At 70.1% G+C, this 50,292-nt stretch carries 45 protein-coding genes; 18 read left to right on the top strand and 27 right to left on the bottom strand.

Going from position 1 to position 50,292, the window contains the following annotated elements; translation table 11 throughout:
* From E3T33_RS10175 to E3T33_RS10195, 4 genes are all read left to right on the top strand, one after another.
* Positions 1–831, top strand: an 831-nt coding sequence (locus E3T33_RS10175) for a DUF4389 domain-containing protein (RefSeq protein WP_134575250.1), incomplete at its 5' end; no start/stop codon positions are given.
* The gene (locus E3T33_RS10180) at positions 831–1,514 is read left to right on the top strand and encodes a hypothetical protein (protein WP_134575251.1); all 684 of its coding nucleotides are present in this window, start codon (positions 831–833) and stop codon (positions 1,512–1,514) included. The genes E3T33_RS10175 and E3T33_RS10180, both read left to right, overlap by 1 nt.
* A gap of 1,213 nt (positions 1,515–2,727) precedes the next feature.
* A complete protein-coding gene (locus tag E3T33_RS10190; RefSeq protein WP_092323025.1) occupies positions 2,728–4,050 on the top strand; it encodes a hypothetical protein in 1,323 nt (440 codons plus the stop codon).
* A 45-nt stretch (positions 4,051–4,095) separates the two neighbouring features.
* The gene (locus tag E3T33_RS10195) at positions 4,096–4,752 is read left to right on the top strand and encodes a response regulator transcription factor (protein ID WP_092323027.1); all 657 of its coding nucleotides are present in this window, start codon (positions 4,096–4,098) and stop codon (positions 4,750–4,752) included.
* Here E3T33_RS10195 and E3T33_RS10200 read toward each other — a convergent pair.
* From E3T33_RS10200 to E3T33_RS10215, 4 genes are read right to left on the bottom strand one after another with little or no spacing between them, the layout of a single operon-like run.
* A complete protein-coding gene (locus E3T33_RS10200; RefSeq protein ID WP_092323028.1) occupies positions 4,749–6,053 on the bottom strand; it encodes an MFS transporter in 1,305 nt (434 codons plus the stop codon). The two genes, E3T33_RS10195 and E3T33_RS10200, sit on opposite strands and share 4 nt — an antisense overlap.
* A gap of 9 nt (positions 6,054–6,062) precedes the next feature.
* Entirely contained in the window at positions 6,063–6,383 is a 321-nt protein-coding gene (locus tag E3T33_RS10205) for a thiamine-binding protein (protein WP_092323030.1), read from the bottom strand.
* 2 nt (positions 6,384–6,385) lie between these two features.
* Entirely contained in the window at positions 6,386–7,657 is a 1,272-nt protein-coding gene (locus E3T33_RS10210; protein ID WP_092323215.1) for a glycosyltransferase 87 family protein, read from the bottom strand.
* A gap of 2 nt (positions 7,658–7,659) precedes the next feature.
* Positions 7,660–8,517, bottom strand: a complete 858-nt coding sequence (locus E3T33_RS10215; RefSeq protein WP_092323031.1) for an ADP/ATP-dependent (S)-NAD(P)H-hydrate dehydratase — start codon at positions 8,515–8,517, stop codon at positions 7,660–7,662.
* A gap of 82 nt (positions 8,518–8,599) precedes the next feature.
* On the opposite strand from E3T33_RS10215, the gene E3T33_RS10220 reads away from it, so the two are divergent.
* Positions 8,600–9,715 (top strand): NADH:flavin oxidoreductase/NADH oxidase, encoded by a 1,116-nt coding sequence (locus E3T33_RS10220; protein WP_092323033.1) that lies wholly within the window; start codon positions 8,600–8,602, stop codon positions 9,713–9,715.
* On the opposite strand, the gene E3T33_RS10225 is transcribed toward E3T33_RS10220, so the two are convergent.
* From E3T33_RS10225 to E3T33_RS10240, 4 genes are all read right to left on the bottom strand, one after another.
* Positions 9,699–10,076: a VOC family protein gene (locus tag E3T33_RS10225; RefSeq protein WP_092323034.1), complete on the bottom strand. Its 378-nt coding sequence runs from the start codon at positions 10,074–10,076 to the stop codon at positions 9,699–9,701. The genes E3T33_RS10220 and E3T33_RS10225 overlap by 17 nt on opposite strands.
* Positions 10,077–10,143: 67 nt before the next feature.
* A complete protein-coding gene (locus E3T33_RS10230; RefSeq protein WP_092323036.1) occupies positions 10,144–11,205 on the bottom strand; it encodes a hemolysin family protein in 1,062 nt (353 codons plus the stop codon).
* Entirely contained in the window at positions 11,202–12,533 is a 1,332-nt protein-coding gene (locus E3T33_RS10235) for a hemolysin family protein (RefSeq protein ID WP_092323037.1), read from the bottom strand. The genes E3T33_RS10230 and E3T33_RS10235 overlap by 4 nt, the downstream gene beginning before the upstream one ends.
* Positions 12,534–12,681: 148 nt before the next feature.
* Positions 12,682–14,121 carry a GuaB1 family IMP dehydrogenase-related protein gene (locus tag E3T33_RS10240; RefSeq protein WP_092323039.1) on the bottom strand — a complete coding sequence of 480 codons (1,440 nt, stop codon included), beginning with the start codon at positions 14,119–14,121 and terminating at the stop codon, positions 12,682–12,684.
* Between the two features lie 134 nt (positions 14,122–14,255).
* On the opposite strand from E3T33_RS10240, the gene E3T33_RS10245 reads away from it, so the two are divergent.
* Positions 14,256–17,990, top strand: coding sequence for a multifunctional oxoglutarate decarboxylase/oxoglutarate dehydrogenase thiamine pyrophosphate-binding subunit/dihydrolipoyllysine-residue succinyltransferase subunit (locus tag E3T33_RS10245; RefSeq protein WP_134575252.1), 3,735 nt, complete (start codon positions 14,256–14,258; stop codon positions 17,988–17,990).
* Between the two features lie 106 nt (positions 17,991–18,096).
* Here the strand turns inward: E3T33_RS10245 and E3T33_RS10250 are convergent, their stop codons facing one another.
* The 3 genes from E3T33_RS10250 to E3T33_RS10260 form a co-directional block, all read right to left on the bottom strand.
* Entirely contained in the window at positions 18,097–20,229 is a 2,133-nt protein-coding gene (locus E3T33_RS10250; RefSeq protein WP_092323042.1) for an MMPL family transporter, read from the bottom strand.
* Between the two features lie 155 nt (positions 20,230–20,384).
* The gene (locus E3T33_RS10255; protein WP_092323044.1) at positions 20,385–20,627 is read right to left on the bottom strand and encodes a zf-HC2 domain-containing protein; all 243 of its coding nucleotides are present in this window, start codon (positions 20,625–20,627) and stop codon (positions 20,385–20,387) included.
* Positions 20,624–21,259 (bottom strand): sigma-70 family RNA polymerase sigma factor, encoded by a 636-nt coding sequence (locus tag E3T33_RS10260; RefSeq protein WP_241982911.1) that lies wholly within the window; start codon positions 21,257–21,259, stop codon positions 20,624–20,626. The genes E3T33_RS10255 and E3T33_RS10260 overlap by 4 nt, the downstream gene beginning before the upstream one ends.
* 122 nt (positions 21,260–21,381) lie before the next feature.
* Between E3T33_RS10260 and aroA the strand changes: the two genes are divergently transcribed.
* Genes aroA through bcp form a run of 3 tightly spaced genes read left to right on the top strand, consistent with a single transcriptional unit; the run spans position 21,382 to position 24,312 of the window.
* Entirely contained in the window at positions 21,382–22,740 is a 1,359-nt protein-coding gene (gene aroA, locus E3T33_RS10265; protein WP_092323045.1) for a 3-phosphoshikimate 1-carboxyvinyltransferase, read from the top strand.
* Positions 22,741–23,793, top strand: coding sequence for a ribosome small subunit-dependent GTPase A (rsgA, locus tag E3T33_RS10270; protein WP_092323047.1), 1,053 nt, complete (start codon positions 22,741–22,743; stop codon positions 23,791–23,793).
* Positions 23,794–23,832: 39 nt separating this feature from the next.
* A complete protein-coding gene (gene bcp / locus E3T33_RS10275; RefSeq protein WP_092323048.1) occupies positions 23,833–24,312 on the top strand; it encodes a thioredoxin-dependent thiol peroxidase in 480 nt (159 codons plus the stop codon).
* 31 nt (positions 24,313–24,343) lie between these two features.
* Here the strand turns inward: bcp and E3T33_RS10280 are convergent, their stop codons facing one another.
* The gene (locus tag E3T33_RS10280; RefSeq protein WP_134575253.1) at positions 24,344–24,775 is read right to left on the bottom strand and encodes a hypothetical protein; all 432 of its coding nucleotides are present in this window, start codon (positions 24,773–24,775) and stop codon (positions 24,344–24,346) included.
* A gap of 185 nt (positions 24,776–24,960) precedes the next feature.
* Between E3T33_RS10280 and E3T33_RS10285 the strand changes: the two genes are divergently transcribed.
* On the top strand, positions 24,961–25,209 hold the full coding sequence (locus E3T33_RS10285; protein WP_092323051.1) for a WhiB family transcriptional regulator: 249 nt from the start codon (positions 24,961–24,963) through the stop codon (positions 25,207–25,209).
* Between the two features lie 36 nt (positions 25,210–25,245).
* Here the strand turns inward: E3T33_RS10285 and E3T33_RS10290 are convergent, their stop codons facing one another.
* The gene (locus E3T33_RS10290; RefSeq protein WP_092323053.1) at positions 25,246–26,751 is read right to left on the bottom strand and encodes a PAS domain-containing sensor histidine kinase; all 1,506 of its coding nucleotides are present in this window, start codon (positions 26,749–26,751) and stop codon (positions 25,246–25,248) included.
* 76 nt (positions 26,752–26,827) lie between these two features.
* Here E3T33_RS10290 and E3T33_RS10295 point away from each other — a divergent pair, with 76 nt between their 5' ends.
* On the top strand, positions 26,828–27,295 hold the full coding sequence (locus E3T33_RS10295) for a hypothetical protein (protein ID WP_092323054.1): 468 nt from the start codon (positions 26,828–26,830) through the stop codon (positions 27,293–27,295).
* Entirely contained in the window at positions 27,235–28,944 is a 1,710-nt protein-coding gene (locus E3T33_RS10300) for a DUF5671 domain-containing protein (protein WP_241982907.1), read from the top strand. Before E3T33_RS10295 ends, E3T33_RS10300 begins: the two co-directional genes overlap by 61 nt.
* A 35-nt stretch (positions 28,945–28,979) precedes the next feature.
* Here E3T33_RS10300 and E3T33_RS10305 read toward each other — a convergent pair whose 3' ends face one another.
* Both E3T33_RS10305 and E3T33_RS10310 read right to left on the bottom strand, forming a co-directional pair.
* Complete coding sequence (locus E3T33_RS10305) at positions 28,980–30,218, bottom strand: regulator (protein WP_134476395.1); 1,239 nt, start codon at positions 30,216–30,218, stop codon at positions 28,980–28,982.
* Positions 30,219–30,220: 2 nt separating this feature from the next.
* The gene (locus E3T33_RS10310) at positions 30,221–30,892 is read right to left on the bottom strand and encodes a hypothetical protein (RefSeq protein ID WP_092323058.1); all 672 of its coding nucleotides are present in this window, start codon (positions 30,890–30,892) and stop codon (positions 30,221–30,223) included.
* A gap of 128 nt (positions 30,893–31,020) precedes the next feature.
* Here E3T33_RS10310 and E3T33_RS10315 point away from each other — a divergent pair, with 128 nt between their 5' ends.
* Positions 31,021–31,308, top strand: coding sequence for a helix-turn-helix domain-containing protein (locus tag E3T33_RS10315; protein WP_092323060.1), 288 nt, complete (start codon positions 31,021–31,023; stop codon positions 31,306–31,308).
* Positions 31,309–31,514: 206 nt separating this feature from the next.
* On the opposite strand, the gene E3T33_RS10320 is transcribed toward E3T33_RS10315, so the two are convergent.
* Positions 31,515–32,234, bottom strand: a complete 720-nt coding sequence (locus tag E3T33_RS10320; RefSeq protein ID WP_134575254.1) for a hypothetical protein — start codon at positions 32,232–32,234, stop codon at positions 31,515–31,517.
* Between the two features lie 191 nt (positions 32,235–32,425).
* Between E3T33_RS10320 and E3T33_RS10325 the strand changes: the two genes are divergently transcribed.
* Complete coding sequence (locus tag E3T33_RS10325; protein ID WP_241982908.1) at positions 32,426–32,869, top strand: Rv3235 family protein; 444 nt, start codon at positions 32,426–32,428, stop codon at positions 32,867–32,869.
* A 143-nt stretch (positions 32,870–33,012) separates the two neighbouring features.
* On the opposite strand, the gene E3T33_RS10330 is transcribed toward E3T33_RS10325, so the two are convergent.
* The 5 genes from E3T33_RS10330 to E3T33_RS10350 are packed head-to-tail and all read right to left on the bottom strand — an operon-like array spanning position 33,013 to position 38,167.
* Positions 33,013–33,717, bottom strand: a complete 705-nt coding sequence (locus E3T33_RS10330; RefSeq protein WP_092323063.1) for a TSUP family transporter — start codon at positions 33,715–33,717, stop codon at positions 33,013–33,015.
* Between the two features lie 43 nt (positions 33,718–33,760).
* Positions 33,761–35,149: an MFS transporter gene (locus E3T33_RS10335; protein WP_241982909.1), complete on the bottom strand. Its 1,389-nt coding sequence runs from the start codon at positions 35,147–35,149 to the stop codon at positions 33,761–33,763.
* Positions 35,146–35,982 carry an SDR family NAD(P)-dependent oxidoreductase gene (locus tag E3T33_RS10340; protein ID WP_092323064.1) on the bottom strand — a complete coding sequence of 279 codons (837 nt, stop codon included), beginning with the start codon at positions 35,980–35,982 and terminating at the stop codon, positions 35,146–35,148. Before E3T33_RS10340 ends, E3T33_RS10335 begins: the two co-directional genes overlap by 4 nt.
* Positions 35,979–37,364 (bottom strand): FAD-dependent oxidoreductase, encoded by a 1,386-nt coding sequence (locus E3T33_RS10345; RefSeq protein ID WP_134575255.1) that lies wholly within the window; start codon positions 37,362–37,364, stop codon positions 35,979–35,981. The genes E3T33_RS10340 and E3T33_RS10345 overlap by 4 nt, the downstream gene beginning before the upstream one ends.
* Positions 37,361–38,167 carry an SDR family NAD(P)-dependent oxidoreductase gene (locus E3T33_RS10350; RefSeq protein WP_166784463.1) on the bottom strand — a complete coding sequence of 269 codons (807 nt, stop codon included), beginning with the start codon at positions 38,165–38,167 and terminating at the stop codon, positions 37,361–37,363. The genes E3T33_RS10345 and E3T33_RS10350 overlap by 4 nt, the downstream gene beginning before the upstream one ends.
* Before the next feature lie 152 nt (positions 38,168–38,319).
* Between E3T33_RS10350 and E3T33_RS10355 the strand changes: the two genes are divergently transcribed.
* On the top strand, positions 38,320–39,468 hold the full coding sequence (locus E3T33_RS10355) for a helix-turn-helix domain-containing protein (RefSeq protein WP_134575256.1): 1,149 nt from the start codon (positions 38,320–38,322) through the stop codon (positions 39,466–39,468).
* Between the two features lie 73 nt (positions 39,469–39,541).
* On the opposite strand, the gene secA is transcribed toward E3T33_RS10355, so the two are convergent.
* The 6 genes from secA to mtrA form a co-directional block, all read right to left on the bottom strand.
* A complete protein-coding gene (secA, locus tag E3T33_RS10360; RefSeq protein ID WP_092323069.1) occupies positions 39,542–42,331 on the bottom strand; it encodes a preprotein translocase subunit SecA in 2,790 nt (929 codons plus the stop codon).
* Positions 42,332–42,458: 127 nt separating this feature from the next.
* Positions 42,459–43,142, bottom strand: coding sequence for a ribosome-associated translation inhibitor RaiA (raiA, locus tag E3T33_RS10365; RefSeq protein ID WP_092323070.1), 684 nt, complete (start codon positions 43,140–43,142; stop codon positions 42,459–42,461).
* A gap of 96 nt (positions 43,143–43,238) precedes the next feature.
* Positions 43,239–43,940: a phosphoribosyltransferase family protein gene (locus E3T33_RS10370; protein WP_134575257.1), complete on the bottom strand. Its 702-nt coding sequence runs from the start codon at positions 43,938–43,940 to the stop codon at positions 43,239–43,241.
* Positions 43,941–44,166: 226 nt separating this feature from the next.
* Positions 44,167–45,873 (bottom strand): LpqB family beta-propeller domain-containing protein, encoded by a 1,707-nt coding sequence (locus E3T33_RS10375; protein WP_166784464.1) that lies wholly within the window; start codon positions 45,871–45,873, stop codon positions 44,167–44,169.
* Positions 45,866–47,515, bottom strand: coding sequence for an MtrAB system histidine kinase MtrB (gene mtrB, locus E3T33_RS10380; RefSeq protein WP_241982910.1), 1,650 nt, complete (start codon positions 47,513–47,515; stop codon positions 45,866–45,868). Before mtrB ends, E3T33_RS10375 begins: the two co-directional genes overlap by 8 nt.
* Before the next feature lie 7 nt (positions 47,516–47,522).
* Positions 47,523–48,203: an MtrAB system response regulator MtrA gene (gene mtrA, locus E3T33_RS10385; RefSeq protein WP_092323075.1), complete on the bottom strand. Its 681-nt coding sequence runs from the start codon at positions 48,201–48,203 to the stop codon at positions 47,523–47,525.
* 131 nt (positions 48,204–48,334) lie between these two features.
* Between mtrA and E3T33_RS10390 the strand changes: the two genes are divergently transcribed.
* The 3 genes from E3T33_RS10390 to E3T33_RS10400 all read left to right on the top strand — a co-directional run.
* On the top strand, positions 48,335–49,462 hold the full coding sequence (locus E3T33_RS10390) for a hypothetical protein (protein WP_092323076.1): 1,128 nt from the start codon (positions 48,335–48,337) through the stop codon (positions 49,460–49,462).
* Positions 49,459–50,094, top strand: a complete 636-nt coding sequence (locus E3T33_RS10395) for a DUF4129 domain-containing protein (protein ID WP_092323078.1) — start codon at positions 49,459–49,461, stop codon at positions 50,092–50,094. The genes E3T33_RS10390 and E3T33_RS10395 overlap by 4 nt, the downstream gene beginning before the upstream one ends.
* On the top strand, positions 50,091–50,292 hold a 202-nt coding region (locus tag E3T33_RS10400), incomplete at its 3' end, for a hypothetical protein (protein ID WP_134575259.1). The genes E3T33_RS10395 and E3T33_RS10400, both read left to right, overlap by 4 nt.

Genomic DNA, 50,292 nt, shown 5'->3' on the forward strand with positions numbered 1-50,292 from the left:
GGAGCGGGACCGGCTCCGGGACCGGCGAGCGCGGGCGCCGCCGGCGGTGGCGCCGCCGCGATGGCCGCCGTTCCGGCCGGCGAGCCCGAGTCGTGGGCCTACCCCGCGCGGTTGTACGGCGAACTGGACCCCCAGCTCTCCAACTGGATGTGGCTGGTCAAGTGGTTCCTCGTGATCCCGCACATCTTCGTGCTGGTGTTCCTGTGGATAGCGTTCGTGTTCAGCTCGATCATCGCCTGGTTCGCCATCCTGTTCACCGGCCGGTACCCCGAATCCATTTTCACGTTCAACGTCGGAGTGCTCCGCTGGAGCTGGCGGGTGGCCTTCTACTCGTATTCGGCCCTCGGCACCGATCGATATCCGCCGTTCACGCTCTCGCCGGCTGATTACCCCGCCGAACTCGAGGTCGACTACCCGGAGCGGCTTTCCCGGGGGCTGGTGCTGGTCAAATCGTGGCTGCTCGCCATCCCGCACCTCCTGATCGTGGCCGCGTTCACCGGCGGCGGTTGGGCCTGGCGCGCGCCCTCGGACGATGTCACGACCGGCGTCATGACGTACAGCTACGCCGAGGGCCGGACCGATTTCGTCCCGAACGCCGGCCTGTCGCTGCTCGGGATGCTGGTCCTGGTCGCCGCCGTCATCCTGCTGTTCACCGGGCGCTACCGGCGGGCGCTGTTCGACCTGATCCTGGGGCTGAACCGGTGGTCGTACCGGGTGATCGTGTACACCGCCCTCATGCGGGACGAGTATCCGCCCTTCCGCCTCGACCTGGGCGGCACTGATCCGGCCGCCGCCAGGCGAAACGAGGCCGTGGCGCCCAGCACGGCCTGATGCCCAGGGGAGCGTCACTTCCGGCGCGTGCGGACTCCCGCCTCCTCCTGACCTGGGTCGCCTGGGTGAGCGCGGGAGAGGCCGTGGGGTTCCTGGCGCCGGCGCTCGCGCAGGTGGCGGCAACCCTGCTGAACCCGTCGATGGTCACGGCGGCCCTGGTGGCGGCGGGCGCCGCCGAAGGGGCGCTGCTCGGCTGGTCCCAGGCGCACGTGCTGACCCGCCGGCTCCCCGCTCTCTCGGCGGCCCGGTGGATTGCCGGCACCGCGGTCGCGGCGGCGATCGCCTGGTTCATCGGGCTGCTGCTGTGGAGCGACCCCGAGGCCTGGCCGGCCTGGCCGCTCGGCGCGCAGATCGCCGTGGGCGCCCTCGCCGCGGCGGTGCTCCTCTGTTCGATCGGCTTCGCCCAGTGGCTGGAACTGCGCCGCCACCTGGCCGGGAGCGGCTGGTGGGTGGCCGGCACGGCTGCGGCCTGGTGCGTGGGGCTGTCGGTGTTCTTCGCGGTGGCGACCCCGCTCTGGCAGCCGGGCCAGGCGCTGTGGCTCACCCTGGTGATCGGAGTGTGCGCCGGCGCCCTGATGGCCGTGAGCATGGCCGTCGTCACCGGGCTGGTTCTGGTCCGGATGCTCCGCGCAGCCTCGCGCCGGGCGACGTCGGCACCTCCGGCCCGATATGGTGCTGTGTAACGCATCTCACGCGTCAGACGACAGGCGACCATGCAACGCACCTTCACAGAGCGCGACCGCTTACTGAAAGAGCGCGACCGCCTGCTGCGTCGAGCGGCCCGCGCGACCGGCCTGGCCGGTTCCGTCACGGCGCTGCTGTGCATGCTCGTCCCGGGCGGCCTGGCCCCCGATATTCTCCTCGGCTGCGTGCTGCTCGTGCTGGCAATGGCCGGCTGGCAGTACCTGCTCGGCCACACCGGCGCGATCCGCTGGGTGGTGATGACCGTGCTCACCGGCATGGCCGTCATCCTGCTGATCGGCTTCGGACGGCCGCCCGAACCCCGGATGAACCTCGTCGAGGAATCCGTCATCGCGGCCGTCGCTGCCGGGGCGATGAGCTCCGTGGCGATCGTCCTCGTGGTGAGCCTGTCCCGGCTGGTGACCCTGGGATCCGTGCTCGGCTTCACCGTGGCCAGCGTCGTCGCCGCCACGGTCACCTCGAACGGCACCATCGTTCCCCTGGCCCTGACGATCTCCGGATGGTTCGCCACCACCCTCGGCGGGTGGTGGATGGGCCAAAGCATCCCTCGTGCGATGCAGCGCATCGCCGCGATCGGGCGCGCTCACCGCGCCGAACGCCATGCGAGCGAGCTCGAAGCGCAGCGCCGGCAGGACGCGCGACTCCTGCACGACACCGTCCTGGCCACCCTCACGCTGCTCGCACACTCCGGCGTCGGCGTCAGCCCCGACGCCCTGCGGGAACAGGCCGGGGACGACGCCCGGCTGCTGCGGCAGCTGCGCCTGGGCGGGCTGCCCACGCCGCGGCGTTCGGGCGTGTACACACTGGAACCGGCGAGCGAATCCACCCTCGGCAACACGCTCGAGTCGGTCAAACAGCGCTTCGGCCGGATGGGGCTGGAGGTGGACTGGCACGGCAGCGGGCAGGTCCTGCTGCCCAGCACGGTCCTCGATTCCTTCCTGCTCGCCCTCGGCGAGTGCCTGGAGAACGTGCGTCGCCACTCCGGCGTCAAACGTGCCGATGTGACGATCACGGATGACGACACCACCGTCCGCGCGATGGTCACCGACGCCGGGGTCGGCTTCGACCTCGACGGAGTCGGCAGCGAACGCCTGGGCTTCACCGAGTCGGTCGTGGCCAGGCTCCGGGACGTCGGCGGCAACGCCCGCCTGTTCTCGTCGCCCGGGTCGGGCACGACGGTTGTGCTCNGCCCAAGTGAGCCGCCCGACCGTGGAACCGGGCGCGGTCATTCCGGGCGCGGTCGCTCCGGGCGCGGTCAGCCGTGCCGCCGTGACCCCCGGCGCCGCAGGCCAGGCCCCAGCGAGTCCCGGCGCCACACGCCCGGACGCGCGCCGGAGCCTGCGCCGGACGGGCCGCATCGTCAAGGCCGCCCGCGCCGACCCGAACGGCCTCGGCGGCCGGCACCTGGGTGTCGGACTGGTCTTCAGCGGCGGATCGATCGCCGTCTTCCTGTTCTGGCGCTTCGTGGTGCAACTGCCCGGCACGCCGAGCCCGCTGCCGAGCCTGGCCGCCTGGCTGATCCTGCTCATCGCTACGGTCTTCACGGTCGCGGTCGTGCAGAGGTCGTCCACGCGGATGCCGCCCTGGCTGTTCACGTTCGCGCTCATCACCGGCGCGGTTGTCGTCATCCTCGACCTGGCCGGGTCGGCCGGCCGGTCCTACGCCGACGTCTACCCCACCGCTGCCCCGGCCGTCGGGGCGTTGCTCACCGGCCTGGTCACCCTGCGCGAGCCCCGCGATGTGCTCGCGGCAACGGGGGTGCTCGGTGTGCTGACGGCCGGTGCGGCACTCCTCGAGGACCGCGCCAGCCTGCTCACCCTGGCCCCCGAAATCCTCAGCATCGCCCTCGGCATCGTCCCGCCGGTGCTCGGCGTGATCATCGTGCGGTCGTTTCGGCGGATGGTGGAGCTGGAACTGGACCTGGTCCTGGTGCAGAGCACCGTCTCCCAGCCCCGCTACGCCGTCGGCATGCTCGCCTCGGAGGAGCTGGCCCGGCTCGACCTGGACGCCGAGACGCTCCTCGACGACGTCGCGCAGGGGCGCACTCCCCTGCCGCTGGCACCGGAGACCTCATCCACTGCGGCTTCCCTCGCGACGCAGCTGCGGCTCCACCTCATCAACGGCCGCACCGAGACCTGGCTGCACCACGCCGTCACCGAATCGGAGTTCCTCGGCCCGTCCGTGACGGTGCAGGACCCATCCGGGCTCGCCGGGCTGCTGGCGCCGAGCCAGCGCGATGCCCTCCTGCTCACGATCTGGCTGTTGATCAGCGACACCGCCCGGACCGCGTCGACGGTTTCGCTCACTTTGGGGCCGATATCGCCGACCCATGGCACGGTTTCTCGCAAGAAGGTCCGATTCCCGATCGAATTGATGACGACAGGTGTGCCACGCCGCCGAGTAGACCCCGAGACGTGGCAAGCTATCCGAATAGTCGGCCCTCACGTCGATACCATTCGGGACGGAAGTCTTCGAGTGGATATCGAATGCAGTGTCGACAATCCCGCGGACGCCTAGGATTCCCAAGTGGCCTACCGGGCTCAGAGGCAGTTGGAGGAAGCAGTGACGCACAGCAACGGTCCCATCCGCTTGGCCCTGGTCGACGACCACCGAATGCTCCTGGGTGCCCTCACCGAGTGGATCCGCGGCGCTGCCGACGACATCGACATGGTGGCCGCCGTGACGACCTGGCCGGAGCTGCTCACCCACCCCGAGTTCCCGGTCGATGTCGTGCTGCTCGACCTCGACCTCAAGGACAACATCCCCGTGTCGCTGAAGATCTCGACACTGAAGACGACGGGCGTCAAGACCGTGCTCATGAGCACCTACTCCGAGCCGGCCCTGGTGCGGGAGGCACTCGCCGCCGGCGCGCTCGGCTACCTCGTCAAGAGCGAAGAGGCCGGCATGATCGTCGAGGCGATCCGCGCGGCCTACAACGGCGAATCGTACATCTCGGCCGAACTCGACCTCGCCCTCAACGCCGGCTCAGACGGGGACTCCCCTCGCCTGAGCGCGCAGGAGCGCCGCGTGATGGCACTCTACGGCGCCGGTGAGCCCGTGAAGGCCGTGGCCTACCAGCTGGGCATCTCCGAGGAAACGGCCAAGTCGTACCTCAAGCGCATCCGGGAGAAGTACCGCCTGGCCGGCCACGACGTCGGCACGAAGGTCGCCCTGCGCAAGCGCGCCATCCGCGACGGAATCCTGCTCCAGACCGACTAACCGCCCGGCAAGTGTGCCCGTAACCAGGTGGCCGGCACGACCGTGATCGCCGCGGTTCCGTAGGGCACGTGCACGCCCAACCGCCGGCGTGAACGGTCGATGGCGAAGGTCACGACCGCGAGCAGGATGCCGAGCCCGCTGAGCCCAAGCCCGATCCACACCGGGGCGACGTACCCCAGGCCGGCCGCGATGGCGACGCCGCCGAGGTAGGCACCGAGGGCGTTTCCGACGTTGAGCGCCGAGTGGTGCAGTGCCGCGGCGATCGACTGGCTGTCGTGCGCGACATCCATCAGCCGGGTCTGGATCGTCGGCCCCAGGGCCGCAGCCGCCGCGCCGACCAGGAACACGCCCGCCAGCAGCCCGGCCAGGAATCGCGCGGAGAGCGCCAGCGCGGAGAGCGCGACCACCAGGACGCCGAAGGCTCCGTACATCGTGCGCCGCACGCTGCGGTCGGCGAGCACGCCGCCGACCAGGTTGCCGATGGTCATGCCGGCGCCGATAACGACGAGCACGATCGGCACGGCCCAAGCGGCCAGGCCGGTGACGTCCATCACCAGCGGGGAGACGTAGGTGTACACGGCGAAGAGGCCGCCGAAACCGATGGCGCCGATCAGGAGCGCCAGCCAGACCTGCCGCCGGCCGAGCGCGCGCAGTTCTCTCCGGATGCTGCTGTGCGGGTTCCCTGGCTGGAAGGGGACGACCAGGGCGACGGCCAGGAAGGTGAGCGCGAAGATGCCCGCCACGGCGAGGTACGCCACGCGCCATCCGGCGACCTGGCCCAGCCAGGTGATCGCAGGGACGCCGATCACGTTGGCGATGGTCAGGCCGGAGAGCACCACGGCGATGCCCCTGGCCCGTTTGCCCGGCCCCATCAGGTCGGCCGCGACGAGGGAGGCGATACCGAAGTAGGCGCCGTGCGGGAGCGCCGCGACGAACCGAGCCGCGAGCACCAGCCCGAAGCTCGGCAGCAGGGCGGAGGCGATGGTCCCGAGCGTGAAAGCGACGAGCAGGGCGAGCAGCAGTTTCTTCCGCGGCCAGCGGGTTGCGGCCGCGGCGATGGTCGGCGCCCCGACGACGACGCCCAGCGCGTAAGCGGTGATGAGCCAGCCCGCCTGCGCGTTGGCGACATCCGGCTGCGCCGCGTGAAGCCCCGGCAGCAGGTCCGCGGCGAGGTTGGGCAGCAGGCCCATGGCCACGAACTCGGTCGAGCCGATCGCGAAGCCGCCCAGGGCCAGGGCGAAGAGGGCAAGACGAATACGGGCCGGCGACAGCTGCGTCGGCCCGTGGGTGGAGGGGGGCATGCCTCCAGCCTACGGCGTGGTGTCCCGGCCTTCCCTGAGCGCGGCTTCCAGGCGCTCGACCTTGCCGGTCAGCTCGCCGGTTCGGCCGGTTCGGATGTCTGCCTTGAGCACGAGGGACACCCTCGGCCCCCAGGCTGCGACGGCCTCGGTCGCGGCCTTGACTACCGCGAACACCTCGTCCCACTCCCCCTCGATCGTCGTGAACATCGAGTCGGTGTGGTTGGGCAGGCCGGATTCGCGCACCACGCGCACCGCCGCGGCGACGGCGCTGTGCACCGATCCCTCCGCGTCGTTGGCACCGGACGGGGCTACTGAGAATGCGACCAACATGGTTACTCCTTCGGATCGGGGGTGAGCCGGCGTGCGCCGGTCCGGTAGTCGGGACGTGGGGATCGCCAGATCTCCCGGATCGCCCAGCCGAGCAGGACGACCTCGAGCAGGTTCCGCAGCGTGAGCAGCAGGACCATGGCGGGGTGCGCCAGAAGCAGCCAGTCGTAGAGGTGCGGGTAGATCAGCTGGGTCAGGCCGGCCAGGACGGCGACCAGCACAGCGGGCGTCCGCCAGGCGCCGGGGCGCACCAGCAGCCCGAAAATGACGGGGGCGACCAGCCAGCCCATGAACTGCGGCGACCCCACCTTGTTGAAGACGATCAGGGTCAGCACGAGGGCCAGCAGCAGCGGCGGATAGAGGCGGTCGAAACCGGCACCGTCCCGCATGGCGCGCCAGCCGAGCAGCAGCACGGCGACGACGGCGAGCGCCAGGAGGGGCGTCATCAGCACGATGGCGAGATCGATGCCGGGCCCGGTCACCTGGTAGGTCAGGATCTCGTGGTCGTAGTAGAGGAAACTGCCCGGCAGCCCGGCGGCAGCCTGCCACATCCAGGCGAGCCCCACCGATGATTCGATCTGGATGCCGCGACCGGTCTGCTCGGTGACGAAGCTGAACACGGTGAGGCCGCTGCCGAGGATGAGGGCGATCAGCACGATCACGGCGCTCGTTCCGGCGGCGGTTCCCAGCACCCGGCCGCGGTCCCTCGACGCGACGACCAGGGCGGCGACCGCCGCGAACGGCCACACCTTCACCCAGGTTGCGATCGTGAGCAGCGCCGCCCCCCAGAGCGGGCGCGATTCGAGCAGGAGCAGGGCCACGATCACGATCGGCACGGTGACCGAGTCGATCCGGGCCAGGGCGACGGGCCCGAGCAGGAGCAGGAAGCCGAGCCACCACCAGGCCGCACGGGTCGCGGCCTCCCCCGGGCGACGGAGCAGCAGCGCGAAGGCGGCGGCATCCAGCAGCGTGACGATACCGAGCCAGGTGGCCGCGTACAGCGCCGGTCCGAAGGCGAGAGCGAGGATGATCGGCCCGAACGCCAGGATCGGGTAGACGAAGGGCGTGTCGATACCGACCTGGAAGCGCCCCGACGCGGCCCCTTCGGCCCAGGACCGGTACACCTGCTCCACGTCACCGAGCGGCCAGCCCGGGCTGACGAAACAGAGCAGGATCAGCAGCGCGTGCACGAGCCCGAATGCGCTCCAGAGCGCGGTCCGCCTCGCGCCGAAGGGCCGGCCGCGAACGACGGCGGCCGGGGCGTCCGGGGCGGTCACGTTCACTCTCCCCCGCGCGCGCCCAGCAGCTCCGCGATCGCCCCGGGCACCGCCTCGGCCACATCGAGGGCGGCGATCGGCCCGCCGGCCGAGGCCCGGTCGGCGGCCAGCGCCTGGATCAGCGCTGCGGTCGCGGCCAGCGCGGCGATCGATTCGGCATCAGCCGCGATCCGGTCGGAGTGGGTCGCGAGCAGGGCTCCGAGGATGCCCCCGAGCACGTCGCCGGATCCGGCCGTCGCCAGCCAGGCCGGCGCGGTCGAGACGGTCAGGAGCGCGCCGGAGGGCGAGGCGACGTGGGTCACGGCGCCCTTGAGCAGCACCGTCACCCGCAGCGCCTCAGCCGCGCGGATGGCCCACTCGCCGGGGGCGGTCGCGATCTCGGCGGCGGTCACCGGGCTTCCGCCCGCGGTGAGCAGGCCGGCCAGTTCGCGGAAGTGCGGGGTGATCACCGTCGGCCCGGTCGCCCGGCCGGCCAGGGCCAGGGCCCCGGCGTCGCAGACGGTGGGCAGCCCCTCGGCGAGGGCGCGCTCGAGCGCCGCAGTGGCCCCGGCACCGCGCTCCCTGGGGTTCATGCCGGAGCCCAGCAGCCAGGCCTGAACCCGGCCCGGGACGGTGACGACCTCCGGCCGACGCTGGAGCACGAGGGTCGATGCGCGTTCGGGGCCGAGGTAGCGCACGAGGCCGACGCCGGTGCGCAGCGCCGCCTCGACGCCGAGGACCGCCGCGCCCGGGTAGTCATCGGAGCCCGTGTGAATCCCCAGGACCCCGCGGGAGTACTTGTCGTCGGTGCGCCCCGGCACGGCGATCCAGTCCCGAGCCTGCTCGGCTTCCCATTCCAGCCATCCCCGCCGTTTTGCCATGCCCCCACGATAGGTTGTTTCGAGATCGATTGGTCAGTCGCGCCCTGCGCCCGACCGTCACCCGCGCCCCCCAAGGATCCCAGTGACCACTGCCGCCCTGTTCGAACCGCTGAGCGTGCGCGGAGTCACCTTCCGAAATCGCCTGTGGGTCGCCCCGATGTGCCAGTACGCCATTGCCAAAAAGGACGGCGTCCCCGGAGACTGGCACCTGGTGCACCTCGGCTCGATGGCCGCCGGCGGCGCCGGCCTCGTCATTGCGGAGGCGAGCGCGGTCAGCCCCGAGGGTCGCATCTCCGACGTCGACACCGGCCTCTGGAACGACGCGCAGGCCGAGGCCTGGACCCGGATCGTGCGCTTCATCCACTCGCAGGGAGCGGCAGCGGGCATCCAGCTCGCCCACGCCGGCCGTAAGGCATCGGTCTGGCCCGCGTGGGGCGCGGATCGACACGGGACGATGGCGGAGGAGGACGGCGGCTGGCAGACCGTGTCGGCCACGGCTGTGCCGTTCCCCGGATACGACGCCCCGGTTGCCCTGGACGCGGCCGGGATCGACGCCGTCATCCGCGATTTCGCTGCCGCCGCCCGTCGAGCGGTGGGCGCCGGCTTCGACGTCGTCGAGATCCATGCCGCGCACGGCTACCTGCTGCACCAGTTCCTCTCCCCCCTGAGCAACCACCGCACCGACGAGTTCGGCGGGTCGCTGGAGAACCGCGCCCGGCTGCTCCTCAGCGTGGTCGAGGCGGTGCGCTCCGCGATCGCGGACACCGTTCCCCTGCTGGTGCGGTTCTCCGCGACCGACTACGCGCCGGGCGGATGGGACGAGCGGCAGACCGCCACGGTGGCCGGCTGGGCGGCCGCGGCCGGGGCCGACTTCTTCGACATCTCCTCCGGAGGCAACGTCTCGGGCGTGCGCATCCCGCTCTCGCCCGGCTACCAGGTGCCGCTTGCGGCATCCGTCAAGGCCGAGGCGGATGTCAGGGTCAGCGCGGTCGGACTCATCACGACCGCGGCCCAGGCCGAACTGATCGTGGCGTCGGGCCAGGCCGACGCGGTGATGCTCGGCCGCGAGCTGATGCGCGACCCGCACTTCCCCCTGCGGGCCGCGCACGAACTCGGCGTCACCCTCGACTACTGGCCGCCGCAGTACCTTCGCGCCCAGTGGCCGGAACCGGAGGACCGGGCTACGTCTGCTGCGTGAGGCAGAGGGTGTTGCCCTCACTGTCGATGAACCAGGAGCCGCGCTCGCCGTCCATCGTCGCGACCCCGTTCTCCGTCTTCAGCCCGGGCAGGTCGTACTCCTCGAAGACGACTCCGCGACCGCGCAACTCCGCCATCTCGGCCTCGATATCGGCAGTTGTCCAGCACATCTGGGTGTTCCTGGCCGTGCCCGCGTTACTCGTTTCGTAGAGCAGGAACGCGGCCCCGGACGCCATCCGGTAGACGAGGCCGCCGGGAGTCTCCTCCGCAACCTCCAGTCCCAGCTTGTCGCGGTAGTACTCCCTGGCGCGTCCCAGGTCCTTGGCCGGGAGCACCGCGATGAGCTCAGAATTCTTCAGCATGATTTGCCTCCTTCTTCAACCCCAGCGCACAGGCTACGCCGGGGTCGCGCCCGGCGCGAGGGGCCCGTTACTCTCGGCGGGTGGCATCCTGGACTTCGCCGACGAGCTCCTCGATGATGTCCTCGAGGAAGAGCACCCCGGTCGTCTCGCCGGCCGAGGTGAACGTCCTGGCCACGTGCGCCCCGGTGCGACGCATGGTCGCCAGCGCGTCCTCGAGTTCGGTGCCCTCGAAGATCGAGGCCAGCTGCCGGACGCGCTTGGCCGGGATCGGTTCGGCGTAGCTTCCCTGGCCGGCGCCGGCGGAGGCGTCGCCGTCGAGGTCGATGACGTCCTTGAGGTGGATGTACCCGGTGAGCTCCCGGCTCGGGTTGACCAGGACGTACCGGGAGAACCCGTGCTTGGAGACCGCCCTCTCCACGTCGGCGGGGCTGACCGGTTCCGGCAGGCTGACCAGCTTGGCCAGCGGCACCGCGACATCCTTCACCGTGCGGTTGGTGAATTCGAATGCGGCGCTGAGCGCGCCGCTGCCGTCGAACAGGAGGCCTTCCCTGGTCGACTGGCTGACGATGGTTGCGACCTCGTCCAGCGTGTAGGTGCTGGTCGCCTCGTCCTTGGGCTGCACGCCGAACAGTCGCAGCACCCCGTTCGCGGCCCAGTTGAGCGCGACGATCACAGGCTTCACGAGCCGCCCGAACAGCACGAGCGGCGGGGCGAAGATGAGCACGGCACGGTCCGGCACCGAGAACGACAGGTTCTTCGGCACCATCTCGCCCAGCACGACGTGCAGGTACGAGACCACCAGGAGCGTGATCGCGAAGGCGATCACCCCGATGGCCTCCTCCGGCAGCCCGGTCAGGGCAAGCGGGCCCTCGAGCAGGTGGTGGATCGCCGGCTCGGAGACGTTCAGGATCAGCAGCGAGCAGATCGTGATTCCCAGCTGCGTGGTGGCCAGCATCAGGGTGGCATTCTCCATCGCCCAGAGCGCGGTCTTGGCGCTCCGTTTCCCGGCTTCGGCGAGCGGTTCGATCTGGGATCGGCGCGCGGAGATCACGGCGAACTCGGCCGCGACGAAGAAGGCGTTGGCGGCGAGGAGCACCACCAGCCAGACGATTCCTGCCCAGTCGCTCATGCCTTGCCCCCCGCGCGCTCGGTCTCGGTTGGTGCCCGGCCGTCCGGTGTGAACCGGAGCCGGTCTATTCGGCGCCCGTCGAGGCGTTCCACGGTCAACTCTCCCCCTGGGATCAGCACGGTGTCGCCGACCACGGGCAGCCGGCCGAGTTCGCTCATCACGAAGCCGGCGACGGTTTCGTACGGCCCGTCCTCGGGCACGACGATGGCGGTGCGCTCGACCAGTTCGTCCGGGCGGAGCATGCCGGGGAAGGTGAGCGAATCCGGCGACCTGACCACCCCGGCGCGGGTGCGGTCGTGCTCGTCCGCCACCTCGCCGATGAGTTCTTCGACCAGGTCTTCGAGCGTGGCGACGCCGGCGGTGCCGCCGTATTCGTCGACCACGACCGCCATCTGGTAGCCGCGGCCCCGCAACTCGGCGAGGAGCCCGTCGAGTTTCATCGTCTCGGGCACGCGGAGGGCATCCGACTGCAGCGCGGAGACGGGGACATCCGCCCGGCGTCGCCTGGGCACGGCCACGGCCTGCTTGACGTGAACGATGCCGATCACGTCATCGACGCTCTCGTCGACGACCGGGAAGCGGGAGTAGCCGGTCTGCTTCGTCAGGTCGATGACGGCCTGGGCCGATGCGGTCCGCTGGATGCTGGCGACCCGCGGCCTCGGGGTCATCACGTCGGAGGCCGTGTGGCTCGAGAAGAGCAGGGTGCGGTGCAGCAGGGTCGCCGTGTCCTTCTTCAGCAGCCCGGCGCTGGCCGAACGGCGCAGCAGCGAGGACAGTTCCTCCGCCGTGCGCGCCCCGGAGAGCTCCTCCTTGGGTTCGATGCCGACCATCCGCAGCAGGCCGTTCGCGCTGCCGTTGAGAAGGACCACGGCCGGCTTGAACACGGTCGTGAACACCGTCTGGAACGGAATCACCAGCTTCGCGGTGTGGATCGGCAGGGCCAGGGCGAAGTTCTTCGGAACGAGCTCACCGATGATCATCGAGACCAGGGTGGCGATGACGATCGCGATGGTCGTCGCGATGACGGGCACGGTGGCCTCGGCGAAGCCCAGGCCGGTCAGCGGCGGGGTGAGCAGCGAGCTGAGGGCGGGTTCCATGGTGAAACCGGTCAGCAGCGTGGTGAGCGTGATGCCCAGCTGCGCGCTGGAGAGGTGGGTCGACGTGATCTTGAGCGCCGAGATGGTCAGGCCCAGACGCGTCTCGCCGCGGTCGCGCCTCGCCTCGAGCTCGGAGCGGTCGAGGTTGACCAGGGCGAACTCGCTGGCCACGAACAGGCCGGTGCCGACGGTCAGGAGCAGGCCGACGCCGAGCATCAGCCACTCAAACATGGCTTCCACCGCACGTCAAGTGGGAAAGCCCGGCCCGCGAACGCGCGGGGTGAGGGGGTAACGGACAGGGGCTGGGCGAAGCTGCAGGGTGGGGGTCGTCCATTATCTTTCAACTATACCGGCCGGGCACGAGCGGAGGTCGGCGCGCTCACCACGACACGTGCAGAGCCTTGCCCTCCTCGTAACCGGCCGCCGACTGCACCCCGACGCGGGCCCGTTCGTGGAACTCCTCGATCGTCGTCGCCCCCGCGTAGGTGAACGAGCTGCGCACGCCGGAGGTGATCATGTCGAGCAGGTCCTCGACCGATGGGCGGAGCGGGTCGAGGTAGATCTTCGAGCTGGAGATCCCCTCGGCGAACAGAGTCTTGCGGGCCAGCTCATAGGCGTCGAGGCGGTCGAAGCGCTGGCGGACGGCCTTGGTGGAGGCCATGCCCCAGCTTTCCTTGAACAGGGCTCCCGTGGCATCCGCGGACAGGGTGCCGGGCGCCTCGATCGTGCCGGCGAACCAGGAGCCGATCATGACGGATGCCGCCCCGGCCGCCAGCGCCAGGGCGACATCGCGGGGATAGCGCACCCCGCCGTCCGCCCAGACGTGGGCGCCGAGCTCCCGCGCGGCGGCGGCGGTCTCGAGCACCGCGGAGAACTGCGGGCGGCCGACCGCCGTCATCATGCGCGTCGTGCACATGGCCCCGGGACCGACACCCACCTTGACGATGCTGGCGCCGGCCTTGACCAGGTCGACCACGCCTTCGGCGGTGACGACGTTGCCCGCCACGATCGGAATGCCGAGGTCCAGGTCCGCGACGGTCCGGATGGCCGTGACCATCCCGGCCTGGTGGCCGTGCGCGGTGTCGATCACGATCACGTCGACGCCGGCCGCGGCGAGCGCACGGGCCTTGGCCGCGATGTCGCCGTTGAGGCCGAGCGCGGCGGCCACCCGCAGGCGGCCCTGGGCGTCGACAGCGGGCTCGTAGAGGGTGGCGCGCAGTGCACTCTTGCGGCTGAGCGTGCCGACGATCTCACCGTGATGCAGCACGGGCGCGAAGTCGAGGTCGGCGGCCGTCATCAGGTCGAACGCGCCCCGCGGGCCGTCGAGGTCGTCGGCGTCGAGGGAGGCCAGCGCACCGTGCAGGAGGTCGCCGAGGCGCGCATCCGGCAACGCGGTCGCCAGCCGGGAAGCGACGATGCAGCCGACGTAGCCGCCCTGCGCGTCGTGGATCAGGATTCCCTGCCCGTCCGCCGGCGGCACCTGGCGCAGCGCCATCGCCACGGTGTCTTCCGGGGCGAAAACGAAGGGTGTGTCGAACCGCACCGACTGCGCCTTGACCCAGCGGATGGCGGCATCGAGGTCCTGCAGGGGCATGTCCTGGGGCAGCACCCCGAGCCCGCCGCGGCGAGCGAGCGTGGCGGCCAGGCGCGGTCCGGTGACGGAGTTCATGTTCGCGGCGACGATGGGCAGGGTGGCGCCCGTCCCGTCTCCCGGAGCGAGGGAGACGTCGAGGCGACTCCTGACCTCCGATTGGCTCGGCACGAGGAAGACATCGGAGTAGGTCAGGTCGTTGCTCGGAAACGCTCCATAGAACTGCATGGAAATAAAGCTAGCCCTCCACGCCGATGAACGCAGCCGCTCCCGAGGGGATTAGGCTGGACAGACAGCTTGACCCGGCGATTTTGTGATCGTGCGGGGGCATTCAGAATCAACGAAGAGAGTGGGCGATCGGCTTGTCTAGCCAGTTGACCGGTGGTGGATCCGACGAGACTACGTCGGGTGAATTCGGAGCGAATGAGTGGCTCGTGGACGAGCTGTACGAAAGGTACCTCGTCGACAAGTCCCTCGTCGACGAGTCGTGGTGGCCGGTCCTGGAGAGCTACCACCAGACCGCGACCGGCGCAGGTGCGCAGACCGCGGCCGAGCCCGCGGCCGAGACACCCGCTGCAGCGGCACCGGCACGGGCCGCGGAGAGCGCCCCGCCCGCCGCCGCTCCCGGCTCGCAGCCTCAGGCGCGCACCACATCCCTCGCCGCCAAGCCGCTCCCGGTCCCCGCCGACGCGCCGATCACGAGCCCTCAGGCCATCATCACCGACGGTGAAGCGGCGGAAGCCAAGGACGTCGTCACGCCCCTCCGCGGCATGTCGAAGAGCCTGGCCGCGAACATGGCCACCAGCCTCACCGTGCCGACGGCGACGAGCGTGCGCACCATTCCCGCCAAGCTTCTGATCGACAACCGCATCGTCATGAACAACCACATGAAGCGAGCCCGCGGCGGCAAGGTCTCCTTCACCCACCTCATCGGCTGGGCCCTGATCCGGGCGCTCAAGATGTTCCCGAGCCAGAACGTGTTTTACGACGAGGTCGACGGCAAGCCGTCGGTCGTCGCCCCGGCCCACGTCGGCCTCGGCATCGCCATCGACCTGCCGAAGCCCGACGGCACCCGGTCACTGATGGTCCCCGCGGTCAAGCGTGCGGACACGATGACCTTCGGCGAGTACCTCTCCGCCTACGAGGACCTCGTCACCCGGGCCCGCAAGGGCAAGCTGACCGCCGACGACTTCTCCGGCGCCACCGTGTCGCTCACCAACCCGGGCGGTATCGGCACCGTGCACTCCGTGCCCCGCCTGATGAAGGGCCAGGGCTGCATCATCGGGGCCGGCGCCCTCGACTACCCGGCGGAGTTCCAGGGCGCGAGCGTCAAGACCCTCACCGGCCTGGCCATCTCCAAGACCATCACGCTGACCAGCACCTACGACCACCGGGTCATCCAGGGTGCCGGCTCCGGCGAGTTCCTCAAGATCGTGCACGAGCTCCTGACCGGCCAGCACAACTTCTACGAGGACATCTTCTCGGCGCTGCGCATCCCGTACGACCCGATCCATTGGGCCCCGGACATCAGCGTCGACCTGGCCAGCGCCGTCGACAAGACCGCCCGGGTGCAGGAACTCATCAACGCCTACCGGGTCCGCGGCCACCTGATGGCCGACATCGACCCGCTGGAGTACAAGCAGCGCAGCCACCCCGACCTGGACATCGCCAACCACGGGCTCACCTTCTGGGACCTGGACCGCGAATTCGTCACCGGCGGTTTCGGTGACAAGCGCCTGATGCTCCTCCGCGACATCCTCGGCGTGCTCCGCGACTCCTACTGCCGCACGACCGGCATCGAGTACATGCACATCCAGGATCCCGGCCAGCGCAAGTGGGTCCAGGAGAAGATGGAGAAGTCCTACGTCAAGCCCACCCACGACGAGCAGATGCGCATCCTGGGCAAGCTGAACGAAGCAGAGGCCTTCGAGACCTTCCTCCAGACGAAGTACGTCGGCCAGAAGCGGTTCAGCCTCGAGGGCGGTGAATCGACCATCGCGCTGCTCGACTCGATCCTGCAGGGTGCGGCCGACCACAAGCTCGACGAGGTCGCGATCGGCATGGCCCACCGCGGCCGGCTGAACGTGCTGACCAACATCGCCGGCAAGACCTACGGCGAGATCTTCCGCGAGTTCGAGGGCACCCAGGACCCCCGCACCGTCCAGGGCTCCGGCGACGTGAAGTACCACCTGGGCACCGAGGGTGTGTTCCGCGGCGCGGACGGCGAGGAGATCTCGGTCTACCTGGCCGCGAACCCGTCGCACCTCGAGGCCGTCGACGGCGTGCTCGAGGGCATTGTGCGGGCCAAGCAGGACCGCAAGCCCATCGGCACGTTCTCCACGCTCCCGGTCCTCATCCACGGCGACGCCGCGATGGCCGGCCAGGGTGTCGTGCTGGAAACCCTCCAGATGTCGCAGCTGCGCGGATACCGCACCGGCGGCACGATCCACCTCGTCGTCAACAACCAGGTCGGCTTCACCACGCCTCCCGGCGAGGGACGCACCTCGGTGTACTCGACGGACGTCGCCAAGACCATCCAGGCGCCGATCTTCCACGTCAACGGGGATGACCCGGAGGCCGTGGTCCGGGTCGCGGAGCTCGCCTTCGATTACCGCCAGGAATTCAAGCGCGACGTCATCATCGACCTGGTCTGCTACCGCCGACGCGGCCACAACGAGGGCGACGACCCGTCGATGACCCAGCCGCTGATGTACAACCTGATCGAGGCCAAGCGCTCGGTCCGGAAGCTGTACACGGAGGGCCTCGTCGGCCGTGGCGACATCACCCAGGAGGAGTACGAGGCCGCGCACCGCGACTTCCAGGACCGGCTCGAGCGCGCGTTCATGGAAACGCACGCCGCCCAGACGTCCTCGACGCCCATCCTCCCCGGAGGCTCGGATGCCGGCGCGCTCGGCGTGCCGGACGACTCGGCCGGAGAGCCGGAGAAGACCGGGGTCCCCGAGGGTGTCGTGCACCTGATCGGTGACGCGTTCAACAACAAGCCCGCCGGATTCACGGTGCACAACAAACTGCAGCAGCTGCTGCAGAAGCGCCTCGACATGAGCCGCAACGGCAACATCGACTGGAGCTTCGGCGAGCTGCTCGCCCTCGGCTCCCTGCTGCTGGAGGGCACCCCGGTGCGCTTCGCCGGCCAGGATGCCCGCCGAGGCACGTTCGTCCAGCGCCATGCGGTGCTGCACGACCGGGTCAACGGCCAGGAGTGGCTGCCGCTGGCCAACCTGAGCGAGAACCAGGGACAGTTCTGGATCTACGACTCCCTGCTCAGCGAATACGCGACCATGGGCTTCGAATACGGCTACTCGGTCGAGCGCGCGGACGCCCTCGTGCTCTGGGAGGCCCAGTTCGGCGACTTCGCCAACGGCGCCCAGACGATCATCGACGAGTTCATCTCGTCGGCCGAGCAGAAGTGGGGACAGCGTTCCTCCGTCGTGCTCCTGCTTCCGCACGGCTACGAGGGCCAGGGACCCGACCACTCCTCGGCGCGGATCGAGCGTTTCCTGCAGCTGTGCGCGGAGAACAACATGACCGTGGCCCGGCCGTCGACCCCGGCGTCGTACTTCCACCTGCTGCGCCGCCAGGCGTATATGCGTCCGCGCCGCCCGCTGATCGTGTTCACGCCGAAGTCGATGCTGAGACTGCGCGGCGCCACCAGCGGCGTGGCCGACTTCACCAACGGCAAGTTCGAACCGGTCATCGACGATGCGCGCATCACCGACCGCAACGCGGTCAAGCGGGTGCTCTTCATGGCGGGCAAGCTCTACTACGACCTGCTGAACGAGCTGGAGAAGAACCCCAACCCCGAGATCGCACTGGTGCGGCTGGAGCAGTTCTACCCGCTGCCCTCCGTCGAACTCAAGCACGTGGCCGAGTTGTACCCGAATGCCGAGCTGGCGTGGGTGCAGGACGAGCCGGAGAACCAGGGCGCGTGGCCGTTCTTCTACCTCGAGACGAACAAGCTCGGCCCGCGGGCCATGCGGCTCTTCTCCCGGGCGGCATCCGCGTCACCCGCGGCCGGGTCGGCCAAGCGCCACGCCGCCGAGCAGGCCGACCTGCTGCGCCAGGCGCTGACGCTCTAACCGCTTCTCGCCGAGAGTCGCCGTTCCTGCCGAGAGTCGCCACTGGAACGGCGGTTCTCGGCAGTTTCGGCGATTGTCGACGGCCGGGTGCGGCGGCGGCGCTGCGCTACGGGCGCCGAGCCAGCTTGCCGGGCCACCAGATCGCCGGGCCGATGTCGTAGGCGAGCGCCGGCACAAGCAGCGACCGCACCAGGAACGTGTCGAGCAGCACCCCGAACGCCACGATGAACGAGATCTGGGCGAGGAAGAGGATCGGCAGCACCCCCAGGGCCGCGAACGTCGCCGCGAGCACGATCCCGGCCGAGGTGATCACCCCGCCGGTGGCCACGAGCCCGCGCAGGATGCCCGGCCTGGTGCCGTGCAGGATGGACTCCTCCCGCACCCGCGTCATCAGGAAGATGTTGTAGTCGATTCCGAGCGCCACCAGGAAGACGAACCCGAACAGCGGCACCGACGGATCGGCCCCGGGGAAACCCAACAGGTCGTTGAACACCCAGGCCGACACACCGAGCGCCGCCCCGAATGAGAGCACGACCGTGAGGACGAGCAGCACCGGCGCCAGGATCGAACGCAGCAGCATCATCAGGATGAGCAGGATCACTCCGAGGATGACCGGGATGATCAGCGTGCGGTCGTGGATCGCGGTGTCGTTCGTGTCCACCGCGATCGCCGTCGTCCCGCCGACGAGCACGCCGGCGTCGACGTCGGCCAGGGCCGTGCGCAGCTCGCGCACGGTGGACTCGGCCGCCGCGGAATCCCCGACGTCGTCGAGCGTCGCCTGGAGCATCACGCGGCCGTCGATGACGGTCGGCTCGCCGACGGGGGTTCCGGGCGGCCCGACCGGCGCCAGCCCCTCCGTCGTGACCGGCAGCGAGCCGCTCACCGAATCCGCTGAGACAACGGCGACCGAGTCGACCCCCGCCGTGCCCAGGATGACGTCGGCCAGGTTCTGCAGCTCGCCCTCCGGCCCGATCACGATCGTCGGCGTTCCGGACCCGCCGGGGAAGTGTTCGGCGAGCACGGCCTGCCCGTCGCGGGCCTCCGACGCTCCGAGCACGAAGTCGCTTTGCGGCACGCCGTCGGCCTTGAACTGGAGCACGCCGATCGACGCCACCGCGAGCAGCAGGGTGGAGGCGACCCAGACGAGGCGGGTGCGCCGGCTGACCAGGCGGGCGACCGCGGGCCAGAGCCCGCGGCCCGCGCCGGCGAGGTTCGGGTGGGCCGAGCCGACGGCCGGACGGAGGGGCCAGAACGCGGTGCGCCCGGCCCAGAGGAGCAGCGCGGGCAGCAGAGTCAGCGCCGCGAGCACGGCGAAGGCGATCCCGATCGCGGAGACCGGGCCGAGGGCCTTGTTGGAGTTCAGGTCGCTGAGCAGGAGGCAGAGCAGCCCTGCGATCACGGTCCCGCCGGAGGCGAGCACGGGCTCGAGCGATCCGCGCAGCGCCACCAGCGTCGCGTCCCACTTGCGCTCGTGGTCGCGCAGCGCCTCGCGATACCGCGACACGTAGAGCAGGGAGTAGTCGGTCGCCGCGCCGATCACCAGGATGAACAGGATGCCCTGGGTCTGCCCGGTCAGGATCAGCACGTCCGCCCCGGCGAGCGCCACGACGACGAGCACCGACGCGCAGAGCGCGGCGAGGCTCGTGCCGAGCACGATCAGCGGCAACAACGGCGACCGGTACACAATGATCAGGATCAGCAGCACGGCGGCGAGCGCGGTGAGCAGCAGGATGCCGTCGATGCCGGCGAAGGCGCCGGACAGGTCCGCGATCAGCCCGGCCGGACCGGTGGCGTACACGTCGACCCCGTCGATCGGGTGGGCGGCGAGGTAGTCGCGGATTTCGCCAACGGATTCGGCCGGCTTCACCGCGGTGTCGAGGGGCAGGAAGACCTCCGCGGCCTGACCGTCGTCAGAGACGATGACCGGGGAGACGGAACCCGGCACCACCCCGTCGATGGTGGCGAGCTCTGCGACCTGGGCCTCGATGTCGGCCAGGTCCGCCTCGGTGAGGGCGCCGTCGCTCTGGTACACGAGCACGCCGGGCAGGGTGTCGCCGCCGCGGAACTCCGATTGCAGCGCCTGCACCCGGGTGGCATCCGCGCTGGCCGGCAGCTGCTGCGCCTGGTCGTTTGTGGCGACCTCGCTGATCTTGCCGAAGGAGGCGCCCCCAGCGCCGAACAGCCCGAACCAGACCAGGATGAGCGCAACCGGGATGAGGACGCGCAACCAGGTGGGCACTCCGGAGTCCGTCTTCCGGCTGGGGTCTTTCAGGGGCGCAGTCGCAGCAGTTTTGGTCACGGTACCGAGATTATCGACCCCGTTGCCCGCTCCGCGTCGTCCAAAAGGTTGAAACGGTCGCTGCGAATCGCTGCGGAAGGGTCAGTGCGGAACGGTCAGTGGCCGGACTGGATCGTGCGGAGCCGGAGGAGCACCTGGTCCCGGAGATCCTCTGGCGCGATTTCCGTGCAGGCGCGCTGCACGGCCTCGGTGAGCGTCTTGCCCACCAGGTGCTCGTAGCTGCAGTCATCGCAGGCGGCGAGATGGTCGCGAATATCTGTCGCGTCTTCCCCGCAGAGTTCGTTGTGCAGGTATTCCTCGAGTTCGGCCTTGGCCTTCTCGCATCCACAGTCGGTCATTTGATGCTCCCGGATTCCTTCCGGCTCCCTGTCACGGATTGCTGCGCGGCCTGGCCGGCGTCGAGACCCTGCTCGATCGCATAGCCGGTCAGGAGCTCACGGAGAAGTCGCCTGCCACGGTGCAGGCGGCTCATGACGGTGCCAATCGGTGTTTTCATGATGTCGGCGATCTCCTGGTAGGAGAACCCCTCGACGTCGGCGAAGTAGACGGCCAGCCGGAAATCCTCCGGGATGGACTGCAACGCGTCTTTGACGGCGCTGTCCGGCAGGTGGTCGATGGCCTCGGCCTCGGCCGACCTGCTCGACATCGCGGTCGTCGATTCCGCGCCGCCGAGCTGCCAGTCCTCGAGTTCGTCGATGGTTCCCTGGTAGGGCTCGCGCTGCTTCTTGCGGTAGGTATTGATGAAGGTATTGGTCAGGATGCGGTACAGCCAGGCCTTGAGGTTGGTGCCCTGCTCGAATTGCTTGAAGGCCGCGAACGCCTTCACGAACGTTTCCTGGACCAGGTCCTGTGCGTCGGACGGGTTGCGGGTCATCCGCATCGCCGCCGCGTAAAGCTGGTCGATGAACGGCAGGGCCTGCTCTTCGAAAAGGTCCCGCTTCTCAGCACCGGCTGTCGCATCTGTTGTCATCACCGGCAATCCTAAGCCGTGGACCTCTGGGTTGACCGGTCGGGTCATCACCGGCCGGGTCATCAGCGCTGCGCCTGCCACTCGGACCTCCCTCGACTTCGTACCGACTATTCTGATAACCGATGCTGATCTCGAGATATTCCAAGCCGGAGTTCGATCCGTACGGCGACACCGCGCCGGCGGACGCTGAAGGCGCGTGGCCCGCCCCCACCGCGACCGGTCCGCTCGCCGCCACGCTGTCGCTTCCGGGCTCGAAATCGCTCACCAACCGCGAGCTGGTGTTGTCCGCGCTGGCCGATTCGCCCTCTCTCCTGCGCTCTCCGCTGCACTCCCGCGACAGCGACCTGATGGTCGCAGCGCTCCGCCAGCTGGGCACCACGATCGAGTCCGTCGACGGCGGCGGGGACTACGGAACCGACCTCAGGGTGACCCCGGGCGAGCTGCTCGGCTCGACCACGATCGACTGCGGCCTGGCCGGCACCGTGATGCGGTTCCTCCCGCCGGTCGCCGCCCTCGCGCTCGGCCCGACGACATTCGACGGCGACGCCGGCGCCCGGCGCCGGCCGATGGCGACCACGATCACCTCGCTGCGTGCCCTCGGCGCCGACATCAACGATGACGGCCGCCTCGCGCTGCCCTTCACCGTGCACGGCACGGGCAGCCTCGCCGGCGGGGAGATCACCATCGACGCGTCGACCTCGAGCCAGTTCGTCTCCGGGCTGCTCCTGGCCGCGCCGCGCTTCGAGCACGGGCTGCACCTTCGCCACTCCGGCGAGCGCCTGCCGAGCCTGCCGCACATCGAGATGACGATCGCGACCCTCGCCGGTCGCGGCGTGCGCGTCGAGAGCCCGGCCGCAGGCGTTTGGGTCGTCCGCCCCGGGCCGATCGGGGGCGCCGACGCCGACATCGAACCCGACCTGTCCAACGCCGCCCCGTTCCTCTGCGCCGCGCTGGTGGCCGGCGGCAGCGTGACCATCACCGGCTGGCCGGCGCAGACCACCCAGGTCGGCGCGCACCTGGCCGAGCTTCTGCCGCTGTTCGGGGCGACCGTCAGCCGCGACGGCGACCGCCTCACCGTCACGGCCGGCGAGGGCATCCACGGCGTAGACCTCGACCTGTCGACCGGCGGTGAGCTCGTCCCGGCCCTCGTCGCCCTGGCCGCGCTCGCAGATTCTCCGAGCACGTTCATCGGGATCGGCCACATCCGCCACCACGAGACGGACCGCCTCGCCGCCCTCGCCGCCGAGATCAACGGCCTCGGCGGCGCCGTCACGGAACTCGAGGACGGACTGCGCGTCGACCCGCGGCCGCTGCACGGGGGCCCGTGGAAGAGCTACGAGGACCACCGGATGGCCACCGCCGGCGCTATCATCGGCCTCGCCGTGCCCGGCGTCGAAATCGAGAACATCGGCACGACCGCCAAGACGCTCCCCCAGTTCCCCGAGCTGTGGCACGGCCTCCTCGCCGGGGCAGCGCACTAGATGACCACCTGGTGGTCGACCCCCGAGGACGACGAACCGGAGTTCGACGAATCCAGCGTGCGCGTGCGCCCGAACCGCAAGGGGAACAAGCCCCGCACCAAGACACGGCCGGGCCACGAGGATGCCCTGACCGGGCGCATCCTCTCGGTCGACCGCGGCCGGTACACCGTCATGCTCGACGAGAACCTGCCCACCGAGCGCCGGGTGACAGCGGCCCGGGCGAGCGAGCTGCGCAAACACGCCGTCGTCACCGGCGACCGGGTCGACATCGTCGGCGACACGACCGGCGCCGAGGGCAGCCTGGCCCGGATCGTGCGGATCGTGCCGCGCACGACCCTGCTGCGCCGCAGCGCCGACGACACGGACGCGGTGGAGCGCGTGATCGTCGCCAACGCCGACCAGATGCTCATCGTGGTGGCGGCGGCCAACCCGGAACCCCGGATCCGCCTGGTCGACCGGTACCTCGTGGCCGCCTACGACGCCGGCGTCTCGCCCATCCTCTGCATCACCAAAACCGACCTGGCCGACCCCGCCGTGTTCCTCAGCAACTTCGCCGGCCTCGACCTGCCCGTCTTCCAGAGCCGCGACGACGCGATGCCGCTCGAAGCGATCTCCGAGGCCCTGGTCGGGCACGACACGGTCTTTGTGGGGCACTCCGGCGTCGGCAAGTCCACCCTGGTCAATGCGCTGGTGCCCGACGCGAAACGCGCCGTCGGCGTCGTCAACCTGGTGACCGGCCGAGGCCGGCACACGTCGTCGTCGACGATCTCGCTCCGGCTGGAAACGGACGCCGGGCGGGGCTGGGTCATCGACACCCCCGGCGTGCGCTCGTTCGGCCTCGGGCACATCAACACCGACAACATCCTCAAGGCGTTCACCGACCTCGCCACCGTGGCGGAGAAATGCCCGAGGGGCTGCACGCACCTGCCGGACTCCCCCGATTGCGCGATCATCGAGACGGTCGAGGCCGGCAAACTCGGCGACACCGGCAAGGCGCGACTTGACTCGCTGCAGCGCCTGCTCGCCACGTTCGCCGCCGCCCCCTCCCACTGACCGGGGTCGGGCGGGGCGGGGAGCCGCTAGCGTGAGGGGATGACCGATTCCACGCGCCTCGCCGCGGGCGACACCGCCCCGCAGTTCACCCTGACCGACCAGGACGGCAAAGCCGTCTCGCTCGCCGACTACGCCGGGCGCAAGGTCGTCGTCTACTTCTACCCGGCCGCCATGACGCCGGGCTGCACCACCCAGGCCTGCGACTTCCGCGACAACCTCGGCTCGCTCGCGGCGGCCGGCTATCAGGTGCTGGGCCTGTCGAAGGATGCCCCGGCCAGGCTCAAGACCTTCCAGGAGCACGACGCCGTGAACTTCCCGCTGCTGAGCGATGAGAGCCTCGACGTGCACAAGGCCTACGGCGCCTGGGGAGAGAAGAACCTGTACGGCAAGACCGTCACGGGCGTGCTCCGGTCGACGTTCGTGATCGACGAGTCGGGCCTGATCCAGCTGGCGCTCTACAACGTGAAGGCGACCGGCCACGTCGCCGGCCTGCGGAAGAAGCTCGGCCTGGACGCATAGACCGCCGCGACGGCGCATCCGCTCGGCCGGGCTAGACGGGCCTCGTCGCCGCCAGCACGCGCGGGGTGAAGAGCAGCACGATCACGGCGATCGAGGGCAGCAGCAGCGCCCAGCCGAGGTCAGGGCGGGCGTAGAGGCCCTGGAAGCAGCCGATGGCGACGAAGACCTGCAACAGCTGCCAGGTGAGGGCTGCGCCGCGGATCCACGGCCGCCCCCGCAGCGCGCCCCGAGCGACCGCGCTCACCCAGAGCGCAGCGATCAGGACGAGCACGAGGATGGCGACGGCGCTGGCCACGGACGCCGGCGTCTCCGTGAGCAGCTCGAACACGAGCCATCCGGCGGCCACCCAGAGAAGCAGCGCTTCGGCCGCCAGGAGGGCCGTGAGGGCCAGCAGGGAGGGCGGTCGCCGGGTCCCCGAAGGCTCGCTCGCGCCCTCCCGGCTCTGATCTGCGTGCTCGTTCACAGGACTATCCCATACAAAACTATTGATTTGACTCCACCATTATGCGACCATATTTGAGGCCCGGTTGACGCTCACAGGGCGGTGAGCCGATCTCTATGCGTAGATCCGTACTTTTCCTGCGATCGGGCCCTGCATCTTCGGCCGATCTGGCCAGGCATCCCCATCTGCAATAAAGGAGCACCCCTATGGACTGGCGCGACAAAGCTGCCTGCCTCACCGCCGACCCGGAACTTTTCTTCCCCGTTGGCAACACTGGCCCCGCCGTGGACCAGATCGAGAAGGCGAAGGCCGTCTGCGGCCGTTGCACCGTCACCGAGGTGTGCCTCCAGTACGCACTGGAGACCGGTCAGGACTCCGGAGTCTGGGGTGGCCTCAGCGAAGACGAGCGCCGCGCCCTCAAGCGCCGCGCCGCTCGCGCCCGCCGCGCTTCCTAAGCGCCGCGCTTCGGCACTGAAGGCCGGGACCGCTCCTCAGGAGCGGTCCTGGCTTTCTTTCATGAAGCGCAGCGGAATCTCGATCGTCACTTCGGTTCCGCTGCCCATCATGGTGTGCCAGTCGATGGTGCCGCTGAGTTCCCCCTGGATCAGGGTGCGCACAATCTGCGTTCCCAGCCCGGAGCCGACCTTGCCCTCCGGCATTCCGGCGCCATTGTCGCGCACGGTCACGGTGAGGGTCTCCTCGCTCCGCTCCGCCTGGATGGACACCTCACCCTCGCGCCCGGCGAGGCCGTGCTCGACCGCGTTCGTGACCAGTTCGGTCAGGGCCAGGGCCAGCGGTGTCGCGTAGGCACTCGGCAGGGTGCCGAAACTCCCGGATGATTTCGGATGCGCCGTCGTGTTGTGCGCGGAGGCGACCTCCGCGATGAGCAGCAGCACCCGGTCGAACACCGCGTCGAAGTCGACGATCTGGTTCAGCCCTTCCGACAGGGTGTCGTGCACGACGGCGATGGCCGCAACGCGGCGCATCGCCTGGTTGAGCGCCTCGCGGGCCGTGTCCGAGTGGGTCCGGCGGGCCTGGATGCGCAGCAGGGACGCCACCGTCTGCAGGTTGTTCTTCACCCGGTGGTGGATCTCCCGGATGGTGGCATCCTTCGTGATCAGCTCGCGCTCCTGGTGCCGCAGCTCCGTCACGTCTCGGCAGAGAACCATGGCGCCGATCCGCTCGCCGCGGTTGCGGATCGGTATGGCGCGAAGCGAGACCGTGACCCCGCGCGCCTCGACGTCGGTGCGCCACGGCGCCCGGCCGGTCACAACCAGCGGCAGCGACTCGTCGACGACGGCCGTTCCCGTGAGCAGGCGGGCCGTCACTTCGGCGAGGGACTCGCCTTCCAGCTCGTCGTCGAAGCCCATCCGGTTGAAGGCGGACAGTGCGTTGGGGCTGGCGAAGGTGGTCATCCCGTCCACGTCGAGCCTGATCAGCCCGTCCGAGGCACGCGGGGCCCCGCGGCGCGGGCCCGTCGGCGCACCGAGGTCGGGGAAGTCCCCGGAGGCGATCATGGCGAAGAGGTCGTTGGCACAGTCGTTGAAGGTGAGCTCCTGGCGGCTGGGGCTGCGCGCCTCGCTCAGGTTGGTGTGCCGGGTGAGCACGGCGATCGGCGTGTCGGTGACCTGGGAACCGGTCGAGCTGAGCCGCCGCATGACCGGGATGGCCCGGACCCGGGTGGGGGTCTCCTCGTACCAGTCGGGGGCCGTGGTGTCGATGATCCTGGCCGTCTCGAACGCCTCCGTCACCTGTTTGCGCCACTCCCCCTTGATCTCCTGGCCGACGAAGTCGCGGTAGAACAGGGTCGCGGCGCTCGACGGCCGCTGGTGGGCGACCGCCACGAAGCTGCCGGTCGTCGTGGGCACCCAGGCGACCAGGTCGGCGAAGGCGAGGTCGGCGAGGAGCTGGCCGTCAGCGACGAGCATGTGGAGCCAGTCCACATCCTCCGCGCTGCTGCGGCCCTGGGCAAGTACGAGATCACTGAGCGTCGACACCGTCATAGCCTACGGCCGACGACGCGCTCGGCCGGAATCATAGGCGGCAGGGGCGGAATCCGCCATGATGTGCACTATGAACGCATCGGAATCGGTCCGACCCGACCGCACCCTCCTGATCATCCTGTCCGTCATCGGCGTCCTGGTGATTGTCGCCCTGGCGGTCGTGTTCTCGCGCGGCGAACCCAGGCTCCTCGACGAGTCGACTCCGGCGGGTGTCGTGCAGCGGTATTCCGCGGCGGTCATCGCCGGCGATGAGTCCGCTGCCGTCGAGTACCTCACCCCCGAGGCGCGGGAGGCGTGCGAGAGGTTCGAGAACGCATCCACCGACAACGTCAGGGTCACCCTGGTCTCGACGACCGAACGGGAGGACTCGGCCGACGTGAAGGTCTCCCTCGTCACCTCCTATGAGGGCGGAGGCCCGTTCGACTCCTCGGAGTTCGAGACCGAGGAGGTCTTCGACCTCGTGAAGTCTGACGGAAAATGGCTGATCGACCAGACCCCGTGGTCACTCACCGTCTGCACGAACACGGCGGTGAAGTGATGAGCGACACCGCCACACCGCAGGCCCCGACCGCGGGCGGCGCCCAGCGCACCGTGCGTCGCCTGATCGTCTACGTGCTGCTGTTCGCCCTGGTGGCGATCGGCGCCACCGGCCTGAGCGGCCTGCTCTCGCGACTCCTCGAGGCGGGAACGGCGCTGGCGTCCGACGACGTCGCCGGCCTGGCGCGCTCGCTGGCCTTCACCCTGATCGGCGGACCGCTCGCGGCGCTCCTCTGGTGGGCGGTCTGGCGGAGGCTCGCCGACCCGGCCGAGCGGTCTTCCCTGGCGTGGGGCCTGTACCTGGCCGGCATGTACACGGTGGCCCTCATGCTTTCCGCCTCCGCCCTGCTGGGGGCTGCGCTGCAACTCATCGACGGCACCTGGCAGCCCTCCGACTTCTCCACCGGCCTGGTCTGGGCCGGCGTCTGGGCCTGGCACCGGTGGATGTGGCGACACGCGGCCAAGCGACCGGTGCGCCTGGCCACCCTGCCGATCGTCCTCGGGGCCCTCTACGGCCTGGTGATCGGAGTCGGCGGCGCCGTGAACGCCCTCGGCTCACTCCTCGACACCGCCATCCGCGCATCCGACCAGGCGTCGGTGGGCGAACCCTGGTGGGAGTCCCCGCTGCAGGCTCTGCTCTGGGCCGTTGTGGGCGCGGCGATCTGGTGGTGGCACTGGATCCACGACGATGCCCGCCGGTTGAAGACCGGGTTCGCCAATGTGGCGCTCGTCGTCATCGGAATCCTCGGTGCGGGCGTCCTGACCCTCGGCGGGATCGGCGCGACCCTGTTCGTTCTTCTGCGACTGGCCTTCGACCGCGCCGACCCGATCGGCGACCTCCTGGACCCGCTGGGCGAGGCGATCGCCTCGGCGGCCATCGGCGCACTGGTCTGGTACTACCACGCGCTCATCTCCCGGGGCCGTCCGCACGACACTCGGCAGGCCGGCACCCTGGTCACCTCCGGGGTCGGCCTGGTGGCCGCAGCCACCGGCATCGGCATCATCGTAAACTCCCTCCTGGCGACCCTGAGCAGCCCGCTCGCGGGCGCGGACACCCGCACGCTGCTGCTCGGCGGCATCAGCGCCCTGGTGGTCGGCGGCCCGGTCTGGTGGCTGGTGTGGAAGCCCGCCGCCCCGGTCGCGGAGGCCGAGATGGCCTCCACCGGCCGCCGGGTGTACCTCATCGCGGTCTTCGGCCTCAGCGCGATAGTGGCGCTGGTCGCCCTGCTGGTGGTCGGCAACGGGATCTTCGAGTTCGCCCTCGAATCGGCGTCGGCCGGGAGCCTGGTCGAGAAAATCCGCGCCCCGCTCGGGCTGCTCGTTGCGACCGCTCTGGTCTCCGCCTACCACTTCAGTGTCTGGCGGCGTGACCGTGCGGTCGTCGGAGCCCTGGCCCCGGCCGCCCGTGAACGACGCATCTCCCGCGTCTTCCTGGTCACCGGAGCGGACCCAGAGCCGCAGTCTCAGGCCATCGAGGCTGCCACCGGCGCCTCGGTGACCGTGTGGCCCCGCGCGGACACCGGGGAAGGGCCGGTCCCCGCGCCCGACGCCGCGCAGCTCGCCGCTGCCCTGGCCGGCGTGGCCGGCAAGCGCGTGCTGGTGGTCACCGGACCGGGCAACCGCATCGACGTGATTCCCCTGGCCGACTGAGCCGTCCGCCCGGGCGTGTGTCAGCCGGGCGTGTGTCAGCCGGGGATCAGCTTCCGCCACCGGAACCCGGCGCGGGGTTCCGGGACGGGCAGCAGCTCCGTGCACACGAAACGACGGATGCTCGCCCGAGCCGGTGACTTCGGCGCGGCATCGCGGAGCGTGCGCCCGGTCAGCACGGCCGCATCCACCCCCTGTTGGTCGTGCGGCACGAGGATCGGCGACTCGATGCCGCCGAAGCGCAGAAGCGCCTGGGTGACCTGGCCGGCGGGGTCCAGCCCGACCGCGCTCGCGCGCACCCGGTTCATCACCACGCTCACCCGGTCGGTCGTGAGCAGGTCCGCCAGTTCGACCCAGGCGCGCAGGAACCTGGCCATCCCGACCGGGTCGGCGAGGCCGCAGGCCACAACCCGGTCGGCTGACCGGAGCGCCGTCAGCGTCGCGGCGTTGCGCCTGGGAGCGAACAGGTCGCTGGAGATTTCCTCGTCGCTCTCCAGGTTGAAGCCGGTGTCGAGCACGACGTAGTCCACCCACTGGCGCAGCGCGTCGATCGTGCGAGACACACGCTCGGAAGACAGTTCGGGCCAGCGGGAGGGCCGTCCGATGCCGGTGAGCACCCAGAACGCGCCCTGCGGCGAGTTGTACCGTTGCGCGATCCGCTCGAGCTCGGACTGGGTGAGGCTGTCCGTCCCGGCCAGCCGGCATCCGGCAGCGAACCCGGGGGCCTCGTCGAGCATGCCCAGGCTCGGCGCGACCGACCCGCTGTAGGTGTCGACGTCGGCCAGCACGACGGTATGCCCGGCGGCCGCGATCTCGGCGGCGATATTGATCGCCAGGGTCGTGCGCCCCGGCGCCCCGGCGGGACCCCAGACGGCGATGACCGAGCCTGCACTCAGGGCGCCGCCGGCGCCCGCCCGGCCGCCGATCCGCAACGGCACGACGATCCCGGCGACGAGCAGGGTCTCGACCTCGCTCCAGTCCGCTCCCGCATCCACCACCTCGTAGAGGCCGAGCGAGGCCGCGTGGCGCCGGTCGAGGTCGGATGCCGCGAGCGCGATCAACCGGATGCCGCGCCCGTCGCACGCCGCGATCAGCTCAGCGGTGAGCGTCGCCCGGCCGGCACCGACCACCACGGCCTCCGGCGGGCGCACGTCCAGCGCGACCAGGAGGTCCCGTGCGGTGCCGACCCGGGCGACGATGGAGTGCCCGTACTCCACGATGTCGGCCAGGAGCCGGTCTTCGGTGTCCCGGTCGAGGGCGAGCGCGAGCGTGGCCACGGCTACTCCCCCAGCGCCGTGTTGACCGGTACGATGGCGACCGCGTCTCCGTTGGCGACGGACTCAAGCACGGCGGCGATCTTTGATTTGGGCACGAGGATCTCCACCGACATCCCGCCGTCGGAGGCCATGAAGCCGACCGGTTCGATGAGTCGCACAATCGCCGCCTGCCCGACGAGCACGGCCGGGGGGCCGAAGACGCCGCGGTCGGTCTGCCGGGATGACCAGACATCCACGACCGATCCCGGCCCGATCGCAGCGGCCGGCTTGCCGCTGAGCTCGACGACGATGTTCGTCACCGACTGCCCGGCCCTCGTGCCCACGGCGGAGGCGGGTACCAGTTCGCCTGCGGCGATGGTGCGCGTGACAATCATCCCGTCGGGCGGCAGTCCGCCCGGCGTGACGTACAGGTCGCCGGCGGAGCCGAGCCTGACCTGGGTCGTCAGCAGGTCGGATCCGTCGATGTGGTCGCCGACCGCCAGCGCGACCCTGGCCGTGTAGACGGCGGTGGTGCGGTCCGCATTCGTGACGATCGCGGACACACCCCCGACGGAGGCCGCCACGAGCGCCACGCCGATCGCGAACCGCGGATCGAATCTGAATCGGCGCCGGGAACCAGGCGCCCGGGTGCCTCGGGTGGGGGTGTCCTGTGTTTTCGCCGCCGTGCGTGCCATCCGCCCACCTCGCTGCCCGTGAAAGCCCTGACCCACTATCGTCGTCCCCCGGCGGCCCGGGCGGGGAAGTTATCCACAGCCGCAGCCCGGCAGCCCCCGCGCCGGGGCCGAGGACGGATAATCGATGCATGACGGATTCCGTGTCCTCCAACTCCGTAGGCCGATTCCTGACCCTCGCCGACACGGCCGAGATCCTCAACATCCCGGCCGCCGAGGCGCTCGAACTCGTTCGCGGCGGTGAGCTTCCCGCCATCAAAATCGGCGCCCGCGGCGCCTGGCGGATCGAGCGGATCGTACTCGAGTCCTATATCGAAGCGCGCTACGAGGAAGCCCGGCGGATGTCGCTCTGGCAGCAGTCCGACTTCGCGAACATCCCCGAAATCTCCGGAAGCACGATCATCCGCCCGGAGACCTGAGACAAGACGCGCCCAGCGCCCGCCTGCCCAGCACCCGCCGAGCTGACGCACGCGCACGGCACTCCCAATTGACGTGCGGAGTAACTGACTTGCGGAGAAACAACCTTCGTTGCGAAATTGAAGGGACTTTGTCCGCAAGTCAACTTGTGAGACGCCCCTGCGGCGGCGGGAAACACGAGGCTCCGGGACCCGTCCGCCGTCAGCCATCAGTCCAGCTGCACCAGCTGGATCTGGGCGAGCGGGACGATTCGGTAGTGCTGAACCTCGTTGGCGCGTCGTACGGTTCCGGCCTCGTGCACGGCAACATCGATGTGGTCGCGGCCGACCCGGTCGATCGTGCCGGTGATCAGGCCGGCCGGGGTGTGGAGCAGGAGGCTCTTCCGGCGCCGGCAGAGGTCGCGCAGCACGAAGGGCAGCCCGATACGGTCCACGACCCTGGCCGCCGACTCGGACTCGGCGGCGAGGGAGACTGCTACCTGGTCGTGGTGCAGGATCACGCCCGCTATCGCCGCGAGGGGAAGGACGCACTGGGCTCCGAAACGGCCGCCGTTCCGGTGGTCGGCGGCTCTGCGGTCGGCGTCCCGGTCGTCGGCGGCGCTGTGGCCGTCGGCTCGGCGGCCGCCGTTTCGGTGGTCGGCGGCGCTGCGGCCGTCGCTGCGGCGGTCGGCGGAGAGGAGGTCGGCGGCCAGCCAGTCCCGGCCGAAGGTGGTCGGTCGGATGGTGATCGTCTCACCGGTTACCAGCGCAACCCTCAGGATTCCCGCCCCCACCGGGGCCGGCGCCCTGGTCAGGCTGACGAGCCGACTGCGCAGGGACAGCCGACCGAGGCGCAGCCGTTCCTCCTCCGCGCGGAGGTCGATTTCTTCGGCCTGGAGTTCATGCTCGAGCTGCCCCTCGAGGTCGTCGAACAGGTTGTCCCACCGCACACCCCGAAACTAGTCGGCCCAGCCGGGGTTCGCTCGTGTTATCCACAGGCCCTATAAGCGCTAGACAGGGCCGCCCGTCCCCTGATTGAGTCTCTGCCACGGGCTCCCCCCGAACAGGGGCGGCCCCGTGATCCACCCGAACGTCAAGCACCCGTCGACGCGCCATCGGAATCACGCACATCGGAGGAGCCATGAGCACCCCTCTCACCCCCGAAGAAGACTCGAGCGCCGAAGAGGAACGCAGCGGGTTCCAGTCGGAAGACTTCTTCGGGCACCAGCCCAGTCCGCGCAACCAGCTCCCCGATCCGGAACCGCTTGTGATCAACCTCACGCGCTGTGTCATCGAGGTGCTCGCCGGCGCCCGGGAACTCGACCAGCTCGCGCGCTGGGTCACCGACGACGTCTACCGGCACCTGCTCAAGCGCGTGGTGCTCTCAGCGCGTGCGCGCGCGGTAAAAGGGCAGCGAGCCCAGAGGCCGACCATCACGATCGGGCGGGTCATCATTTCCGAGCCGCGCGACGGTGTCGTCGAGGCCGTCGTGATCGTGCACAGCCGGGTGCGGGTGCGCGCGGTGGCCCTCCGGCTGGAGGGCCTCGACCGTCGATGGCGGGCCAGCGCCATCAATGTTCTCTGAGCAAGCACGGTTCTCAGCGCCCGCAATGTTCTCTGAGCGGTGGATGCCGTCGTCGACCGATGCAGGGCGATTCACGCTCCGGGAGCAGCCGGGCTGAGCGGCAGACTGGTCGACCTGCGGGGTGAGATCGTGCGCGACCGCGCCTAGGAGACCGCCCCGGCGACCAGGCTCACGCCGCCGACGAGCGAGATCACCAACACGACGGTGCGGAGCACCCGAGCCGACATCCGCCCGGACAGGAGAAGCCCGCAGATGGTGCCCGCGGCGAGCGCGGAGAGCTGCCACAACCCCGGCAGCACCACCCCGAGGATGAGCGCGGTCACAACGTTCTGGATGATGAAGAAGCTGTGCATATTGGCCCGCGTGGCCACCGGCGACCAGCCGGCATTCGCCGCGTAGATTCCGATCGGCGGCCCACCCACTCCCCCGACCACGTTCAGCAGCGCACTGGTCGCCCCCGTCGCCACCGCCCCCAGCGGATGCCCCAGCCACCCCCAGCGCACCCCACTGGCCAGGATCCCCACCGCCAGAATCACCCCTGCCCCCGCGCCCAAAGCCAGCCAGCGGGTGTCGATGCCCTGCAGCGCCCACGCGATGACCGGCGTGCACAGGAGGGTGGGGATCAGCAGTCGCGCCACCGCGCCCGGCTGGGCGTGGCGCCCGTCACGGATCAGCGGCACCACCGGCGACAACGCCGCAAGCACCACCGCCGCGCCGACACCCTCCCGCGGGCCGAGCGCCAGGATGAGCAGCGGCGCGGCCACGAGCGAGAATCCCATGCCCGTGGCCGCCTGAACAAGCGCGCCCACCGCAATGCCGCCCAGCGAGAGCGCGACAACCAGGTCCATCAGGAGACAGGGTCCCGGCGCATCAGGATGCTGTCCCGGCGCATCAGGATGCGGTGTCCCGGTCCAGTCGGCAGCGCGCCTGGAACGCGATCGCCCCCACCATGAGCACCGCGGGCACCACGGTGATGCCGACGACCAGCGCCGTCTGAGCGAACCCCGACTGCACCACATCTTGCCCCGCGGTCGTCGACACAAAGCCGCCGATCGCGAGCACCGCCGAGTACAGGTACGGGCCGATCGCCGTGCCGGTCGCCTCCGTCGCCGTCCACACGCCCGTGTACGCGCCCGCGCGGGACGTACCGCCGCGCTCGGCGACCGCCACCGCATCCGGCAGCATCGAGAACGCGAACAGTTGCAGGCCGGCGAACGACGTGCCGAGCAGCACGATGACGGCGGTGGTGATCGCAATCCCGAGGGTGCCGCCGGCGGCGAGCGCGAGGGACCCGACGATGAAAATCAGCTGCGACAGCAACAGCCCGCGCTGCTTGCCGAGCCGGCGCGAAACGGCGAGCCACATCGGCCCAGCGACGACCGCCGGGGCCAGGAACGCCCCCATGAACAGGGAGGTGAGTCCGGGGGCGCCGAACACGTACTGCGTGTAGAACGGCACCGCCGCGAGGAACAGGTGCGTGGTGGTGCCCGTGAACAGGTAGGAGAGCACCAGCAGGCGGAAGTTGCGGTCGCGCCACGCGATCTTCAGGTCGCCGACGAAGGTGTGCTCGCGATCATCCGGGGCACGGAAACCGCTGTGCTCGGTGAGCCGGCGCACGCCCACGATGCCGGCGAACCCAGTGACCACCATCACCCCCGAGAGGATGAGCGCCATCTGCGAATAGTCGCCGCGAGCCCCGGATGCCACCAGCGCGGGGGCCGCGACGCCGGCGCCGAGCAGGCCGATGGTGAGCAGCAGCAGCCGGAACATGAACACGCGGGTGCGTTCGTGGTAGCCGATCTTCAGGTCGGACGGCGTGGTCAGGTAGGGCACCTGGAAGCAGGCGAAGAGCATATTTCCGGCGATGTACCAGCCGGCGATCCACAGCGCCGCGCCGCCACCGGTGAGCCCGGCCGGCACACTGAACATGGCCGTCATGGCGACGGCCAGCAGCAGGCCCCACCACAGCAGGCCGCGCCGGTGCCCCGAACGGCGGGCGTGCCGGTCGCTGATGGTGCCCAGCAGCGGATGCACCACGGCGTCCAGGATCTTCGGCAGCAGCAGGGTGAGTCCGGCCAGCAACGGGGTGACGCCGAGCACGTGGGTCATGAAGTAGAGCAGCAGCAGGCCGGGGACGGTGACCCACACACCCATGCCGAGGGACCCGCTCGAGTAGGCGAGCAGGTCACTCATGCGGGCGCGCAGGGTGGGGGCGCCGTCGCCGGATGCCCGGGGGGCTCCGTCGCTGGTCGGCACGGCGCTGCCGGTGGCCCTGCTCATCGGGCTGCCCCGGAGACGACGGCCTCGTGGCGGGCGACGACGCCGGCGGCCAGCGGGGCGCCGGCGAAGGCCCCCGAACCGGCACGGCCGGCGAGGGTGCGGGCGACGATGCGGTCGGTGAGGGCCGGCACATGGCGCGCCAGGAAGAACTCCAGCGCACCCCGCGCTGAGGTGGGCAGGTCCCGCCGCGGACGACGGCTGAGGGCGGCGCGCATCACCGCATCGACGACGCCGTCGAGCGGCTCGTACCGGCTCATGCCCTCGAGCGAGAGCCCGGCCGCCGTGGTCGAGCTGTGGATGGGGCTGCGCACCGACGACGGGTACACGCAGGTGACGCCCACGTGGGTGCCCAGTTCCATCCGGAGGGCGTCGGCGTACGCGACGAGGGCCCGCTTCGACGCCCCGTAGGCGGCGGCGAGCGGCAGCTGCAGGAGCGCCATGCGGGAGGCGAGCATGACGATGCGGCCGCGGGAGGCGACGAGGGCGTCCACGCAGGCCGCCGTCACCCGCCACGTCCCCAGCAGGTTCACCTCGAGCTGTCGGCGCACCTCTGCGCCGGGGGCGAACTCGGCCGGGGCCGGCCCGCCGATGCCCGCGTTGTTGATGAGGATGTCGAGGCCGCCGAGCATCCGGATGGCCTGGGCCACCGCATCTGTCACCTGCTCGTCGCTGGTGATGTCACACGCCAGGATGTCGGCGCCCGGGTCGGCGTTCACGTCGAGCCCCACGACGACGGCGCCCTGCGCCTGCAGCCGGGCGGTGAAGGCCCGCCCGAAGGTTCCGGATGCCCCGGTGATGATGACCCTGAGGCCGTGTGCGTTTCGCAGGCTCATGCGGTGACTCCCTCGTGTGCGGTGCTGAATGGTTTCGCGCCCCGGCGCAGGCGTTCCCGCCCGGCGGCGATCTCTTTGGGCAGCGCGGCGACGTAGCCATCGAAGTCGATGCGCATGCGGGGCCGACGGTCGCCACCCCACCGGGCGGCGGAGTAGGCGAGATGTCTCGCCACGGCTTTCTGCTGGTCTTCTGCGCCGGGCAGGGCGTACCCGCCGGACAGGTGGGCGGCCACGAGTTTCGCCTGCACCTCGAGAACGGGCAGCGCCGCACCGGTGGACTGGATGAGTCCGATGAAGCTCAGGCTGGGGTCCTGCAGGTGGAACACGCGCTGGTAGAGGGGAAGTTCCTCGGCGTCCTCCCCCAGCCAGGCCGACGTGAGGAACGGGATGTTCACCCGGTACCCGGTCGCCCAGACGATCACGTCGACCGTCTCGGTGCTGCCGTCGGTGAATTCAACGCGGTCGCCGTCGAAGCGCGCGATGCCGGGCCTGGCCACCACCTCACCGTGAGTGAGCCGGTGCATGATGGTGTCGCTGATGGTGGGGTGGTTCTGGAACAACCCGCCGGCCGGCGCCGGCAGGCCATAGTCTTCCGGGCTGCCGACGGCGAGCCGCAGCAGGGTCTGGGCGATCGTCTGCCTGGCACGCCAGGGCAGCACCGAGAGGATGCCGTTCATCTTGTCGGAGGGTCGCCCGAAAATGTATTTGGGCACGATGTGCACGCCGTGCCGGGACGACAGCAGCACCGGGCCGCGCGACACGTAGGAGGCGTCGACGGTGATGTCCATGGCGGAGTTGCCCATGCCCACCACCAGTACCCGTTTGTCGCGGAACACCTCGGCGGTGCGGTAGTCGTGGGCGTGCATCGTGGTGCCGGTGAACGTGCCGAGGTAGGCGGGGCTGGGCCAGCGCGGGTCCCAGTTGTGCCCGTTGGCCACGACGACCGCGTCGTAGCGTTCGCTGCTGCCGTCGTCAGCGCCGACGATCCAGCCCGCTCCGGCGGGCTCGGCTCCGCGCTCGCTGTCGCCGTCGCCTTCACGTTCGACGGAGGTGACCCCCGTGGAGAAGCGGATGTGCGGCGTCAGAGCGAACGCGGTGGCGTAGTCGGCCAGGTAGCCTGCGACATGGTCGGCAGACGGGTAGTCGGGCCAGTCCGCGGGCATGGGGTAGTCGGCGAATTCGGTGCGGCCCTTGCTCGTGTTGAGGTGGAGCGAGCCGTAGGCGGGTGACAGCCCGCTGCTGTTGTCGCGGGCCCAGAGCCCGCCGGGTCGGTCGCCCTTCTCGTAGGTGACGACGTCGACCCCGGCATCGATCAGCGCCTTGGTAGCGGCGAGTCCGGCTGCGCCGGCGCCGATCACGGCGACGCGGGTGGGACCGGTCATGATGTCTCTCCGTGCAGCGTGCGGTCCGTCACGGCGCGGTTCTTCGGCGTGCGGTTCTTCGGCGCGCGATTCATCAGGGCCCGATTCATCAGATACCCGAATCCGCGGGGCGAGATGCGGTGGCCCCACCAGGCGAGCTTCGCGGTCCTGCCGACCAGCACGAGGTCGCGGCGGCGGCGCACGGCGCGCACGGCGGCCCTGGCGACGTCGTCCTGGCTGATCTCGGACCCGGTGGTGGTGCGCACGCTCAGATCGGTGCCGGACGCCTGCCCCATTCCGCCGGTCACGAAGGTGGGGTGAACCATGGTGACGGTGACCCCGGATGCGGCAAGCTCGTACCGCAGTGCGGTGAACAGGCCGGTGACGGCGTGCTTCGCGGCGACGTAGGCGGGGCGCCCGACGGTGGGGGCGAATCCGGTGACGGAGCTGGTGACGACGATGCGGCCCCGGGTGCGGTTGAGGGCGGGCAGTGCCGCCCTGGTGCAGATCAGCGCCCCGATGTAGTTGACCTCCATGACGCGGCGGTAGACGGATACGTCATGGTCGAGGAGGGCGCCGACGGCGGAGAGTCCGGCGTTGTTGACGAGCACGTCGATGCGGCCGTACCGGGCGACAATCCCCTCGAAGACGGCGTTCACCTGGGCCTCATCGGTGATGTCGCAGACCCGGTAGGAGGGGTCGTCCGGCGGGCAGGCTTCCGGCAGGTCAAGGCCGACGACCGTGTGGCCTGCCTCAGAGAAACGCAGCATCATCGCGCGGCCGATCCCCCCGGCTGCGCCGGTGATGACGGTTACCCCCTGCATGTGACTCCCCCTCATCGCGGCACCTCGTCGAGCCGGGCACAACGTTGTGCCAGAATCCAACCTAGACGACGGATGCCCGGCTCGCGGTGGCCGGATTCACCGAATTTCTGCCCCGGGTTGTGCTGGCACACAATCACGGGAAGACTGTGCCGGTGAGATCCAGCGCAGAGTGGGCCCCCGTCGTCTCCCTGATCGACCAGATCGCCGCCGACGAGCACCTGCTGCGCGGCGTCGTGGCTTCGGTGCGCACCCTGGTGCGCGAGTCCGCCGCCCTGACGACGGCCGACATCGTCGGCCACACCCGAGCGCTCATTTTCGCAGCGACGCGGGCCCTCGCCGACCGGCGCGGGCCCAGCGAAACCGAATTGTCGTTCGTCGAGGACTTCGCCGCCACCCGGGCCCGCCAGGGGGTGCCGCTCGAATCGGTGCTCGGGGCGGTGCACGTGTCGGAGCGCACCATCTGGGCCCGCGCGCGGGAACTGGCCGGGCCGTCCGGGGTCAGCGCGGAGCTCTTGTTCGACGTCAGGGAGCTCTACGACGACTGGGCCGAGACGGTGCGGGCGCGGCTGATCGTGGCGCACCGCGCCGCGTCGGCCGGGCCGTCGCCCTCCGCCCAGGACCTGGACGCGTCGATGCTGCGTCGGCTGTTCGAGGGCGGCGGCGTCGCGGCGCTGGCGGCGAGCGAGGCCGGGCTGCCGGTCGACCGGGGGCTGTGGGTGGTGGTCGGCCACGCCGAGGACGCCGCGGAATGGCAACGTGAGCTGGCGGTTTCCGGGCCGGGCGCTTCCGGTCGGGTCGTTTCCGCCCGGGTCGACGGGTGGTTCTGGGCCGTCACCAGCGGAGAGCCGAGCGGCGGCTTCGCGGGCCGGGCCGACAGGCTCGGACCCGCGGGCGGATACGCGGGACCCACCGACCCCGAGGGGCTGGCGGCAGCGCGACGCCTGGCGTCCGCCGCGCTTGGCGCCGCCCAGTCGATGGGGCGCCCGGGCCTCGTGCACGTCGCCGAGGTGGCCACACAGGCCGCCATGAGCGACCGGCACGACATCGCCGCGATGCTCGCCGACCACTACGCCCCCGCGTGGCGGGAGCTCGGCACCAGCGCGGAACCCGTCGCCCGGGCGGTCATCGCCTGGCTCGACGCCGGCCAAGACGTCACGACGGCGGCCGCACACCTGTTCGTGCACCCCAACACGGTGCGCAATCGCCTGGCGCGATTCGCGGAGGCCACCGGAATCGACCCCGCGTCGGCGTTCGGCGCCCCCGACGCGTGGTGGCTGTGCACGACGTGGCTGGCGCTCTGACCCGACACGCGGATGCCGGCACCCCGGACACGATCTGCACCGGGACGTCGACGACCGCGGCCGGGTCGGCGGGCTACTTCTTCTTTCCGCCCTGGGAGCGACGCTCGGCGCGATTCACCGGGGTGGCCGGCTGGCCGAAGGCTCCGCGCTGGGCGGGTTCTTCCGGGGCGTCCGGCGCCTCGTCGGTTACCGCGGCCTTGCGGGCGCGGTCCGTTGCCGCCTGCTGGATCTGGCCGCGCTGGTTGCGCACCTCGACTCCGCCCGAATCGCTCGGGGCGGTGTAGCTGAGCTTTTCCTCGCCGGTGGAGCTGGGCGTCAGGCCCTTGGCTTCGACGATGGGGCCGGCGACGGAGCCCGGAGCCTGGCTGACTTCGACTTCGAGGTTGAACAGGAAGCCGACGGTTTCCTCGCGGATCTGGCCCATCATCTGCTGGAACATGGCGAAGCCCTCGCGCTGGTATTCCACCAGCGGGTCGCGCTGCGCCATGGCGCGCAGGCCGATGCCGTCCTTGAGGTAGTCCATCTCGTAGAGGTGGTCGCGCCAGCGACGGTCGATGACCGAGAGCACGACGCGGCGTTCGAGCTCACGCATGGCCGGGGCGCCGAGGGATTCCTCGCGGCGCTGGTAGGCGAGCTTCGCGTCCGAGATGATTTCGCGGCGCATGAACTCGCGGTTGATCTTGCCCTTGTTGCCGGCCTCGGCGACGACCTCGTCGATCGTCAGGCCGACCGGGTAGAGCGTCTTCAGCTCGGTCCACAGGGCATCGAAGTCCCAGTCGTCGCCGTTGCCCTCGCCGGTGTGCACCTCGAGCACCTCGTCGATGACATCTTCGAGGAACTTCTGGGTGCGCTCGTGCAGGTCGTCGCCCTCGAGGATGTGGCGGCGGTCGCTGTAGATCGCCTCGCGCTGGCGGTTCAGCACGTCGTCGTACTTGAGCACGTTCTTGCGGATCTCGGCGTTGCGTCCTTCGACCTGCGCCTGGGCGCTGCGGATGGCGCGGCTGACGATCTTCGACTCGATGGCCATGTCGTCCGGCACACCCTGTCGGCCCATCAGGCTCTCCGCGGCGCCGGCGTTGAACAGGCGCATCAGGTCGTCGGTGAGCGAGAGGTAGAACCGGCTTTCGCCCGGGTCGCCCTGGCGGCCGCTGCGACCGCGCAGCTGGTTGTCGATCCGGCGCGATTCGTGGCGTTCGGTGCCGAGCACGTAGAGGCCGCCGACGGCGATGACCTTCTCGGCTTCTTCGGTCACGTTCGCCTTGACGTTCTCGAACACGTCATCCCACGCGGCTTCGTACTCGTCGGGGGTTTCCACCGGGCTGAGGCCCTTGGCGTTCATCTCGGCTACGGCGAGGAATTCGGCGTTGCCGCCGAGCATCACGTCGGTGCCTCGGCCGGCCATGTTGGTGGCGACGGTGACCGAGCCGAGCCGGCCGGCCTGCGCGACGATCGCGGCCTCACGGGCGTGGTTCTTCGCGTTGAGCACCTCGTGGCGCACGCCCTTCCTGGCGAGCAGGCGGGAGAGGTACTCGCTCTTCTCGACGCTCGTCGTACCGACCAGGACCGGCTGGCCCTTCTCGTGGCGTTCGAGGATGTCTTCGACGACCTGGCTGAACTTGGCCTCTTCGTTCTTGTAGACGAGGTCGGCCTGGTCGATCCGCGTCATCGGCTTGTTGGTCGGGATGAGCACGACACCGAGCTTGTACGTGCTCATGAACTCGGCGGCCTCGGTCTCGGCCGTACCGGTCATCCCGGACAGCTTCGAGTAGAGGCGGAAGTAGTTCTGCAGGGTGACGGTCGCGAGGGTCTGGTTCTCGGCCTTGACCGCGACGCCCTCCTTGGCCTCGATCGCCTGGTGGATGCCCTCGTTGTACCGGCGTCCCATCAGGATGCGCCCGGTGTGCTCGTCGACGATGAGCACTTCGCCGTTCATGACGACGTAGTCCTTGTCCTTCTTGAACAGGGCGTTCGCCTTGATCGAATTGTTCAGGAAGGAGATGAGCGGGGTGTTCGCCGACTCGTACAGGTTGTCGATGCCGAGGTAGTCCTCGACCTTTTCGATCCCGGGTTCGAGCACGCCGACCGTGCGCTTCTTCTCGTCCACCTCGAAGTCGACGTTCGGGACGAGTCGCTTGGCGAGGCTGGCGAACTCGTTGAACCACCGGTTGGCCTCGCCGGAGGCGGGGCCGGAGATGATCAGCGGGGTGCGGGCCTCGTCGATGAGGATCGAGTCGACCTCGTCGACGATCGCGTAGTAGTGGCCGCGCTGGACCATGTCGGAGGCCTGCCAGGCCATGTTGTCGCGCAGGTAGTCGAAGCCGAACTCGTTGTTCGTGCCGTAGGTGATGTCCGCCTGGTACTGGTCGCGGCGCTGCTCGGGCGTCTGGCCGGAGAGGATGCAGCCGGTGGTCATCCCGAGCGCTCGGAAGACGCGTCCCATGAGCTCGCTCTGGTAGCTGGCGAGGTAGTCGTTCACAGTGATGACGTGGACGCCGCGGCTGGTGATCGCGTTGAGGTACGCGGCCGTCGTCGCGACGAGGGTCTTGCCCTCACCGGTCTTCATCTCCGCGATGTTGCCGAGGTGCAGGGCCGCCCCGCCCATCAGCTGCACGTCGAAGTGGCGCATACCCAGGGTGCGGGTGGATGCCTCGCGCACCGCGGCGAACGCCTCGGGCAGCAGGTCGTCCAGCGATTCGCCGTTCGAGTACCGCTCGCGCAGCTGCACGGTCTCGTTCTTCAGCTCCTCGTCGGTGAGGTGTCGGAAGTCTTCTTCCAGCGCGTTGATCGCCTTCGCATAGTTCTCGAGGCGGCGCAGAACGCGCCCCTCGCCTACACGAAGAACCTTTTCCAGAATTGAGGCCACGAATGCACTCCACTAGTCGTCACGGCGCGCGGACGCGCCTGTCGTCCGGTCGGACGCACGTAGCGCCGACCCAGCCGGCAACTATAGCAATGCTAGTTGGTCACAGGCTGGGTCGGCTGGCAGCGGCCTACGCCTCGCGCAATTCTTCCGCTTTGTCGTCAAGTTCGATGACGCCGTAGTCCCAGCCCTTGCGCCGGTAGACGACGCTCGGACGCTTGGTTTCCGCGTCCTGGAAGAGGTAGAAGTCGTGGCCGACGAGCTCCATGAAGTAGAGGGCGTCGTCCACGGTCATCGGCGCCGCGGCGAAGACCTTGCGCCTGATCACGACCGGGCAGTACTCCTCTTCGGCCGGCTCGGCCGGGTGTTCCTCGGTGACGATCGGGATCCCTCCCGTGCGCACGCGTTCGAGCGTTTCCACATCCGCCGGGGTGATGTCGACGACGCTGAAGCCCCCGGCGGTGGCCTCCTGCAGCGAGGTGGGGCGGTGGGCGCCGCCGCGGTGCACCTTCTTACGGTCCTTCGCCCGGCGGACGCGCTCCAGGAGCCGGCCGAGGGCGACGTCGAACGCCGCGTACTTGTCGGAGCCGTCGGCCTCGGCACGCACGATGGGCCCCTTGCCGATCAGGGTCAGTTCGACTCGGTCCTTGCCGGCGGCACCGGTGCGCTCGTTCTTCTCGCGATGGCGGCTCACCCTGATCTCGAGGGCGAGGGCCTTGTCGGCGAGGGCCGCGATCTTCTCGGACTTGTCGAGGGCGTATTGCCGGAACCGATCTGTGATGCCCAGGTTACGTCCAACGATATTAGTTTCCATGACGACCTCCAGATCCGGCGGACCGCCCTGATTCTGGGCGATCGTTGCGCGCCGTTAACAACACCGTAGCCCGGTGTGCGGGATAAGTCACCCGTTTCACCTGCCAGTTCCCGGGGAGTGTCCAGCGGCCGGGAAAAGCCGCCGCGTTTCCGCGAGGGTGGCCAGTCCGAGCACCTCGCCGCCCGCCTCGAGCACGGCGCGCCGGGCCTCCAGGATCGTCGCGCCGGTGGTCAGGATGTCGTCGACGACGACGCAGCGGAAGCCCCCCAGCGGCCTCCGCGCGAGCAACGAGCCGTGCCTGTTCCGGGCGCGGGCCTCGCGTCCGAGACCGACCTGGTCCGTGGTGCCGCCGACCTGCCGGAGCACGGGCGTCCCGGCGAGGCCGGCCCTGGCCAGCAGCAGTTCGACGGGATGGAAGCCCCGGGCTCGCCAGGCCTTCCGGGACGCCGGGATGGTCACCAGGTGCACGCCGCGGTCGTCCGGAACACGGCCGCCCGCGGCGGATGCCGCGAGCGCGGCTGCGACGGCCAGCCGGAGGGGCACCGCGAGCGTGGCCGCCGCGTCGGTGCGGCCGCCATCCTTGAATGCGCCCAGGACTCGCCTGGCCACCCCGGAGTAGTCCAGGCCCGACCAGACCGGCACGTCGTCCCGGCTGCACGGGTGCACCGCGGGGCGGAGCGCCATGCGGCATTCCTCGCAGAGCGACCGGTCGGGCGCTCCGCAGCCGCTGCACTCGGTGGGGAGCACCACGCCCCAGGCGTCGAGTCCGGCGCGGCGGACGGCGTCGAGGTGGCCCATGCGGCCATCCTGCGCTCGGCCGGCCCCCCGGCCACAGGCGAAGCCCCGGTCGGTGCGGTCCCTTCGCCAGATCGTGCTGTTCAGGATTGGCCGCAGCGCGCGCATCCCCGGCGTCGTCCGGTTGAGTTGCGGACAACGAACCTTCCTCGTGAAGCTGAGGGTGCTTTGTCCGCATCTCAGCCTGGACGAGCGCGTGCCAGGAGGGAGGCATCTCGGGAGGGAGGCCCTAGCCGGCAATACCCTGCTGCGTGGCGATGAGCACGACCTCGTCGATGCGCTCCTGCCAGCCGACCCCCCGCTGCACCTGGAGGGCTCCCCCCGCCGACAGGGCGCGCAGCTCCCGCACGGTGTTGCTTCCGGCGATGGAGACGCTGCCGGGCGCCGACTCGAGCACAGTGGTCCCGCCGCCGATCTGCTGGGCGACGATGCGTTCCTCCCCGCTGGGCAACCGGATGAGCGACCCCACGGTCAGCTCGTCGATCCAGGTCGCGTCGAGCGGGAGGCCCGCGCCCGAAGACAGCACGACGGGCTCGCCGAGGCCGACCGGAACCGCGTTGTTGTCGCGCTTGATCGCCGCGACGACGAAAAGGGAGTCTGTCCCCGATCGCAACAGGGCCAGCAGCCGGGTACCGTCGCGGGACACGTCCAGCGACACGATCGACGAGGCCTCCTGCCAGGGCGCCGGAACGGCGATCGCCTTGCCGGCGAGGGTGTACACGAACAGTTCGCCGGGCCGCGCCGACGGCACCGACCAGACGTAGCCGTCGGAGTCGATGGAGGGAGCGATCAGGCCCGAGCGGGGATCGAGTCGCACCGGGTCGTCGCCGACCCGGACGCCGTACACGCCGGCATCCGTCAGCACGGCGGCCATGGCCTGGCCGGGAGAGAGCGTGACGGCCCTCGGCTTCAGGGCGGCGACCGGCTCCGAGATACCGGCAATCGGCGTGAGGGCTGCCCCGCTGGCCGCCAGGAATCCGAACTTCCCGTCCCGCAGCAGCAGGGCCCGGGCGTCGACGCGTGGATTCGCGATCGGGGCGTTCGAGCCCATCTCGCCGATGTCCTGTGAGTTCTGGTTGATGGTGATCGTTGCGGTCAGACCGGGTGGGAGGCTGCGGGAAAGCTGCGCCTCCATGCGTTGCAGGGAGACCCGATCGGCGTTCAGGGCCTCGCTGTTGAGGTCGACCTTGGCGTCCCGGGCCACCACCCGCACCGCGTCCGCGGTGAGTTTCGTTCCCTCGGGAAACGCCGTCGCAACCGCACCGGAGAGCCAGGGGCTGGGACCGGCGAGCACTCCCTTGACGATCTTCGTGGGGGCCGAAGCCCCGCGCGGGAACCACCTCAGGTCCGGCACCAGGTATCGGAAGCTCGGATCGAAGAAGTACAGCGCCTGCGCACTGAACACCTCGCGGAACGTGTTGCGGTCGATCACCGTGCCGTCGGGCGCCTCGCTGATCCGCCACTGCCCGCCGACCCGTGCGAATTCGTAGCGCAGGGGCACCGGGGAGGAGGAATCAACGGTGCTGTACTGGCCCCTGGCATCGACCTCGGCGACCGGCGTGACCGAGAACTGCATCGTGGTCTCGTCGACGACCGTCGTGCTGCGCCCGGACCCGTCGTCGACCGTGACGCCCGCGTCGGGCTCCCAGGTGCTGCTGTAGTCCGGGGTCAGGAACTCCCGGGCGATGGCGTAGTTGCCCTCCGGGCTTGACGCCGCCTCGATGAAGCCACGCAGGATGGCATCCGTGCTGCCGTCCTTGAGCGGCTTGGACGGCAGGAACACGGGCGCCGGGTTGTCGTCCGGCAGGGCGGACTGACCGGCCTCCACTGCCCCGTCTCGCGGGATTCCCGAGCAGCCCGTGAGCAGGACGGCGGCGGCCGCGAGCACCGCCAGGGCGCCGGAGCCGATCCGGTGGCGGCATCTCCGGTTACGCATAGTGGCCCTCCGTTGTGCCGGGGGCGAAGCCGGCGACGACTGGGTGGGCATCCGCGGGCGGCAGCGGCAGCGGCGAACTCACGAGTTCTCCGTTCGTGCCCCGCGGCAGCGTCAGCCGGAAGCAGGACCCCTGGCCCGGCGCGGACCAGACCTGCAGCAGACCGCGGTGCGCGGTCGCATCCTCGAGCGAGATCGCCAGCCCCAGGCCGGTCCCGCCGATCGTGCGCCGGCGCGACGGGTCGGCCCGCCAGAACCGGTCGAACACATGCGCGACCTCCGCCTCCGTCATCCCCAGGCCGTAGTCCCGCACCGACAGGGCGACCGCACCGGCGTTGCTGTCGACCGACACGACGACGGGTTTCCCCTCGCCATGCTCGATCGCGTTGCCGATCAGGTTGTTCAGGATGCGACGGATCCGGCGCGGGTCGACGTCGGCGTCGAGGTGGCCGCCCGGCGCGACGAGCCGGAGGTCGGTGCCCTTGGACTCGCCGAGGGAGCGCATCCCCTCGATCGTGTCCTGAACGAGGTGCACGAGGTTCGTCGGCTCCGACTCGAGTTGGACGGATCCGGCGTCGTACCGGCTGATCTCCAGCAGGTCGCTGAGCAGGAGCTCGAACCGCTCGACCTGGGTGTGCAGCAGCTCCGCGGTGCGCTCGGTCGCCGGAGGGAAGCTCGCACGCTGGTCGTACAGCACGTCGCCGGCCAGCCTGATCGTCGTCAGCGGGGTGCGGAGCTCATGCGACACGTCGGAGACGAACCGCTGCTGCATCTCCGAGAGGTCGGCGAGCTCCTTGATCTGGCTCTGCAGGCTGTCCGCCATTCCGTTGAACGACCGGGCCAGGGTGGCGATGACATCCTCGCCCTTCTCCGGGATCCGAACGGCGAGGTCGCCGGAGGCCAGCTTCTGGCTCGTTTCCGCGGCGACCCGGAGCGGGGTGACGACGAAACGCACGACGATCCAGGTGACGGCGCCGATCAACAGCATCAGCGCAATTCCCGCCACGCCGAGGGTCTGCTGCACGAACAGCAGGGTGGCCTCCGCGTCCTGGAAGCTGTAGCCGATGTAGAGCTCGTACTGGCCGGCGACGGGCACGGTGAGCTGGGAGCCGACGACGACGCCGGGGAACTGCATGCCCTCATCCGTCGAGAGCGTCACGGACTGCCAGAACTGTTCGCCGGAGTTGCCTCGCACCGCCCCGCGCAGGTCGCTGGAGATGACACCGGTCGAGGCACCGAAGGTCGAGAAGTCCTGCGGAGCCACCGTCGACGCCTCCTGCCCCGGCACGCGGAACACGGCAATCAGGCGGCTCGACGAGGCTGCGGTCACCTGCGTGCGCGCGGAGCCGAGCAGGGTCTGCACCTGCACCCGGTCGGCGGCGTCGGAGGAATTCAGGATGCCCTGGGCCGCGGTGGTCGCCCGGTTCGACTCGAGCAGCACCTGGTTCAGCCTGGACTGGAACAGGTCATTGCCGATACTGACGGACATGTACACGCCGACCAGGGCGATGGCCACGCCGGAGAGCAGCACCGTGATGCCCACCGTGCGGAATTGCAGGGATGAGCGCCACGTGGAGACGATCTGGCGGGGCCAGGACCGCCAGGACCGCCAGCCGAAGCCGGTCACGCCCGACCGAGCAGCCACGAGGGACCTACCCCGCCGCGCCGGCCCGGTAGCCCACGCCGCGCACCGTCATCACGATGCGAGGGTTGTCCGGGTCGTCTTCCACCTTGGCGCGCAGTCGCTGCACGTGCACGTTGACGAGACGCGTGTCGGCCTTGTAGTGGTAGCCCCACACCTGCTCCAGGAGCATCTCCCGGGTGAACACCTGCTGCGGTTTCGACGCGAGCGCGAGGAGCAGGTCGAATTCGAGCGGGGTGAGGTTGATCCGTTGTTCGCCGCGCCTGACCTCGTGGCCGGCCGCATCCACGACGAGGTCGCCGATCTGCAGGCTGCCCGAGGCGCCCGCCGGGGTCGGGCGGAGGCGCGTCTTGATCCGGGCCACCAGCTCTTTCGGATTGAAGGGCTTGACCATGTAGTCGTCGGCGCCCGACTCGAGGCCCTTGACGACGTCGGTCGTGTCGGACTTGGCGGTCAGCATGATGATGGGAGTGCCGGATTCGGCGCGGATGAGACGGCACACCTCGATTCCGTCGAGACCCGGCAGCATCAGGTCAAGCAGAACAAGGTCGGGCTTGCCGTCATGGAACGCGTCGAGCGCCAGGGCGCCGTCGGCACAGAACGAGGGCTCGAAACCCTCGCCGTGCAGCACGATGCCAATCATCTCGGCCAGCGCAATGTCGTCATCGACGACCAAAATGCGTGCGTTCATACGTCCGTTCCGCTCAGCTCGCCCGTGGATTCCACGCCGAGTCGTACAATCTCTGGCACAAGAGTAGCGGAGGGTGCCGCAAGTAGCCTGATCCTCGTGATTTCGGCGGCCGGGTATGCCAGCATGATGGGGTGACGGACCCCCAGAACTGGCTCCCCCCGACGAACGCCGACCGTCCGGCGCCGCCCTTCGGTGCGTACGGCCCGCCCCAGCCCGGCGGCGGACCGCCGTCCGGCTGGACTCCCCCGCCGAAGCCCGGTCTCATCCCGCTGCGTCCGCTCGGCTTCGGCACACTGCTCTGGGCGCCGTTCCAGGTGCTGCGCCGGAACCCTCGCGCCACCTTCGGCAGCGCCCTGATCGTGCAGGCCGTCATCACCCTGGTCACCCTGGTGGTCGTCGGCGTCGTCACGTTCCTCGCCCTCGGCCGGATTGAGAGCGCGTCCCTGGCCGAGCGCGATGCGGTCGAGGCGGGCTCTGCCGTGGCGATCGTGCTGTCGGCCATCGTGCCCATCGCGCTGTCGGTGATCGCATCCGCCCTGCTGCAGGGCATCATCGTGGTCGAGGTGGCCAGGGGGACGCTCGGTGAGAAACTCCGCCTCGGCCGGCTCTGGCGGGCGGCCGGCGGCCGCCTGTGGCCGCTCGTTCTCTGGGCCGTCCTGCTCAGCACCGCGGCGCTCCTGGCCGGGGGCGTCATGGTCGCCGGCGTTGCGCTCCTCGTCACGCTGGGCGGGGCGTGGGTGGCGCTGGGGGTGGCCCTCGGCGTCGTGGGCGGCCTGGCCCTGCTGGCGCTGGGCACCTGGCTGTTCACGAAGACCTCGCTCGTGCCGAGCCTGATCGTGCTCGAACGGCTCGGAATCCGGGCGGCGGCGCGCAGGTCCTGGTCGTTGACCGACGGCTATTTCTGGCGCACCCTCGGGGTGCAGTTCCTGGTCGCCACGATGGTCAACGTCGTCGCCCAGATCGTGACCACCCCCCTGGGCATCCTGTTCGGAGTCGCCGTTTCCCTGGTCGATCCGAACGACGCGTTCGAGGCCTGGATTCCGTCCATCGTCTTGTACGTGCTGATCATTTTCACCGCGCTGGTGCTCGGCGCCGTGACCGCGGTCATCCAATCCGCCACAACCGCCCTGATCTACATCGACCTGCGGATGCGCAAGGAGGGCCTGGACCTGGACCTTCAGCGCTTCGTCGAATCGGCCGGGGCGGATGACCCGTACCTCGTGGCACCCGGCCGGGACACGGGCGCCCCCCGGGCATGATCGATCCCGACGCGCCGGAAGCCCGGCAGTGGCTGCGCGAAGAGCTGGCGAAGGGCGCCTACCAGGCCGCCAGGCCGACCTGGTTCGACCGGCTGTCGAAGGCCGTCCTCGACTGGTTCGGCTCGCTCACCGCCCCCTCCGACAGCCTGTTGGCACCCTGGGTTCCGCTCGTCCTGACGGTGCTGCTCGGGGCGGCCCTGGTGGCCGCGTACCTCATTTTCGGCCCGCCGCGGCGGGCTCGGCGCAGCACCACCGCCGCGGAACTGTTCGGCGCGGACGACCGGCGCAGCTCCGAAGACCTCCGCCGTGCGGCCGCCGCCGCGGCCGCCGGCGGGGACTGGACCCTCGCGGCCCAGGAAACGTTCCGGGCCCTGGCCCGGGGGCTCATCGAGCGCTCCGTGCTGCTGGTGACGCCCGGCACGACCGCGCACGCCTTCGCCGACCGCGCGGCAGGAGCCTTCCCGGAGCACGCCGCGGGCCTGGCCGAGGCCGCCCGGCGCTTCGACCGCCTGCGCTATCTCGGCGACCAGGGAACGGAGCCCGACTACCTGCAGGTCCGGGCCCTGGAACTGGCCCTGCGCGCCGCGCGTCCGCGCCGCCTGGACGTTCTGTTCGAGTCGGCAGCGCCGTGACGGCCACGCTGCGGGAGCGGCCGGACGGCACGAACGCGCCCGCGCTGACCCCGACCCTCGGGGTTTCGGCTCGGCGGTGGCTGTTCTGGATCCTGGCCGGGGCCGGCGCCATCCTCGTCTCGGTCGCTGCCGCGCTGCTGGCCGGCGGCAGCACGGCCGGCGGGACACCGCTCGCCGCCGACAACGCGGGCGAGGCGG

The organism is Cryobacterium sp. TMT1-2-1, from assembly GCF_004403955.1.
GTDB classification, from domain to species: Bacteria; Actinomycetota; Actinomycetes; order Actinomycetales; family Microbacteriaceae; genus Cryobacterium; species Cryobacterium psychrotolerans.

Coding starts and splice junctions, on each gene's coding strand:
- E3T33_RS10180 (WP_134575251.1), top strand. CDS start 831: ATGCCCAGGGGAGCGTCACTTCCGGCGCGTGCGGACTCCCGCCTCCTC.
- E3T33_RS10200 (WP_092323028.1), bottom strand. CDS start 6,053: ATGCCCCCCTCCACCCACGGGCCGACGCAGCTGTCGCCGGCCCGTATT.
- E3T33_RS10205 (WP_092323030.1), bottom strand. CDS start 6,383: ATGTTGGTCGCATTCTCAGTAGCCCCGTCCGGTGCCAACGACGCGGAG.
- E3T33_RS10215 (WP_092323031.1), bottom strand. CDS start 8,517: ATGGCAAAACGGCGGGGATGGCTGGAATGGGAAGCCGAGCAGGCTCGG.
- E3T33_RS10225 (WP_092323034.1), bottom strand. CDS start 10,076: ATGCTGAAGAATTCTGAGCTCATCGCGGTGCTCCCGGCCAAGGACCTG.
- E3T33_RS10230 (WP_092323036.1), bottom strand. CDS start 11,205: ATGAGCGACTGGGCAGGAATCGTCTGGCTGGTGGTGCTCCTCGCCGCC.
- E3T33_RS10235 (WP_092323037.1), bottom strand. CDS start 12,533: ATGTTTGAGTGGCTGATGCTCGGCGTCGGCCTGCTCCTGACCGTCGGC.
- E3T33_RS10240 (WP_092323039.1), bottom strand. CDS start 14,121: ATGCAGTTCTATGGAGCGTTTCCGAGCAACGACCTGACCTACTCCGAT.
- E3T33_RS10255 (WP_092323044.1), bottom strand. CDS start 20,627: ATGACCGACTGTGGATGCGAGAAGGCCAAGGCCGAACTCGAGGAATAC.
- E3T33_RS10260 (WP_241982911.1), bottom strand. CDS start 21,259: ATGACAACAGATGCGACAGCCGGTGCTGAGAAGCGGGACCTTTTCGAA.
- aroA (WP_092323045.1), top strand. CDS start 21,382: ATGCTGATCTCGAGATATTCCAAGCCGGAGTTCGATCCGTACGGCGAC.
- rsgA (WP_092323047.1), top strand. CDS start 22,741: ATGACCACCTGGTGGTCGACCCCCGAGGACGACGAACCGGAGTTCGAC.
- bcp (WP_092323048.1), top strand. CDS start 23,833: ATGACCGATTCCACGCGCCTCGCCGCGGGCGACACCGCCCCGCAGTTC.
- E3T33_RS10285 (WP_092323051.1), top strand. CDS start 24,961: ATGGACTGGCGCGACAAAGCTGCCTGCCTCACCGCCGACCCGGAACTT.
- E3T33_RS10295 (WP_092323054.1), top strand. CDS start 26,828: ATGAACGCATCGGAATCGGTCCGACCCGACCGCACCCTCCTGATCATC.
- E3T33_RS10300 (WP_241982907.1), top strand. CDS start 27,235: ATGGCTGATCGACCAGACCCCGTGGTCACTCACCGTCTGCACGAACAC.
- E3T33_RS10310 (WP_092323058.1), bottom strand. CDS start 30,892: ATGGCACGCACGGCGGCGAAAACACAGGACACCCCCACCCGAGGCACC.
- E3T33_RS10315 (WP_092323060.1), top strand. CDS start 31,021: ATGACGGATTCCGTGTCCTCCAACTCCGTAGGCCGATTCCTGACCCTC.
- E3T33_RS10325 (WP_241982908.1), top strand. CDS start 32,426: ATGAGCACCCCTCTCACCCCCGAAGAAGACTCGAGCGCCGAAGAGGAA.
- E3T33_RS10330 (WP_092323063.1), bottom strand. CDS start 33,717: ATGGACCTGGTTGTCGCGCTCTCGCTGGGCGGCATTGCGGTGGGCGCG.
- E3T33_RS10335 (WP_241982909.1), bottom strand. CDS start 35,149: ATGAGCAGGGCCACCGGCAGCGCCGTGCCGACCAGCGACGGAGCCCCC.
- E3T33_RS10340 (WP_092323064.1), bottom strand. CDS start 35,982: ATGAGCCTGCGAAACGCACACGGCCTCAGGGTCATCATCACCGGGGCA.
- E3T33_RS10345 (WP_134575255.1), bottom strand. CDS start 37,364: ATGACCGGTCCCACCCGCGTCGCCGTGATCGGCGCCGGCGCAGCCGGA.
- E3T33_RS10350 (WP_166784463.1), bottom strand. CDS start 38,167: ATGCAGGGGGTAACCGTCATCACCGGCGCAGCCGGGGGGATCGGCCGC.
- raiA (WP_092323070.1), bottom strand. CDS start 43,142: ATGGAAACTAATATCGTTGGACGTAACCTGGGCATCACAGATCGGTTC.
- E3T33_RS10370 (WP_134575257.1), bottom strand. CDS start 43,940: ATGGGCCACCTCGACGCCGTCCGCCGCGCCGGACTCGACGCCTGGGGC.
- E3T33_RS10375 (WP_166784464.1), bottom strand. CDS start 45,873: ATGCGTAACCGGAGATGCCGCCACCGGATCGGCTCCGGCGCCCTGGCG.
- mtrA (WP_092323075.1), bottom strand. CDS start 48,203: ATGAACGCACGCATTTTGGTCGTCGATGACGACATTGCGCTGGCCGAG.
- E3T33_RS10395 (WP_092323078.1), top strand. CDS start 49,459: ATGATCGATCCCGACGCGCCGGAAGCCCGGCAGTGGCTGCGCGAAGAG.